This is a genomic window from Clostridium beijerinckii, assembly GCF_008705175.1.
GTDB lineage: Bacteria > Bacillota > Clostridia > Clostridiales > Clostridiaceae > Clostridium > Clostridium beijerinckii.
This window is the reverse complement of the sequence record NZ_CP043998.1, coordinates 2,135,001-2,192,671: the sequence shown is the minus strand read 5'-3', so window position 1 is coordinate 2,192,671 and position 57,671 is coordinate 2,135,001. Positions and strand designations below refer to the sequence as shown.

Sequence of the window (57,671 nt, the reverse complement as noted above, 5' to 3'; positions counted from 1 at the left end):
AGCTCAAAAGGCATCAACTACTCCACAAAAGGAATCTGCTACTGAAGCTTCAATAGAATTAAATATTTCCGCTGCTGCCAGCTTAAAAGAAGCGATGACAGATATACAAGACGAATATAAAAAGACTGCTCCAAATGTTACTTTAACTGTTAACTATGGTGCTTCTGGATCTCTACAGCAACAAATAGAACAAGGTGCTCCTTGTGATATCTTCATTTCCGCTGGTCAAAGCCAAATGAAAGCATTAGACAGCAAATCTTTATTACTTGAAAATACTAAAAAAGACTTAGTTAAAAATGATTTAGTTTTAATCGGACCTAAAGACACTACTATAACCGGTCTTTCTGATCTAACAAGTGATAAGGTTAAAAAGATAGCTGTTGGGGAACCTAAAAGTGTACCAGCTGGACAATATGCTGATGAAGTTTTCACTAAGCTTGGTATTAAAGATTCTATTTCATCAAAACTTGTTTTTGCAAAAGATGTAAAAGAAGTACTTGCCTGGTCGACTTCTGGAAATGCTGAAGTTGGATTTGTATATAAAAGTGATGCATTAAGCAGTAAAGATGCTAAAATTATAGAAACAATAGCAGAGGACAAGCATTCACCGATTACATATCCAATCGGAATAATTAAGGCTAGTAAAAATGCTGATGCCGCAAAAGCATTTGAAGATTTCTTATTTACTGATACTTGTAAAAAGATCTTTGAAAAATATGGTTATGGAATAGCTTAATATAGTGAAAAAAATAACAATTCAAAAATATCACTTGAATTGTTATTTTTCTTATTTTAAACTATTATAATATTATCTCCAGCTTTAATATACCCCTCTTCTAGTACTTTAGTAAATATTCCTTCCCTAGGCATTACACAATCTCCTACCAATTTTCTAATTTCGCATCCCAAATGACATTCCTTTCCTATCTGAGTAACTTCTAGCGTAACATCGCCAATTTTAAGCTTTGTTCCTATAGGAAGTTCATATAAAACTATTCCCTCAGTAGTGATGTTTTCAGCAAACTTTCCTGGAGTAAGTCCTTCGACTCCTGATGATTTCATTTTATCAATACTTTCAGTTCCAAGCAAACTTACCTGCCTATGCCACTCTCCTGCATGAGCATCCCCATCTAGACCATGATTAACTCTAAAGAAACCTTTTTCTATAGGATATTTTATAACACCTTTTTTCTCACTTATATTCACTGAAATAACCTTACTCATCATAATCCCTTCCTTTCAAATATGCCTGATTTCCCTCCACTTTTTTTAACAAGCATAATATTGTTTATAACCATTTCTCTATCAATAGCCTTACACATATCATAAATAGTTAATGCTGCAGTGGATACTGCAGTAAGGGCCTCCATCTCAATGCCTGTCTTTCCTACAGTCTTAGTAGTTGCAGTTATTTCAATTTTATTGTTTTCAACGTCAATTCGAAAACTTATATCACAGCCAGATATCATTATAGGATGGCACATTGGTATTATTTGTGGAGTATTTTTAGCACCCATTATACCTCCTACCTGCGCTACTGATAATACATCTCCTTTTGAAATAGTACCTTCTTTTATTCTTTCAATGGTTTCTCTTTTCATTGAAACTGTTCCAATTGCTACTGCTTCTCGTACAGTATCAAGTTTTTCAGATACATCAACCATTCTTGCTCTTCCTTCTTCATTTATATGAGTTAGTTCCATTTTTCTTATTCTCCTATCTTATACTTCCTAAGTTTTTCATTCTATTGATGCATACTGCTATAACTTTTCCAACAGTATTTATCCTCCTATTTGAACCATGTTTTTTAATTCTATATTTTCCGTGTCACTGCTATTAAAACCATGGTGACTTGGTTTATTATATATTGCATTTTCAATAACTCTTTTTAATTGTTCTTTACTTATTCCACTACGTAGAAGAGGCTTTAATGCGACTCCATTATTATAACGAAGACATAATTTCAAATTTCCATCAGCAGTCAAACGAATACGATTACAAGTGTCGCAAAATTCATTTGAAATTGCACTTATAAAGCCAATACTTCCTTTAAAATCTGATAAATTATAATACACAGCTGGTCCATTACCATGTTTAATTTTTGAGTTCTGAAGAGTTCCAAAATTTTGTTCTATCTGCTCAAATATTTGTTCATTACAAACAGGTGAATAACTTTTTCCAAAACCAATAGGCATAAGTTCTATAAAACGCACATCGATTGGATTTTCTTTAGCAATTTTCAATATATCTATTAAGTCATCACCATTTAACTGAGATATTGGGACACAATTTATTTTTGTTTTCAATCCAAGCTCCACTGCTTTTTTCAATCCAAACTTCACTTTATCTAAGCAGTCTCTACGAGTAATTTCATTAAAGTTTTTACTATTTAATGTATCAAGACTTATATTTACACTATCAAGACCAGCTTCAGCTAAACTATCTGCCATGTCACCAAAAAGTACGCCATTTGTAGTCATTGTTATCTCTTCAATGCCGTCAATATCTTTGATTCTTCTAACTAAATTTACAATCCCCTTTCGTACTAAGGGTTCTCCTCCTGTAATTTTGATCTTATGAATACCAAGCTGCGAAACAGTTTTAACTATTAACATAATCTCCTTAAAAGTAAGTATTTCGTCATGTTCTAAGTTTTCAATTCCACATTCCGGCATACAATATACACATCTAAGATTACATCTATCTGTAACAGAAATTCTAAGGTATTCAATATTTCTACCACTACTATCTACCATTTTATTCACCTCATATCAACCAATTTTATCACAGATAATTTTTAAATACTTATCCAAGATATTGAGCCATAGGAACACTTTCAGGCTGACCTTATAATATTTATTAACCTTTGTCAGTCTTATTTCCCGAAACCACAGTTAGGGAATGTACAAATATCGCATGAAAGACACAATCCACCATGCCCAAGGTTTGCAATATCCTCTAAAGTTATTTTGTCATTTACCATAACTCTTGGAAGAACCAAATCAAAAATAGTCCGTTTAGCATACATTACACAGCCTGGAAGTCCAATAACTGGAAGTGCATCATTATAATACGCTAGTAAAAACATTGCACCTGGAAGCACAGGAGCACCATAGGCAACAATCTTTGCGCCTGTATTTTGGATTGCAGTTGGGGTTGTATCATCAGGGTCTACACTCATTCCACCTGTACATATTATTAATTCTGCACCTTCTTTAATAAAATCCTTTATAGCTTCTGTAATTAATTTAGGATCATCACTCAAAATCTTCTGCCCTAAAACTTCAACATTATATTCTGCAAGCTTTTCTCTAATAACAGGCCCAAATGTATCTTTAATTCTTCCATAGAAAACCTCATTACCCGTAGTTACAATCCCTGCTTTTTTGTGGATAAATGGAAGAATCTCCATTAATGGTTTATCACCTGCCAATTTAACTGCCTCGTCCATTTTCTTTTGTTCAATTACAAGAGGAATAATTCGTGTGCCTGCTAATTTATCACCTTTTTTTACAGGAAAATTACTGTGGCGTGTCGCAATCATCATTTCACCAAGAGAATTTATTTTACGAAGCTTTTCAATATCAATTTTAAACAAACCATCTTCTGCCGCAATTAGTTCAATTTTGCCTTCCTTCACCTTAGTTGCACTCATATAGTCACTTTTACATATTTTACTGAGAATTTCTGCTGCTTCATTTTCATGAAGCATCCCCTCCTTTTTTTCCCATACATAAAGATTATCTTTACCTATTGATAATAAAACTGGAATATCTTCCTCCGTAACAATGTGTCCTTTTTTAAACGCAACATCTTTTTTTTCTCCTTTGATAATTTGTGTAATATCATGACAAATTACATTACCTACAGCTTCTGTAGTTTTAATCTTTTTCATTTTTGTTCCTCCATCATTATTTGGTAATTTTGTATAAGTATAATAAATTATAAGTAAAATTTTTTTCAAAAATTTTGTTAAATATCAAGTGAAACTTGATTCAGGTGGGGTTTGATCCCCATATGAATCTTAGTTGAACTTATCTAGGGTCGTGCCGCTGTTATCTCCAATTTATTGAAGTGGGAGTGTTACAGCGGCTAGCCATCAGATTAATTGCAACTTCTAAAATAACCTTTCAAATTCATTCTTTGCATACTGGTGTACATTCTGTTCAAATTGCTGATATTTTTCCAAAAATTCAGTACCTTCTTTTGTAAGATAAGTTTTCCCACCATTGCTCCCACCATGCTTTCTTTCAACTACTGCATAATCTAGTTCTTGTTCCAACTGATTTAACATACTCCATGCTTTACTATAAGATAATGCCATATGTTTGCATGCACTTCGTACAGAGTGGGTATCTTGAATCAGAATTAGAAGCAATCTTGTTCTTGAATCAAAAAACAAGGATTCTTTTTCAATGCTGATTTTAACAAAGGGATGAAGTATATGTTTATTATGTTTTATTAAAAGTTGATCTAATCGGTCAATATAATCAGTATCATATAGAATACCTTCATCTTCTACATCTATCCATTGTCTTTTAACTCCAATATTTTCAATGGCTCCTCGTAATCCCATATTCCCATTATATTTTAGAATCTTAGGAATCAATTCAGACGATATCAAAAGGGGATGCCCAGATTTTCCACGATATGCTGGTGAAAGTAATTTTTCATCATATTCTATCATCATTTGAAGCGTCTCTGGTGTAAACATAGGAATATTCACTGGAGTGAATAATACCTGGTCGCATTTATTCTGTAAAAAATCTAGTCCTATCTTTGCAGAATCGAACTTTCGCGAGTTTTCATATTGATCATTTCTCAAAAATACAACTCCATAATCAGCTAAATGATGTTCTATTTCTTCAGCCTTATATCCAGTAATCACCACAATTGGTGAAATTCCAGCTTTTTGAAACGTTAAAACAATTCTTTTTACGACAGTAATTGAACCAATTTTCAATAATGGATTTAATCCATTTCTTTCTGATGTTTTTCCTGCGGCAACAATTATACCGCCTGTTGTTCTCTTCTCTTTACTCTTCATATCTATACCTCTTGCTCTACTTAAGTAGTATTATCTTATTCTTCCACAAAACTCAAATAGGCTTGTACATATCATTCAAACTTTAACAAATTGATTAATATCTTATATTTTGGTTATTAGATTCCAATTTTATCCCTTAAACTAATTGGTTATATTTTACTTTTCATACAATATTATTCTACACGTTTTTATAAAATAATTAAACCCTAAAAATACATATTATGGATTATTATTATATCTGTTTAGAATATATCCTTATTTATCAACAATTTTAATAATGAGGCATATTCAAAAAATAACGAGTCCATCTGCTACGCCTATTTTCCATCATCCTGCGTCAGCAGATTGCCCTAATAAGCCCGCTATGAGACCAATCTACTTCCTTGCTTGATGAAAAATAATCATGGCATTTTGGACTTGTTATTTTCTTTCATATACTTAAAAAGCATTCAATCCTGTTGAGATTAAATGCTTATATTCTATTTAACTTTACCTTATCTCTAGCCACTAAGATTCAGACTGGAATCAAATCCAGCCTAAATAAAATTTCGCTTGATGCCCGAATTTTATATGAGTTAAATTCCATTACTTTCAAGAAAATCATGTAGTAAATTCATACACACAGTTTTTCTGTATTTTGCAGATACTCTACCCCTTATTGGAACAATTTCCTTTTCGTATGCTGCTAGATACTTATCCTTGAGAGCCTTAGCTTCTTTAACAGTCTTTCCTATAAGCATTGCATCAATATCTGGACGACTTATAACAACATCACTTACTGCGCCAAATGCTGTTCTACAGTTAAAAACCTTATCATCAACTATATTAATGATGCCAACGAAAGAAACCCTTGAAATTGCCAAAGCATTTCTTTCACCAACTTTCTTGTAATAGTAATTATTTAAATTATTTTTATTCATTAGAATCTCAACAAGGAGTTCATCTTTCTCAATCGCAGTATTCTTTCTTCCAAGGTAAAAGTCAGAAATAGGAATTACTCGTTCCCCTCTGTTGTTTGCAAGACGCAGTTTAGAGTCAGTGGCAAAAAAGATCAGTGCACTATCAGCCTTTGGAGAACCATTGCATATATTTCCACCAACAGTACCAATATTTCGAATTGCTGGTGCTGCAATCTGTGAAACTGCTTCTTTCAGTACTGCTGGAATAAGTTTATTTTCAATAATATCAGTATAAGTACATGCTGCACCAATACGAATATATTCTTTATCTTCTACAATATTTTTCATTTCTGCTACTTTATCAAGGAATAAATATGTGGCATTTTCATCTGGTTTAATCATCAAATCAGTACCTCCAGCATAAGGTGTAACACTTTCCTTTGCTAGGATGTCCAATGCTTCTTTTAAAGATGTTGGTTTATAACAATCTACCATAATCCTTTCCCCTCCTTTGCTGCAATACCAATAGCCTTAACTATGGCATTATAACCAGTACATCTACAAAGATTTCCAGAAATGCCTTCGCGAATCTCTGCTTCTGTAGGATTTGGATTCTTCTTAAGGATGCATTCAGTTGCAAGGATCATGCCTGGAATACAAAAACCACACTGTACAGCACTGACTGATGCATATGCCTTATCAATAACTGCAAAACGTTCAGTTTCTCTAAAGCCTTCAATAGTGACAACGGTACTGCCTTCAATACTGCCCATAGCCACCATACAAGAATTAACTAACCTGCCATCAAGAATTATAGAACAAGCTCCACATTCACCTTCTTTACAACCGCACTTTACGCCAGTAATACGAAATTCATTTCTAAGTACATCTAGTAAGCGCTCATTTGCTTTGGAATTTGATGCGACCTCTTTGCCATTAAGAATAAATTTTATCATTATTTATGCACCTCCTGTAAAACAATCATTGTATCTTCTGTTGTGAATGGAACCTTATTTAGGTTTCCACCAATGGCATTTTCCATAGCTTCAACATAAGCTGGGGCTGCACCTACGAGAGGTAGCTCACCTGCACCCTTTGCTCCATATGGACCATGTGTATATGGATTATTGATGATTTCAGTAACTAGATTTGGTACATCTACTGCTGTAGGAATAATATAATCACTAAAACTATTATTTCGAATCACACCTTTATCGTTGTAATCCATCTGTTCCATAGATGCATATCCAATCCCTTGAAGGAATCCGCCCTGCATCTGTCCTTGTATAATATTCATGTCAATAGGAATACCAACATCAAAGCTTCCCCATGCTCCCAGTATCTTTGTAGTGGCAGTAAGTGTATCTACTTCCACTTCAATAGCATTTACTCCCCAAGAATAGGTTGGATACGCATCTCCCTTAAATTCATCAAGACTAAATGGAATTACAAAATCAGGTTCAACGAAATGTTCTTCTATAACTTGAACTTCTCCCGCTTTCCACTCTTTTTTAAGTCTTTCTGCTGCACGCCTTAATAATTCTCCAACTGTCATAAGCGAACGACTTGCAACAGTTGGACCTGAATCAGGAACAAGATCTGTGTCTGGATTATTAATGAATACTTGTTCATAGGAAATGCCAAGGGTATCCGCAACAATTTTAGAGAAAGTAGTTTTAAGACCTTGACCTATATCTGAATTACTTGCAAGAATATCTACAGTATCATCTGAATTTTTCCTTATTTTTGCAATTGCTTTAATGAAATCACGTTCTCCACTGCCAGTAAAACCGCATCCATGGAAAAATAAAGACATTCCAATACCTTTACGATATCTGCCATTCTGAATCTTATACTTGTCTCGTTTTGCACGGTAATTGCAAAGTTTATCAATCTGTTCAATCATTTCAGGTAGAGGTACATGGAAATGATATTTACCACTAGTAGACGTAGAATCACCTTGTTTAACAATATATTCTTCCTTAAGCTTAAGGGAATCAACACCCATTTCTTTTGCAATATGATCCATAATCATTTCTACTGCAAAGAACGTCTGTGGTGCACCAAATCCACGGTATGCGCCACAAGGTACAGTATTGGTCTTAACAGCACGTCCCACAACGCGGAGATTATCTACACGGTATACGCCGTTTGCACAAATTAAGCCACGCTGTAAAACAACTGGAGAAAGTGTAGTGTATGCACCACTATTAAATAAAACATCAATGTCCATGCCAGTAATCTTGCCATTCTTAATAGCTACCTTATAGGTAGATATAGATGGATGACGTTTTGAAGTAAACTCCATGTCTTCTCTTCTATCAAATATAACCTTAACAGGTCTATTGGCCTTTTTAGCAGCAACTGCAACCTGGCAGGCAAGTATTGAAGGAAATGCTTCTTTTCCTCCAAATCCTCCACCAGTAACATCTTGAATTATTTGTATATCCTTTGCTTCATAACCCAATGCTTTTGAAACTGCTCCATAGACATAATATGGACATTGCATAGAACCTCGTACAGTCATTCTTCCATCATGGGGATAAGCAATCATCCCCTGAGTTTCAAGGTAAGCTTGTTCTTGATATCCAGTCTGAAATGTTTCTATGAAAACACGATCAGCTTCTTTTAACGTCTTATCTATATCCCCTTTTGCATAGTTGTAATGGAAAAAAACTGTATCAGACTTACGCATATCCAAAATAGGAACTTCTTCTTCGTATGCTACAATAATCTCATTTAAAATTCTTTCAACTTCTTTAAACTCAGGTCCAACAACCATTAAAATCGGTTCCCCAACATACTCTACAGTATCTTCAGCATAAACCGGAGTATCATCCTCAACAATATGGACACGGTTTACACCTGTTACATCTTTCTTATCAACAACAAAATAACCTTCCGGTAATTTAGGAATCGAAATATTGGTGATTCGTGCTTTTGCCTTTGCTGAATGCAGTAGTTTACCATAAAGCATACCATCCATCACACGATCATCCACGAAAAGAGCACTACCCCTTATTTTAGATTCATGATCCTTTTTCTTTACAGATTTACTTATTTTTTCCATGCATAGCACCTCCCATATATCTACTAATTATTTTTTGCAAACTTTCAAAGTCTTTAACTTTATGTTATCTTACAAAAATATTTGCAATGTATTTCCTTACTTAAAATCCAATTTTAATATATTAAAATCTCAATTCTTTTCATCCATATAATGTACCAACCTATTGTAATCTTCCTTTGTATCTGCATCTATCGTACACCCAAAATCCTCAACAGGAACTGTTACTATTTGGTCTTCAAGCTTATTCCATAATTCTCTAAGACCCCCATCTCCATGAAAATTAATAATAAAATCTATGCATTTCCAAGAAATCAAGGGTGGATGTTTTCGTTGTCCATTAATAGTAGGAAAAGCCACCATAGCACCTGTTCTGCTTATTGAATCTTTCACCATAAGGAAAGTTTTTGTTTTAATTGCTGGCATATCTCCCGGAAGAAGATAAAAGGCATCACAGTTATCCAATGCTAATACTCCAAGCTTAACAGACGCAAGCATATCCGTTTCAGCATATTTTTCATTGTATATAAATGTTAATTGTGAACAATCATATTTATTACGTAGTAAATTCTCAACCTCTTCAGCATTAAATCCCAAAACTACAACGATTTGATTCACTCCAGCATTAAGCATACTATCAATACTGTATTCAATTATAGTTTTTTCTTTCAATTTCAGGAGTGGTTTAAATGCCTTCATACGGCTAGATAAACCAGCAGCCACTATAATGCCATTAGTTTTCATCTAAGAATCTTCCTTTCTTAATAATATAGATAAACAATTTAAGAATTCGACTTATTAGATGAACATATTTACAAAGTTACTAAAACTTTAGGTGCATATCTTCACTAGAAATTATAAATATATTTGTGTAGAAAACATTTGAAAGTGAGCTGTTAAAGGTTCTTAGCAGTAGGTTGTTCCATTTTAGCTTGTCAAACTGAAAGTTGGAGCATGCTAAAGTGGCTGCAACCTGCTACTTAGAACCTTCAGCGATATTTTCATAGTTTTTCGGAATCAAAATATTTATAATTTCGGTAAGTTTCCACATAAATCTAATTTTAAATTTGAGTATCTATAAAAGAATAAATACTTCCTTTTATATATTATTTATTCTTTTGTTTTTTATAAAATGTATCTTTTAGTGGCAACTGAGCACGGAATTTTCCGTCTAATCTATAGTAAGCAAGGGAACAAGCTGGAGCTGTTGGAATCAAGCATAGTTCTCCGCAACCTTTGGCACCATAAGTCTCTGGAATTTTATTTTTGCTCTGCACAAGAATAACTTCAAGCTCAGGGGCCTCAGTCGCTCTCATAAGTCCTAGTGTGCCTAGTTTTGTCTTAGGATAACTTCCTTCAATTTTAAATTCTTCTGTCAAAGCATAACCTAATCCCATAACCATACCACCTTCAATCTGCCCTTCAACAGATTGAATATTGACAGGTGTTCCAACATCATATGCTGCAACTACTTTTTCAACTTTTCCTTCTTCATTTAAAATAACAACTTGTGCTCCATAACTATAACTTACATGACTAATTGGATTTTCTTTTATAGATCCCATTGGGTCTGTCTTTGCAGAATACTCTCCATAAAATTCTTTGCCTTCTAAATCATCAAGCCCTAAGCCTTTATCTAATTCTGCTTTCAATTTTTCAGATGCTCGTCTTACAGCTTCTCCAGTTACTACAGTTTGTCTAGAAGCTGTACTAGTTCCTGAGTTAGGTGTACGAATAGTATCTGGTCTTTCGTGTATAATAAGAACCGGATCTAACCCAGTTGTCTCACATAATACAGTAGTGCACATTGTTGCAATCCCTTGCCCCATACATGCTGCAGAAGTTCGAATATGAACTTTTCCATCTTCAATTGATAAAATACAACGCCCAATGTCTTTATTTCCTACACCAGTTCCGCTATTTTTGAATCCAATAGCAATACCTGCATATGGATTTGATTCATATACATCCTTAACAGCTTCCAAACACTCTGCCATAGCAACACTTTCATCTGCTATCTGACCATTTGGCAGAACCTCCCCAGGACGAATTGCATTACGATAACGAATTTCCCATGGTGAAATTCCAACCATTTCAGCAAGTAAATTAATGTTATTTTCAGTAGCAAAGCAACTTTGTATTACACCAAAGCCTCTAAATGCACCAGATACAACATTGTTTGTGTAAACTGACATTCCCAAGATATCAATATTCTGATAATTATATGGTCCAGGTGCGTGAGTACATGCTCTTTGTAATACAGGTCCACCAAGAGATGCATACGCACCTGTATCGGCAATAATAACACCTTTCATAGCTGTCAAATAACCATTTTCATCGCAAGCTGTTGTAAACTCCATTTCCATTGGATGACGTTTAGTATGATAATCAAGACTTTCCTGTCTCGAGAATTTTACTTTACATGGTTTTTTCGTATACCATGCCATTAATGCTGCATGATGCTGAACGCTCATATCTTCTTTACCACCAAATCCTCCTCCAACAAGTTGTGCATGACAATGTACCTTTTCTATTGGAATTTTAAGCATATTTGAAATCTCACGTTGCTCATCATAAACAGATTGAGAACCTGAATACAACAATATGCCATCTTCTCCTTCAGGCATGGCGATTGCACATTCTGGCTCCATAAATCCATGTTCCTGAAATGGTGTCTTATATTTTCTTGTTACAACATATTTAGAATTTTTAATTGCTTCATTAGCATTGCCTCGTTTTAGAATATCACGGCTCATAATATTTCCATCAGAATGTATTAGAGGTGCATCTGCCTTTAAAGCATCTGTCGGACAAGTAATGGGTTCCAATTCAGTATAGTCAATTTCAACTAATTGACATACTTCATCAAGTTTGTCTTTATGGTAAGTTGCTACTAATGCCAATGCATCTCCTACATATCTAGTTGTATCTCCTTCAGCAATCATTACATCCCAGTCCTGCTTTATATGTCCAATTTTATTGTTTGGAACATCTTTTGCAAGTAAGACTTTTGCGCAGTCTGGATGTGCTTCTGCTTTCTTTATATCAATTTTATTTATAATAGCTCTTGGATATTTTGTACGTACTGCTTTTACATATAACATTCCAGGTATTTCAATATCATCTACGAAAATACCTATCCCATTTATTTTTTCAGCTGCATCAACACGTTTAAATTTCTGTGCCATTTTCAATTCAGTAGGAGCAGTTGGGATTTTAAGATTGTCCCTAAAATATTCTGCCGCCATTAAAATAGCTTCTTCAATTTTCTTATAGCCTGTACATCTACAAAGGTTTCCATTAATTGCTTTTTTCACATCTATTCTTGTTGGTTTAAGATTAATATCTAATAATGATTTTGCGGAGATTACCATTCCAGGAATACAAAAACCACATTGAACTGCGCCTGCTTCTGCAAAACAATGTTCATAAACTTCCTTTTCTCTAGAGCTTAATCCTTCAACAGTTAAAATCTTTTTTCCTTCAAATTTTGATATCTTTTGGAGGCAAGCCTTTACTTTTTTCCCATCTACTAAAACGGTACATGCTCCACACGCCCCTTCGCTGCAACCATCTTTTACAGAAGTGATTCTCAAATCATCTCTTAAAAAAGACATTAAAGATTTATCAATTTCAGATACTTCATCTTTACCATTTATATTTAATCTAAACATAAATAACCTCCCATTTCATATCTCTTAACAGTATTTACTATAAATAGTATAAATCTGTAAATAATTTCTAGCAAATTATTTCTCAAAAGAACTTGCTAAGTATAACTTCTAACATTTTAATATATAGATAAATAACTTGTGAATTCAGCTTATTAGATGAACAAATTTACAAAGTTACTAAAACTTTAAGTTCTATCTTCATTAGAAATCAAGTGCATTTTTGTGGAGAAGGCATTTGAAAATAAGCTGCTAAAAAGTACTTAATGGAAGCTTGCCAACATTAGCTTGTCACAATGAAATTGGGAGCAAGCTAATGTTGTTGTAAGCTTCCATTTAAATTTTCATAGTCCTAAGAAACAAAAATGTATTTGATTTTGGTAAGTTATCAAATAACTCTAAGTTGCATGCTAGATATCTGTAAAATTCATTCTGAAACTGAATTTTGCTTTATATTGCTTTCAATATTCCTATTACCATGATTCAAAAATGCATTTAGAATTACGGCAGTTACTGATGCCGAAACTATACCACTACTAAAAATGGACTTGAAAAATGTTGGTGTTTGGTCAAGTAACGTAGGTACAGCAGTAATTCCAAGTCCTATACCAATAGAGCAAGCAACAATCATCATATTTGCATTATTATTAAAATCTACACTTTGAAGCATTTGAAAACCTGCGACTGCAACCATTGCAAACATTATTGTTGTAGCTCCGCCTATAACAGGCTGAGGAATAATAGTAGCTAATGCTGCAAATTTAGGAATCAATCCTAGTGAAATAAGAATAATACCAGATGCTATAACAACAAAGCGGCTTTTTACTTTACTTAAAGCTAAAAGTCCTAGGTTCTGATTGAATGTTGTATATGGGAATGAATTAAAGATACCTCCTAAAAATGTTGAAATTGCTTCTGCTCTAAGTCCACGTACAATATCCTTTTCAGTGATAACCTTTTCACAGACCTTGCCAATTCCAAGAAATGTACCTGTTGATTCAATCATTACTGTTAACATAACGAATGTCATCATAATTATTGAACCAATATCAAATTGAGGTAATCCAAAATTAAAAGGATGAACAATACTTATCCATTTTGCATTTGTTACTACTGAAAAATCTACTTTTCCCATAAATGCAGCAACTATTGTTCCTAAAATAATACCATTTAAAACAGAAATTGCTTGAAAAAATCCCCTTAGAAATTTATTAGATATTAAAACAATTATCATTACAAATGATCCTAGTATAAGGTTGTCTACACTTCCAAAATCTTTAGCTCCTGAACCTCCACCAATACTAGTGACTCCTACATTTACTAAAGAAAGACCTATCATTGTAACTACTGTCCCTGTTACAACAGTAGGGAAAAACTTTAATATCTTTCCATACAATGGCGCTACTAATACAACAATAATTGCGGCTACTATTATAGAACCATACGCTGTTTGCATTCCTAAACTTTTACCAATAATAATTAGTGGACCAACTGCAGCAAATGTACAACCTAAAATTGCTGGCAGCTTAATACCAACATACGGACCTATCCCAATTGCCTGTATTAAAGTTGCAATACCGCAAGTAAATAAATCTGCAGCCACCAAAAATGCTAATTGCTCGGGTGTTAGACCTACAGCACTGCCAATTATTAATGGTACTGCAACTGCACCTGCATACATTGCTAGTACATGTTGTAATCCTAAAATAGCAAGCTGACTTACTGGTAGCATTTCATTTACTTTGTCATCTTTTTTAATATTATTTTGTGACATAATCAACCTCCTCAATAAAATTTAGTATTAATTAATGTTAAAAAATTAACTTTCCCTAAATTATTTCAATTAGCACTTCCATAGTTCCACCACATGCCATACCTTCAGATTCAGCCACATCACCGGTCATGTCAACTTGCTCTATATAAAAACCTTTTTCTCGCATAATTTCTCTTGCCTTTTGCAATACACCAGATTCACTGCATCCTCCGCCTATACTTCCGATAGTTCTGCCATCAGGATAAGTCAACATTTTAGCTCCTGCTTTTCTCGGAACTGATCCTTTAGAAGACAGTATAGTTATAAGTGCTTTAGGTTCTGATGATTTTTTAGATATATTTTCTAATATTTCTGCATCAAACTCTGGAATGGCGAAATTTTTACCAAACTTACTCATAGAACCCTTATTTTTAAAGCTTATAAGCTGTGCTACTATAGAAATAGCTATTTCATCTGGAGTGATAGCATATATATCTATACCTATTGGAGCATTAACCAATTCAAGCTTTTCTTTAGAAAAGCCCTCCTCTAATAGCTCGCTTCTCATAGCATTTACTCTGCGCCTTGACCCTATCATTCCAACATAACTAAGGTCATGATTTAAGACTTTACGCAAAACAACTCCATCATATCTATGCCCTCTTGTTATAATAACTACATAATCGGACTTCTTTAAGTTAATTAAATCAAAGGATTTCTCGAAACTTTCACAAATAACTTTTTCTGCTTCAGGAAATCGCACTGTATTAGCAAAGGAAGGTCTATCATCTATAACCGTAATAGAGAAACATGCTCTTGATGCAAATTCTGATAAAGGTTTTGCTATGTGACCGCCACCAAAAACAATTAAACGTGGTTTAGGGATGAATGGTTCAATTAAAATAGTCTCATTTTCTTCTATATTAAAAGATTCAAGTTTCCCACTTTCTAAACAACTACATATTTTTTCGTAAATATAGTCATTAAGTGAAAGAGACTTTTTTTCTATATCTTCCTTTGTTAAGATAACTTTTCTGACAATGGAACCTTGTCTTGCACTATGCAAATCAAGATAAGTTAACATTACGCACTGATTACGGTTGTTAACTTCAATTAATATTTGCTTGTATATGTCTTCAAACATTTTTTCACCTTCCACCGTAAATATTCTCTTAATAATATTCTCACCATTCTCTTATCACTTTTTATAAATCTATCGTAATATTATTCCATTGTTGCAATGACTTCTATTTCAATAACTGCGTCCATTGGTAATTTAGCAATTTGAACGCAACTTCTTGCTGGTGGATTTTCTTTAAAATATGTTCCATAAACTTCATTTACTGCTGCAAAATCATTTAAATCTTTTACAAATACAGTTGTTTTAAATACTTTCTCCATACTTGTTCCTGCTTCTTCTAATATGGCTTTACAATTTTCTAAACTTTGTTTAGTCGCTGTTTTTATTTCAGTTTCTAAAACTTTTGTTTCCGGATTTAATGGTAGTTGACCTGAAGTATATACTAATCCTTGAACTACCACTCCTTGGGAATATGGTCCTATTGCTGCTGGTGCCTTTTGAGTATTAATTATTTTTTTCATTTTTAATTCTCCTAATCTTGTTATATTTTATTTTTTATTACACTTACTTTTAACAAAGATGTTCATTTCCAAAATATCTTTTGATTAAATTCTATCCCATAGCTTTTGACTTACTTTTCTAGCTTCATTTAATATTTCATCTTCATTAACATTAAGAAGCTTACCATTGCTAACTAAAACATTTCCATTTACTATAGTTGTATCCACAGATTTTCCCATCATTCCAAATAAGATATGTGAATTGTAATTACTTTCATTCATTGGTGTTAATGGATTGTAATCTACTATTATCACATCTCCATTAGCTCCTCTTTCAATAATTCCAAATTTTCCTGCAAAATGCCTTTCTGCAATACTCCCATTATTCTCAAATAGCATTAAAGGTACTTCACCCCAAGCTACTGATGGATCTTTTAAATTATGCTTATGAATTATATTTGCAACCTTCATGGATTCAAACATATCTTGAGTATAACCATCTGTTCCAAGTCCAACAGTTACACCTTTCTTTATAAGTTCAATGGCTGGTGATACACCTACTGCATTGCCCATATTTGATTCAGGATTATGCACTACAGACGTATTTGTATTTAAAAGTAATTCTTGCTCATTTTCATTTGCATGTACACAATGTACTGCAATTGTTTTTTCTCCTAATATATTAAAATCATTTAGTCTTTCTACTATTCTCTTGCCATACTTTTCTACACATTGCTCTTCATCTGCTAATCCTTCAGCTACATGAATATGATATCCGCAATTTAATTTTTCAGCTTCCTTTACACATTTTTTTAAGGATTCATCAGATAGTGTAAAGCTTGCGTGCATTCCAAATATTGCAGACTTCATATTATCATGCTTTTCATTGCAATAATTTATATAATCCACATTTTCTTTAATTCCCTTTTCTAAAACTTCTTCTCCATCTCTATCAGATACTTCGTAACAAAGCGAAGTTCTTATCCCAAGTTCTTCTGCTACATTTCCAATTGTAAAAAGGCTGTCTTTAACAGCATTTGGACTTGCATGATGATCAAAAAATGTTGTTACTCCAAACTTTAAACTATCCATTAATGTTGTGTAAGCACTATACTTTATATCTTCTAAAGATAAGTTTTTATCTAATCTCCACCATAAATTATTTAATATATCTAAGAAGTTTTTAGATGTTGGACCATCTAAATTCATACCTCTTGCAAAAGCGCTATATATATGTCCATGAGTATTTATAAGACCCGGCATGATAACTTTTCCTTTTGCATCTATATATTCTGCTTCCTTATATTTATCTAAGATATCACCAGTATTTCCATAGTCAATTATCTTACCATCATTTATAACTAATGCACCATTTTCAAAAAATGGATTTTCCTTGTTTTGAGTTATTAGTCTTCCATTACCTACAATTTTCATAAAAACTCCTCCATACCTTTTTATACCAGCTTTCGCCTTTTTTTATTTTGAACTCTACTTTGGTATTTATCTGATGTCTAGCCGCTGTAACACTCCCACAATATATGAAACTCCTCTTCCTAAAGTCAGATGAGTAAGCGATTCACACTAAATCATAGATTTAGGTTCTCTGCTTAAGTGGGAGATAGGTGATAGTCCAAAAGTGATGCTCCAAATCTTGTATTTGGTCAGCAGAACTTTCTCTGTGAGCATCTTGTATTTGGTTACTCGAACTTATGCAAATCACATTAGTGATTGTATAACAGCGGCACTACCCTAGACGAGGTACCCCTTGAGGGTACATTGTGACCCCTGAGGTTATAAGTTCAACTAAGATTCATATGGGGATCAACCCCCACCTAAATCAAGTTTCACTTTATAAAACATTCATTGTGACCCAATTATTAATATTTACCATCCCAAACTATTTCTCTATATTTCTCTGGATCTGTATCTCCTTCTGTACTAAATAAAAGCACTTTAGAATTTTCATCTAACTCTAAAGCTTCTTTTAAATCTTTATATTCATCATTAGTCATAATTTCATATAAAGCACCAGTCGTTACTGCTCCTGATTCACCTGAAATTACAGCTGTATCTCCCTTTAATGGATTTCCAAGAATCCTCATTCCTTTAGCAGCTACCCAATCAGGGCATGAAATAAATGCCTTTGAATAATTCTTTAGTATGGTAAAACCAATTGTGTTAACTTCTCCACAAGCAAGTCCAGCCATAATTGTTTGCATATCTCCACCAACTGCTCTTGCTTCCCCATCATTTGCTATTGCTGATTTATAGTAACAATCAGCAAGATTCGATTCTACTACTACAGTTTTTGGGCAGTCGTCTCTATATTGCGAAGCAAAGAAACCTTGAACAGCTCCTGCGAGTGATCCAACACCAGCTTGTACAAAAATGTGAGTAGGCTTTAAAACATCAAGTGCTTTTAATTGTTCACTTGCTTCTAAAGCCATTGTTCCATACCCTTGCATTATCCATGCAGGTATTTTCTCATAGCCTTTCCATGCAGTATCTTGAATAATTACACCATTATATTCTTCTGCATATTTATTTGCAATTCTTACGGCATCATCATAATTTAGTTCTGTAATACTAGCTTCTGCGCCTTCTGCCTTTATGTTACCCAATCTTTTAATTGAGGAACCCTTTGGCATGAAAACTACTGATTTTTGATTCAACCTATTGGCTGTCCATGCAACTCCTCTTCCATGATTACCATCTGTTGCTGTTACAAAAGTTATATCTCCAAGCTTATCTTTAACTTCCTTACAAGTCATTTTTTCATATGGTAAATCGTCTATATCCTCACCTAACTTTTCTGCTAAATATCTCCCCATGGCAAATGAGCCGCCTAACACTTTAAATGCATTTAATCCAAATCTATAAGATTCATCCTTTAAATATATTCCTCCCAATCCAATCTTTTCAGCTAACTCTTTTAAATCTATTAATGGTGTTTCATCATATTCTAAAAAACTTTCATGAAATTTCTTTGCCTTTGATACTTCTTCTTTATTAAGAAATTTTACACTTTCTTCTTTATCAGTTTTAGGCAACGTATTTTCTTTCCATAATATTTTTTCCATTATAATTCCTCCTATTAAATTAATTCTTATCTTACTAAAAGTTTAATTACTTTATGCTAAGGCAAATTAGCTTGTTATTTTTTTGAATTTGCCCAAATATCACTTCTTCTGCTAGATCAAAATATTGATCTAAATCAAATTTCCCCTCATCAATTAAATATTGCAGTGAAGCACCTAGCATTAAAGACACTGCTAAGTACGGTAACATGTCCAAATTCATCATATCTTTATCTTCGATTTGATCACCTTTATATAAAACTTCACGAATATTGTCACGCCAAATTTCAAATGTATTTTTAAATTTTAGTTTTATTTCTTCATTTACTGTTCCTTGCACCCAATAATCAATCTGGGTATAATCAAATTCCTTTTTGTTGAGAATATCATTCTTTTTTTGATCAAAAAAACCTCTGATATTTTCAACTACACTTTTATTTTCCAAATTAATATAATTCTTTCGATCATTAGAAAATTCTTCTTGTATCTTATCTAAAAGAGAAATCAATATATCATTTTTAGATGAGAAATGATAATGTAAATTTGCTTGACTCATATGCGCTTCATTGGCAATCATATGCATACGAGTACCACTAATTTTCTCTTTTGAAACCACTTTCATTGTAGCCTTTAGTATTTTTTCTTTAACGTCACCAGACATAATTAATCCCATCTTTCTTGTAACATTTTATTATGTAGAAATTTATGTTTATCCAATTGATTTTCCTCTTATCCAATAATTACCGCCTGTAAACTTTCACAATAGTGAATATTTCAAACTTACAGATACTTGTTCTATCTTTAATAGAAAATATCATATCAGCTGAACTAGGTGCTATAGCTTGTTTTAGGCACATAAAAATAAATAACAAGTCCAAAGTTGCTATGATTACTTTTTGAATGTGGCTTATTAAATCTAAACACCTAGTTACCTTATTTGGCACAGACATTTTAACTTATCTCGCAAGTTTTGCGATTACTATTGTTTTAACTCATAATATGCTTCCTAATAATCATTAACTGGTATATAAGTTACTATTCCATAGCTTTATTCAAAGGGAAGTAAAATATATCTAAGAATGAATAATACTGCAAGTATATACACTATTGGATGGATTTCTTTTTGTCTGCCTGTAGCTATTTTTGTTATTGGATAAAAAATCATAGCAGCTGCAATTCCATTAGCTATACTATAAGAAAAAGCCATTAATGATATAGCAAAAAAGGCTGGAACTGCTTCTGTAAAATCGCTGAAATCTATATTAACAATTGCTGACATCATTAAAACACCTACTATTACAAGGGCTGGAGCTGTTGCTTGTCCTGGAACTATACCAACAAGGCCTGAGAAGAATAATGATAAAATAAATAATATTCCCACTACTGTTGAAGTAAGTCCAGTTCTTCCTCCTTCTGAAACACCAGCTGTAGACTCAATATATGTTGAAATGGTACTTGTACCTAAAACTGAACCAGCAGTTGTTGCTACTGCATCACAAATCAATGCTTTTTTCATTCTTAAAACCTTACCATTTTCGTCAACCATTCCTGCTTTTGTAGCTGTACCTACAAGAGTTCCGATAGTATCAAAAAGATCAACTAAGCAAATAGTTATAACAACCATTATAACGCTAAGAAATGCGCCTCCTATTGATGTGCCGCCTTTTGAAAAAAGTCCTGCAAAATCAAATGCTGCAAACGTAGGAGCAAGTGATGGTGGTGCACTGAAAACATGTAAATTTTCAAGTGATGTGATTTTGAATGGAATTCCTATTATTGTAGTTGAAATTATTCCAATTAAAATTGAACCCTTAATACCCCTAGCCATTAGAACAGCAGTTATTATGATTCCTATTATAGTAAGCAGTGTTCCTGGATTTGCAAAGTTTCCGAATCCAACTAATGTTGCTGGATTTGACACTACTACACCACCAGATTTCAATCCAATAAGAGCTATATAGAGTCCAATACCTCCAGAAATTGCATATTTTAGATTTTGAGGTATTGCATCAACTATCTTTTCTCGTATGGATGTTACTGTAATAAGTATAAATAATACACCTGACATGAATACGCATGATAAAGCCTGATGCCATGTAAAACCTAAGGTTAAACATACAGTATACGTAAAAAATGCATTAAGACCCATACCAGGAGCCTGAGCAAAAGGAAGATTTGCATACAGCCCCATTATTAATGTGCCAATGGCAGCTGCGAGACAAGTAGCTACGAAAACTGATGATACTATTGGATCAGAGCCTACACTAAACTGTGCTGCTGCATCTCCTACTGCATTTGCAGAATTCATACCAGCTATTTTTAATATATTAGGATTAACAAATATAATGTATGCCATTGTAACAAAAGTAGTAATTCCAGCAAGTATTTCTGTCTTTACATTTGAGTTATTTTCTTCCAAGTGAAAATAACTCTCCAAAAATGATGGTTTTTGTTTGGTTACATCTTTTTTCATGAAATGTCCTCCTTAAAATTATAGCTAGTGTTAGGCACATTCAAATAAATAACAAATTCATGTGCCTTATTGTTGTTTCAATTTTCTAAATCCTTGCCATACACTCCCCCTCTTGTAATGGTACATAACCTCTTCGCTTGCTATCAATTTAATTTTTAATACTAAGGCACATTCAAAAAATGACAAGTCCATTTACTAGCCTATTTTCCATCATTAAAGGAGGTTAAATTGCATGCGCAATTTAACTAAGTTCGAGAAAACAAATACAAGATTTGGACTCTCACTTATAATAGACCCACTATGAGGGCAATTTGCCTCCTTGCCTGACGAAAAATATCCATGGCATCTTTGGACTTGTTATTTATTTTCACATGCCTAAAGCATATAATCATACTTATCTATGCACGTTTGAATTAGACTAGCCATTTCTTTTGAAACTGCTGATTGCTGCGAAGCAGTATAACTTATAATATCGCTTTCTTCAGTTCTTACTAGACAAATACCTTTTTCTAAATTTTCAATAAAGAATCCTTTGTTATCACTATTTTCAAAATCGTCTTTACTCCAAAAAACTGTTATTTTATCCTTATATGGATTTCCTTTATGAGGACAAAAAATACCACAGTTACCGCACTCATTGCACATACCATCTAAATGTATAATCTGATGATTAGAAACAAAATCACTGTTTACATTAATCATTACGTTTGCTCTATTAGGACAAACATCAACGCATAATTCACAAATTTTCTTGCACCCTAAACATCTATCAGCTTCTTCTTCACAAGACTTTGAATCTCCTAATCTTCCCTTCCTTCCATATAATATCTTTTCATCAGTACAATAATCTTTTTCCTTAAAATCAGAACTTAAACCTTCTTTTGCTAGAATATCTTTTGTAACTATTTTTGCATCCGCTATTGCATTAACAATTGTAGATGGACCTTTTTTTAAATCACCAATGATATATACATTTGCAATATTTGTTTCTAATTTTTCGTTAACAATAGGAAATTCATTAGAATCCAAATTTATTTCATTTTGTCTTAATAAATTACTATCAATTTTTTCACCTGTTGCTATAATAACTGTATCTGCATCTAATGCTGTTATTTCTCCAGTACCTACAGAACTTCTTCTTAAGGATGCATCTCTATCACCTAAAATCATTTTTTCACAAGTAAGTTTTCCATCATTAATAGAAATTGGCGTAAGGAGTTCTTTAAGTAAAATACCTTCAGAAATAGCAAGTTCTATTTCTTCATTATCCGCTGGCATATATTTTTTGGTTCTTCTATATATAATAGAAACCTCTTCAACACCACTCACTCTTTTAGCTGAGCGTGCTGCATCCATGGCAACATCTCCTCCCCCAATAACACAAACTTTTTTACCTAAAGCAATCTTTCCTTCTTTTTTCTTATATTTTTCTAAAAATGAAATAGCATTAATTGCTTTATTATCGCAATCGCTTAATGAAATTTTTCCAGGTTTCCATGCTCCTATGGCCAACACTACATAATCATATTCCTTTTTTAATTCCTTCAAATTGATATTTTCATCTATACAAAATTGAAATTTTACTCCTTGCTTTTTAACCATTTCCAAATCTTTTTTAATCATTTCAGAAGAAATTCTAAACTCAGGTATAACATGTTCTACAACACCCAATGCACTCTCCTTTTTATCCCTTACAGTAACATCTACACCATTTCTTCTTAAGAAAAGAGCTAATGAAAGACCTGCAGGACCAGCTCCAATAATAACAACTTTTTTCCCGGTTCTAATATCTGTTGGCTCAATAGACTCAATAAATTTATCCTGTGCATTTAAAACTGCAATTTGTTTTAAATCTCTGATTGAAACAGATTCATCATAATCAATCCTAGTACATTTAGTCTGACATTTATGATTACAAATAGTTGATGTAATAGCCGGTAACGCGTTATCTATCGCAATTATTGAAAAAGCCTCATCATATTTTTTTTGTCCTACTAAAGCTGTATATTGTGGGATTTGCTGATTAATTGGACATCCTACAGAGCAAGGTGCAACTGCACAATCATAAAACTGAAGGTTAGAATTAAGTTTTCTGCTATTAACAAGTCGTAGTTCTTTTCGATAATGTTTATCATTAATAGTTTCCTTGACTATGTCCTCCAGAATTTCTACATTAATTCCAGAAATTTTACCATTAAGCTGCTTCTCAACTTTTTTAGCCATTTGAGTTATTCTTTCGTAACCACCTGGCTTTAAGATAGATGTTGCAAATGTTATTGGACTAATTCCTGTAGATAATATTTTATCAATATTAAAGAAGTCAGCCCCACCTGAATAAGAAATTTGTAAATCACCATTAAATTCTTTAGCTAATTTGCTTGCTAAAGATATAGATAGTGGAAATAATGCACGTCCAGACATATACATTTCTTCTCCTGGTAATTCATTATTAGTAATTTTAGCTGGCAGTGTATTAGTTAGTTTAACTCCTATTTCTAAATTTAAGTTATTTGCGACCGCCTTCAAACGTTTTAGCATTGCAATTCCATCTGAGTACTGCAAATCATTTGTAAAATGATGCCCATTAAGAACTATATAGTCATAACCCATAGCTGTTAAAGTTTCTTTAACAAACTTTTCTCCTAGTAATGTAGGATTCATTTTAATATAAGTATTTAATTTCTTTTCTTCAAGAAAATAGCTAGCAATGCTTTCAATTTCATTAGCAGGACAACCATGAAGTGTTGAGATCGTAATAGATGAACAAATAGTTGGTGAAATTTTTTCCAAATCTTCCTTTGTAAATTCAGAAAACATTTCTATATGAGAAAGAAGTGCTTCTTGACATTCTGTCCAAATTTTTGTAGACGATGCGTTTTGCATCCCTTTAATATAAGTATCAATTTTAGAAGATTTTATGCCTTTCAAGTCATATCCCACGCTCATATTGAACATAAAATCTCTTTCCTTTGCAAATTTGAGCTCTTTCATTAAGACATGAAGTAAAAACCAGGCTTTTACATATTCATCAAAGGCTTCTGATACCTTTAATTCTGTAGACCACTCTACATTGTACCCCTCATCTTGTGCATTGATGCAAGGTTTAGACACTGTAATATCTTCTCCATCAATAACTTGTACTGTTTTTAATTCAATAAAACGACTTCCAGTTAAATATGCACAAACAATATTTTGTGCTAATTGAGAATTTGGGCCTGCTGCCGGTCCAAGTGGTGATGAAAGTTTCTCATTAAATAACGTAATTGATTTTCCAGTTTCATTATAATAAAATTTATCTTTATGCACGCCAAAAATAGATTCTTTTTCTTTTAACTCTCTAGTAATCCAAGTTAACATTTTTTCAAAAGGAATGCGTTGCATTTTATCACTCATAAATAATCCCCCTATTTTCTATTTTTTCTGTTTAAATTATAGATACCCCAGCTAAAATCTGAACTTATGCGTATGTCTCATCGAAATGAATAACATACTTTTGTTCCAGTTTCTAGGTAATTTTGATGGGTGATTCTAAGGCTATAAAGTTGTACCCAAAGTGCTGGCCTCAAAGAACAAGCTTTGAACTAGCACATTTGGAACAACTTATAGCCAAAGAATCACATCCATCAAAATTACCAATGAAACATTCTACAAAAGTATATTAATCATTTCTGGTTGGAAGATATTTCATAGTCTAAGTGCAGTTTATGATTGTGATATCTATAACTGAAATAAATATAAGTCAATACTTATTAACTAGTTAATCAAATTTTAGCGTAAAAATATTCAATATTGTTTCGGTTCTTCTATCTTTTTACCTGCTACATATATTTCCTTAATATTTCTGTCATCACCTGTATAAATAAATTTTTCTAGTCTTTCTTCTACTGACAATGGCTTGAAGATGGATAGACTGCTATCGTCAATAATTAAGGCATCAAATTCATATCCTTCTTCAAAACTTCCCACTTTACCAAAAAACTTTCCTCCACCCTTTGTTGCTAAATATAATAATTCTGCTGTGGTTAGAGGCTTGTCTGATTTATTACTTTCTAGCCATTTTAACTTTGACACCTGAGCACAACTAGCAATTACATTCGCCATCGATACACTATGTCCACCTGATATATCTGTTCCAAGTCCTATGTTTAACCCTTTTTTCATCAATTTTCGAATAGGTGCAATACCACTTGATAAATTGTTATTTGAATTAGGACAATGGGCAATGAAAGCTTCTTTTTTCACCATTAGTTCAATTTCTTCTTCTTCTAGCCAAATACAATGAGCCATTATAGTAGGAAGATCACCAAGCAATCCCGCTTCATTATAGACACTTGCATAGTTTTTTAATTTAGGATGTAGTTTTTTCACAAAACTAATTTCGCTCAAATTTTCACTCAAATGAGATTGCACTGGAACATTATATTTTTTTGATAATTCCCCAAGACTTTTTAAGAGCTCAAAGCTGCATGTTGGAACAAATCTTGGTGTAATAATAGGTTTCACTAATTCATATTTTTTCCCATATTCATCTAATAGTTCTTTAGTATTATGAATGGATTCCTCTGCACTTTCTAATAAATATTCTGGTGCATTTCTATTCATATTAACCTTTCCTACATATGCACCTAATCCTGCTTCTGCAAACAAATCCATTAATAACTTTGTTGAATTCTTATGAATGGTAGCAAAAACGCAAGATCTCGTAGTGCCATATTTCCATAAACTTTTTACAAAAGCAGAATACACTTTTTTTGCATAGTCTATATCTGAATATTTTTTTTCTTCTGGAAAGGTGTATGAATCTAACCATGGCATAAGTTCCTTATCTAGTCCTAATCCTAGATTTGGAAACTGTGGTGCATGTGAATGGATGTCAATAAATCCTGGTATTATAAGTGCATGCCCATAATCTAAAATCTTTAGTTTACTGAATTTTTTAGGCAGCTCTTTATAAACACTTTTAACAAATTTACCATCAATAACAATATATCCATTTTCAAATATTTCATACTTACCTAATTCTTTAGTAAAAATAATATTGCCTTTAACAATATACTCATCTTGCATCACAAGCCCTCCTAATAAGGCACATTCAAAAATATAATTTTCTTTCATGTACCCAAAATATACATTACCAATGATCAAAGGGTCACTTTTATAAATTAAATATAAATTTTTAAGGAAACGTTTACCGTATTGTCAATTTGACGAACTAGTCCTTTCTTGTTTTTATTATCACTAACTGACTAGTTGATCAATTTCAATTATATTCCATATATTGGTATTTTTCAATTAATTTATATATTTAAGTAATACATTTCATCTAATCTTATTTATTTTATATATGAGTTCTATTATTATATATATCTGATTTACACAGAATTATTACTTATTAAATTAATAATCTATAGAATGAAAGACTAATTGTTCGATTTTTTATTAATCCTTTTAAATATTTTACAGTGATTATATTTAATCCTCATTATTATTTAAATAGCTGTAAAGTGAATATTTTGAAATATCATAGAACTTTGAAATTTTATCTCCCGATCTTTTAATTAAAAGCGCACCTTTACTCTCTAAATATTTAATGGCTTTCATTTTATCTTCTTTAGTCATGACCGCAACAGGTTTTCCAATTAATTGATACGATTCCTCAATTAAGTCTTTGAGAAGTTGATTAACATCAGTTGGAATTGTAACATCACTTTCATCACTGCGTTCTACTTCCTTTATTGAAACAAAATCTTCTATAATCTTATTAGATACCATTAGCTGAGTGATATCATAATTAATACAAAGAAGTGCTTTCGCTTTACCATTTTCATCTGGAATGCATATAGTAGTAGATTTCAAAATACGTCCATCATTTGTACGGGTACTATAACTATAATGGTCTTTATGCTGAAGATTTGAGTGAATTGTTTCCATTGCAATTCGCGATGCAACATCCCCAACTTTACGTCCTGTAACATGACCATTTTCAATCGCTATAATGCTATGTTCATATCCTGCTTTTAGATCATGAATCGCGACTTCACAGTTTGGACCAAACTCTTCTGCAATCCCTTTAATAAGCCTTTTAAAAAAATCCAAATCATCATATACATTCATTCTAAAATCTCCTTTATCATCTTATATTTACATTACATAAATATGTTTTGTTATAATTCAAAGCATACAACCAACTATTGTGGCCACTGTGCTTAATATATTAAATAAACAATATACTATTATCCAATTACTTTTCTCTTAATAAATTTTCCATCACCTTTTTTCCCTAAAAACTTATTATTTTTATAAGCTACTTTACCACTCTGTATTACAATATCAATATCTCCCTTTAATGTCATGCCTTCAAAGCATGTGTAATCTACAGCTCCATGAAGCATACTTCTTGTAAGAGTATACTCAGAATTTGGGTTAATTATAGTAATATCAGCATCCCCACCTGGAATCAAAGAACCCTTTTTAGGATAAAGTCCATAAATCTTTGCAGGATTTGTACATAAAAGTTCTACAAAACGATTAATTGAAATTTTCTTTTTCATAACACCTTCAGAGAAAATCACCCTTACTCGTTCAGCAACGCCAGGAGCTCCATTAGGGCATTTTGTAAAATCGTTAATCCCCTTTTGTTTGTCGCCTTTTAGATTGAATGAACAGTGATCAGTAGCAATTATATTAATTGCACCATCTTGTACGCCTTTCCATAGAGCATCAATATCATTACTTTGACGCAAAGGTGGCGACATTACATATTTTAGTCCATTATTATCTTGCTCAAGATATTTTTGCTCTGTCATTGTTAAGTACTGAGTGCAAGTTTCAGAAAAAATATTCTTTTGCCCTTGTGCTCTTGCTTTTCTTATCTCATCCAATCCCTTTTCAGTAGAAATATGAACAATATAAATTGGAGCATCTCCTGCCAATGCTGCAAGATGTAGCACTCTGCTAATTGCCTCGGCTTCACAATGGTCTGGTCGTGATTTTGCATGATATATTGTTTCTAAACAGCCATTTGAAACATAATTTTCTCTAAGGTAATTTATAACATCATTGTTTTCAGCATGTACAGCAATAATTACTCCCAATTCTTTTGCTTTTTTTAATACTTTTAAAATTGAGACGTCATCCAGTTTAAAATCATATGTCATATAAATCTTAAAGCTAGAAATTCCTTCTTTAGCCAAAGACTCCATTTCAGATAAAACCTCATCATTTACATGCTGTACTACTCCATGGAATCCATAATCAATTACTGCTTTTCCATTAGCTAATTTATGATATTCGTCAATTTGATGGTGAAGAGCACAATTTTTAGGGCCAAAGGCTACATGGTCAACAATACTTGTAGTTCCACCGCAAACAGCTGCAACAGTTCCAGTATAAAAGTCGTCTATTGAACGGCTATTTCCAGATTGCAAATCCATATGAGTATGCACATCCACTGCTCCAGGAATTATATACATTCCCAAAGCATCAATGATTTCTGCATTATCATTGGACAAATTTACCCCAATACAAGATATTTTATTATTTTCTATCATAATATCTGAACAATAACTTTCCGATTCAGTCACAATAGTTCCATTTTTAATAATAATCATTCATAAGCACTTCTTTCATTTTATGTTTTTGTGATTATTCCTTATATGTAGTTGTATTCCTCTCCTCCTAAATCTCTAGTTAAACTTATATCCTCAACGAGTACAATGTCCAACAGCTAGCTGTGGGGCAAAATATTTATGATTTCAGTGAGTTACTGCGTAAGTCTAGGTTACGATTTTGATATCTATAGATATCAAATTTGAGAATTATACTTATAGCTTGAAAAATCTGCTATATCAGAAAGGACAGGTACTCTTTTGTAACCACAGGGGTCATAATATGCAGTGTTACATTAGAGAATATGTTGCAGGCATTTCTTCATCATAAGTTGTTCCATTTTTGCTTGTCACGAGCTTGTCTCGGGATCATGCTGAAATGGTGCAACTTATTATGTTAGAAAGCCTCAACTTATTCTCAGTAACCGAAACAACAGAGTACCTGTCCTTTCGGTAAGTTATTGCATAAGTCTAAGTTTTGTTTTGGATATCTATATAGATAAGCCAATTATAAGTTAGATTTATACTATGAAATATATCCCCACTAGAAATGGGTAATATATTTTTGTGGAATGTTTCATTGGTAATTTTGATGGATGTGATTCTTTGGCTATAAGTTGTTCCAAATGTGCTAGTTCAAAGCTTGTCCTTTGAGGCCAGCACTTTGGGTGCAACTTTATAGCCTTAGAATCACCCATCAGAATTACCTAGAAACTGGAACAAAAGTATGTTATTCATTTCGGCGAGTTATAATATTCATAAGTTCAGGTCTTAGTTGGGTTATCTATAGCATAATGCATAAGTTTAACTTTACATTTTAAAGTGAGTACCTGTTTTACCTAGAATTCCATCCTGTACTTTGCTTAGAAGCGTAATAATTGCAGTCCTTCCTTTTCCTGAAGAAACAAATTCTAAAGCTGCTTGTACTTTTGGAAGCATAGATCCTGGTGCAAATTGGCCTTCTTTAATATACTTTTTAGCTTCTTCCACTGTAAGTGAATCCAGCCATTTAATATTTGGTTTACCAAAGTTTACAGCAACTTTTTCTACTGCTGTTAGAATAATCAAACTATCTGCATCTATCTCTTTAGCTAACAATGCTGCTACAAAATCTTTATCAATTACTGCTGGTACACCTTTTAAATGATTGTTTTCTGTTTGAATAACTGGAATTCCACCACCACCACATGCAATAACTATTTCTTCAGCTGATACTAGCTCTAAAATCGTTTCCTTTTCAATTATATCAATAGGTTTTGGAGAACAAACAACTTGCCTATATCCCCTACCTGAATCTTCTTTCATCACTATTCCAGTCTTCTCTAATTTTTCAGCATCCTCTTTTGAATAAAAACCTCCAATTGGCTTTGTAGGGGTTAAAAATGCTTTATCATTTGGATCCACAAGAGTTTGAGTAATGAGAGTTGTGACAGGATTATTTAAATTACGTGATAAAAGTTCTTCCCTAATGGCATTTTGCAAATCATATCCAATATACCCTTGACTCATTGCAACACACATTGTTAATGGTATTTGAGATTTTTTAACAAGCTCCATTGCTGAGTTTATCATTCCCACTTGCGGTCCATTTCCATGAGTAATAACTACCTGATTTCCACTTTCGATCAAATCTACAATACTTTCAGCAGTTAATTTAACTGATTTCATTTGCTCCTCCAGCGTATCTCCAAGTGCATTTCCTCCTAACGCTATTACAATCTTACTCACCATATATCACTCCAATTCTCTTTTAAATGTTTAGGCACATGAGAATAAATAACAAGTCTAAAATTGCCATGAAATGTTCTTATATGCAGCATAGCTGCTCTTTTTAAATGTGTATATTTTTTATTAGTTACTAACCCCTGAATCTTATATCCTCACTTTGAGCCATTTTTTCTAAAACTTCTGCAGGATTCTTTACCTTTGCTAGAAGAATCATTGCTGCTATAATATATGGCTTATAGCTTGCTTCTTTATAAAGTGGAACTCTGTAACGGTCAAATACAGAATCTTCAACTTCACCTTTCTCACATGACAAATTACTAATATCAGCTGGTAAGCAATGTAAGTAAAGTGCCTTTCCATCTTTAGTTGTTTTCATTAATTCCTCTGTACATTCCCAATCTTTATGTTCTGCATTTTGAGCAAGAAGTTTTTTCTCTAATTCTTTAATACCTTCAGAATCGCCTTCTGAATAAAGATCAGTACGTTCTTTCATTGCTGCAAAAGGAGCCCAGCTCTTTGGATATACTATATCTGCATCTTTAAATGCTTCTGCCATATTATTAGTTTTTGTGAATGTTCCACCTGATTCCTTAGCGTTATTACGAGCTATATTTTCAACTTCTTCCATTACTTCATAGCCTTCTGGATGTGCTAAGCAAACGTCCATACCAAAACGTGTCATTAACCCTATAACCCCTTGTGGTACAGATAATGGTTTACCGTAAGACGGTGAATAAGCCCAAGACATAGCTATTTTTTTACCCTTTAAATTTTCAATGCCACCAAACTCATGTATGATATGTAGCATATCTGCCATAACTTGAGTTGGATGATCAATATCACATTGTAGATTTACTAATGTTGGTTTTTGTTCAAGAACTCCATCTTCGTATCCTTCCCTTACTGCATCAGCAACTGTATGCATATATTTATTTCCTTTTCCAATATACATATCATCACGAATTCCGATGACATCAGCCATAAATGAAATCATGTTAGCTGTTTCCCTTACAGTTTCACCATGAGCGACTTGACTTTTACCTTCATCTAAGTCTTGTACTTCAAGACCTAAAAGATTACATGCACTAGCATAGGAAAAACGAGTACGTGTTGAATTATCACGGAATAATGAAATTCCAAGTCCACTATCAAACAATCTTGTTGATTTGTTATTTCTACGTAATTCTCTTAATGCATCTGCCACTTCATAAACTGCCTTTAACTCATCTGTAGTTTTTTCCCATGTAAGAAAAAAGTCATTTTTATACATTTGATCAATTTTTAAGCTTTTTAACTCATTAACATATTTATCGACAATACTCATAATTTTAATATCCCCCTTAATTTTCGCTAACAATATTTATTTGAAATATATATAGTTGGAACAGCAGCATAAACTGCAGCACATTTTACTAAATCTTCTTTCCATGTCTTTTCATTAGGAGCATGTGCTTGAGCTTCTGCACCAGGTCCAAATCCTATTACAGGAATTCCATTACGTCCCATAATTGAAACGCCGTTTGTAGAGAATGTCCATTTATCAGTAAGTGGACGAGCTTTTCTCATTGCTTCATTTTCAGCAGCACCGATTCTTGTTGTGCCGTAAAGACCTTTATATGCTTCTTCTAATGCTTTTGTTACAATATGATCTTCTGGAATTACCCAAGTTGGGAAGTAGCATTCAATTGGGTATGCTAAACCAGTGTAGCTTGGTCTATCATAGTTATACATACTTACTGTTGCATTGTATTTTTTAACAGCCGGAAGTTGACGAATTTCTTCTAAACAGCTTTCCCAAGTCTCACCTGCTGTCATACGACGGTCTAATGAAATTGAGCATGAGTCAGCAACTGCGCAACGGCTTGGTGAAGTATAGAATACTTGAGAAGTTGTAACAGTACCTCTTCCTAAGAAGTTAGCCTCTTTAAACTCTGGGTTGTATTTTTCATCTAACATTTTTACTAAGCCTTTAATTTCTTTATTATCAGCTGCATCATTTTCGTTAAGGTCACGAATGTTCATTAATATTTCAGCCATTTTATAAATTGCGTTGTCTCCTCTTTCTGGAGCTGAACCGTGGCATGAAATTCCTTGAACACCAACACGTATTTCCATACGGCCTCTTTGTCCTCTATAGATACCACCATCTGTTGGCTCTGTGGAAACCACAAATTCAGGTCTGATTTTACTTTCTTTGATTATATATTCCCAGCAAAGTCCATCACAATCTTCTTCTTGAACTGAACCAACAACTAATGCTGTGTATTTTTCATTTAAAAGGCCTAAGTCTTTCATTATTTTTGCACCATAAACAGATGAAACGATTCCGCCTAATTGATCAGAAGTACCACGTCCACCTATTTCAGTTTCTGTTTCATATCCTTCGTATGGATCAAAATCCCAGTTGTCTCTGTTTCCTATACCAACTGTGTCAATATGAGCATCAAAGCCTATTAAAGTTTCTCCTGTACCCATATATCCTAAAATGTTACCCATTGGATCTATTTCTACTTTATCAAATCCAACGCTTTTCATTTCTTGTTCTATTCTTTTTATAACACCTTCTTCTTCTGCACTTTCACCAGGTATTGCAACCAAATCACGAAGAAATTTGGTCATATCCTCCTTATAGTTTTCAGACTTTGATTTAATTTGATCAAAATTCATATTCTCTTCCCCTATCTTAATTAATATTTTATTTGGAATCATATTTATAACGGAAATAAACGCTTGTCTACTTTGTTTGTAATGATATTTAGTAACCTATAAAATTCACTTCTGAAATATTATTATTAAATTAATCTCTTATATATTCTACAAACCATTTCCTCACCTAAAAAAAATTTTTTATACCAAATTCATTTTTATGGTAATATCATACATCTTTTCAATTAAATTGTAAATATTTTCAAGTCATCTTTTTAAATAATATTTCTATTATTTTTTTACTATCAGAAAACAAAATTAAGCATATGTAATACACTATTGTATTTTTATAGAATTAATGCTAATATTATAAAAATCATAATAAAACCGAACTAAACATTATCAAACATGACTATATAAAACATATTTAAATATTGTATTATATATTTATTCCATTTTGCATGGTTTTTTAACAATAATAATCTACTATAATTAAAATTTTTAAACTGGCTACCACTAAATTATGCTATATCTTTTAACAATTTTTTAGTCTGTCTAATTTTTGAGGAGGAATTAATATGGATTTTTCACCTTTATGGATCTCTATAAAAACTGCTACATTATCAACAGTAATAACATTCTTTTTAGGAATTATAGTTTCTTATTGGATGTCAAACTTTAAAGGAAAATCTAAAGGAATAATAGATGGGATATTTACTTTACCTTTAATTCTTCCTCCAACTGTTGTAGGTTTCTTTTTATTGCTTATCTGTGGTAAAAATGGTCCTATAGGAAAGCTACTGGACCTCTTCAATACTTCTTTAATTTTCAGCTGGAGTGCTACAGTCATTGCGGCTATAGTAGTTTCATTTCCTATGATGTATAGAACCACGCGTTCTGCTTTTGAGCAAATAGATATCAATATTCTTTCTGCTGCCAGAACTCTTGGCCTTAGTGAATTTAAAATATTTTATAAAATCGCTATTCCATTAGCCATGCCAGGTATTATAGGTGGACTAGTTTTATCTTTTGCAAGAGCTATGGGTGAATTTGGCGCAACACTTATGCTAGCAGGTAATATCCCTGGAAAAACTCAAACTATGCCACTTGCAATATTCTTTGCAGCCGAAGGTGGAGATATGCAAAAAGCGATTATTTGGGTTATTATAATTGTTACTTTATCATTATTTCTAATTCTAATATTAAACTATTGGTCAGAAGTTCAATTAAAACTTATGGGAAGGAGTGCTAAATAATGTCCTTATATGTAAATATAGAAAAACATCTCTCCCCATTTAATTTAAATGTGAATTTTGAGCAAAAAAGCGGTGTTCTAGGTTTCTTAGGTGCATCAGGATCTGGTAAGAGTATGAGTTTAAAATGTATATCCGGATTAGTTACTCCTTCTAGAGGAAAAATAATTGTAAATGATAAGATTTTTTTTGATTCAGAGAATAAAATTAATTTAACTCCACAGAAAAGAAAAATCGGCTATCTATTTCAAAACTATGCTTTGTTTCCTAATATGAATATAATTGATAATATTGAAATAGGTATTTCTAAGATGGAAAAAGATCAAAAGAAATCCTTAATCAGAGAATATATAGAAAGATTACATCTTGGTGGACTCGAAAAACGCTATCCTTGGCAGTTATCTGGCGGGCAGCAGCAAAGAGTAGCTTTAGCTAGAGCACTTATAACGTCTCCTGATATTTTACTTTTAGATGAGCCTTTCTCTGCTTTAGATCAACATTTAAGAAATGATTTAGAAAAAGAATTAATGTCTATAGTAAAAGATTATAGTGGTAATGTTATCTTTGTTACTCATGATATAGCTGAAGCTTATAGAGTTTGCGACAATATAATTGTTTATGAAAATGGAGTTTCTTTAGAAAATCGAGAAAAGAGAGACTTATTTAAACATCCTAAAAGTCTTACAGAAGCTACATTAACAGGATGTAAAAACATATCTAAAGCTAAAAAGACTGGGAAAAATACCATTTATGCTGAAAATTGGGGGCATGAATATGTTATTAATAAGGAGATTCCAGACAATATCCAATATATCTGCATAAGAGCTCATGATATCGAAATATGTGGAAACAATAATAAAAACATTAATACTTTTCCTTATACTATTGATACTATTATAGAAAACCCCTTTGAATTTACTATATATATGAAAAACAATACTAAAAAAGATGCAAAATTGATTGAATTTAAGGTAGAAAAAAAGAATATGAATTTCTCTCTAAACACTAGTGTATATCTCAACTTTCCAAATGACCATCTATTTTATTTTTAGACTTAAGTCATTTACTACTATACATAATTAAAAAGACCCATTTTAAATTTATGTGAATATACAAAAGGTGATAGATAAGCTTAAGTTAACTTTTCCATCACCTTTGCATAAAACTGCAAATCAAGACTACAGAAATCTTCTTATCTAAATAGAAAAAGGTGAATTTTAATATAATTTCTAAATTCATCTTTTTCTTAATAAATACTATTTAATAACCTTAAATTCATATCCCTGCTGCTTTAAATATTCTATAATTCCCGGTAATGCTTTTGCTGTTTCTTCTTTACCATAAGTATCATGCATCAAAATTATTGCCTTTTCCCTTCCTGCTGTAGTTTTTATAACTTCCTGTTTTAATTGCTCTGCATTCTTAGGTGCACCTTCCGCATCCTGAGATAATGAATTCCAATCTATTTGATGATAATCTTTTTCATGTAAAGCCTTGTCCATAGTATCCATACCAACTGAATCTTTATTCTTCCAAGTCATATGCCCACCCGGAAATCTAATAGCTCTAGTTGAAAAATCTTCTCCTAAAACCTTTTTTAGAGACTCATTTGTTTTTTCAATGTCAGACATACAATTCGATAAGTTTATCTTTCCATTTGGATATAAATAATTATAATTATGTGAATAAGTATGATTACCTATAGAATTTCCTTCAGATAATTCTCGTTTAACTATATTTTTAGTGTTCTCATCTTTATCTAGTGATTTTCCCACAATAAAGAATGTTGCATGCACATTCTCCGACTTCAAAATATCTAGTATTTGAGGTGTAACTGTTTCCGATGGACCATCATCAAATGTTAAATATACTACTTTCTTACCGTCTGCTCCATCTGGCTTTTGCCCCTTCATTTGCTGATTCAAATACTTTTCAATAAATGAAGAATCTTCTACTTCTGAATTACTCTCAACATTCAGAGAATCTCGGTTATCCTTTTTATCATTTAAATTTGACTCTGAATCTCCACTTTGCTTAGTGTCATCAAGTGCTTGTACTTCTTGTCTATTTTGAGAAAACTTCGCTGCAATGAGAGAGCCACCTCCGACTATTAAAAAAACTATAGTCATAAATAAAATAATTATTCTAGCTTTTTTTATGTTATTATCTTTACTTTTATTATACCTATAATTTTTTCTCATATATTTTTTCCTCCTATAGCTAGATTAATTTACATTTGTATAAGAATATCCTATTTATTTTACTTATTGCACAGAAGTTCGACTTAAATATAAACTATGTATTTTTTCGTAATAATTTATATATTTCCTGTTACTTTATTGCATAATTTTTCCAGAATTATTTCACTACAATATACAACATTATTTATACTAATTTAGCTATTTGTAATCCCTAATATATGTTACTAATAGTATTTACTAACTCAGCATGTACAATACAATTATAAATTAGTATTCTAATTCCATATTACTTTAAAATAACCATAAATAATTTATTCAAATCTAAAATTGCTATTAAAAAGGTTATAATTTTTCTTTTATTTTTTTAATCTGCCATCATACTGACACAATGATATACTAAAATGAGTACATAAAGTTAATAAAATCTTTTTTTCATAAATATTTACCCTATAATATAAAGAACAAAGAGCAACATTCATATTACCCCTATGTATGTTGCTCTTTGTTTTTATAGTTTTAAATAATAATGCTAAAGCATTATTACAGTTTATCTTATTTATAATAAATATCATGTTTTTATATTTAAAACCGAAGTGATAAGTGTTTTAATCTTTATATACAATCTAAAGCCAATATACGCTGACGACTTTCTAGCTACTTCTTTATATTGATTGTCAAGCCATTCGTAATCATAAATTTGAAAAAACATATCATCAATTTCTTTATCATTCATTATCTCACCTGCTTATATATGCTCTCAATAAAATTGATAATTATTAATAATTTTCATATTTGTTGCTATTTATATAATAATCTCCCTTTGCATGTCCTTCTTTTTCTCCTATATAAATGTCAAGCGCTCTTATACCTCTATTAGCTAGCTTTATAAATAATATGAATGCATATATTGATAAAGCAAATATTACTATTGATAATATTAAATATACTATAATTAGTATGGCACTTAATATTGTAGTGCTTGTTGGATGCATAAAAAATTCCTCCCCAATCTATTATTAATTAAAATTGCATTTAAGATTATACCATTAATTACCTATAACCACAATCATCTATAAATATTATTATTAAGTTACTTCTATACTTTTTCTATATCAATTTAAATTTAAAATAAAATTTTATAACGTCAAAAAGAACCCTATTTCTAGAGTTCTTATTTAAGTTTACTCTCTATATCATTTCTCATTATTACACCTTGGCACAATAATATAAAACTTATTTAAAGCTTTACATTTGGGACATTTCACTTTAATATCATATTTCCCTTCTTTAGCACTTACTAGTTTAGCACTAGCTATTGATGAAGTCTCTCCTTCAAAATTCAATACTCTTTCTGTTTCTGGAGTCGTGTATTCCCATGCAAAACTTATATCACACTTAGAGCATTTCTGTATTGAACTTAATAACATTAATCTTCCTCCTCTTATATAACTAATTGTATATAAAGGCTACGCTATCCATATGCACCTTTCCTTTTTGACCATAAATATCGCCTCCTCTCATATAAGTTAATTATACAAAAGTTGGAATATTCCTTCTGTAAATTTTAATAAATAAATATTAATCTACAAATACAAAAATTCATCCTTAAATAAAACTTGCCACCAATTTGATAAGTGGTGGCAAACGGGTGGAAACTCCCGTAATATTTTTAATTAATTTCTTGTACAAATAACTATTCTCAAGCTCTTGGATGAGTATGCATGTATATATAGTTTATTTTATCATTATTGATTATCTCATAGTACGTATCCATATATGTTAATACCTGATTACCGAGTAACTTCTGAACAGCCCTAACATTTGCTCCATTTTGAAGAAGATGAACAGCAAATGAATGTCTGAAAGTGTTTAAATTAACGTCTTTATCTATACCAGCTTTTCTAGAGTATTCTTTAACAATTCTCCAGATACCCTGTCTTGTGAGCTTATTACCATTTAGATTTACAAAAAGATTAGACACACCGCATTGTGCAATCTTATATCTTATGCTTAAATATTCTGTTAATGCTTTACAAGCGCTTCTTCCTATAGGAATAAGCCTTTCATAATGCTTGTTATCTGTACATTTTACAAAATTTAAATCAAGATTAACATCATCTACATTTAATCCAATAAGTTCTGAAACTTTCATTCCAGTAGCGTACATTAACTCTAACAATGCATTATCACGAATTCCTTTTGAGCAGTCTTTTTCCACTATTCTAATTATCTTATCTACTTCTTCAATGGTCAAAATTTGTGGCAATTTTCTATTATTTTTTGAACTCTTATATTCAATTTTAGGAACTTCCTTAATTAAAGTTTCACTTTTCAAATATGAATAGAAATTCCTTAGACTTATAACTATTCTATTTATAGATCTTTCTGATTTTCCTTGATTAGTGAGATTTTGTATATATGACATAACCGTTGATTTATCACTTTCATATAAGTCTATCTTTTTTCTATTTAAGAATTTTAAATAGAGACTAACATCTGTTACATATGCATATATAGTATTCTCACTTTTACCACTCTCAAACAAATAATTTTTATAATTATTTATACTATTTATCATTATTAACTCCTATACCATTGATTATGATTAGCATTCGACCAAATCGTCATTTTTCTTTCCTTATTTAAAATCATCTTTTGTTTTATAAATAGAATTTATTAGCCACAAATCTTATCAAAGATGGTGATATATAAGTTTCAATTAATATGCCTATTGTAAATAATATTAGGATGACAATTAATTTATTTAATACACCATCTAAAAAAGGATCTTTTATCTTTCCATGTTTGAAAAATCTTCCCTTAAACCTTTCTGTAGACATAGATAAACTAATAACACTTAATGCTATGAAACATGGAATATATATTAAATTCTGAGGAACAATAGATATTAAGGCTAGTCCAATCCCTTTTCCTTGAAAAGTAGTTATCATGAAAGAAAAAGTATACCCTAATGTAAAACCTTTTAATAAGTCCAAAATTAATATTACAGGAGCTCCAAAAAAAGTTAAACCTAATATAAATATAGGTATAATAATTAGTATATTTTTCTTTATAACCTCGAATAATAAATTTCCATAATTGATAGGATGGCTACCTATAGAATTAGTAAAACTAAAAAAATAATTTGTTAAATCCGTTTTATCTGATTCCCCCATATATTTAACAGTGTAAAGCCCAAAAGATATTCCTAAACAAAACATTATCAGTACAATGAAAAAATAGGCTTTCTTATCCCTAAAAGTATCATTTAGTTTAGTAAGTAAAAAATTCATCTCTTATTCCTCCTTTAGTTACTCTACTTTATACTATGTTTTATATTTGAAGTTTATTCCAGCACCTAATTATAAATATGTAAATCCGAAAAAAAAAATCTTATGCATATAGAAAATAACTTCTATATACATAAGATTTAAAATATTTTTATAACGTATTAAATACTAATTATTATCATATCTCCATCCATTATCATCGTTATATATCATAAGTTTTGTCATTCCGCCATCTATATTAATATTTTCTCCATTAATAAAGCTATTTTCTTCATTACACAAAAACATAGCTGCTCTCGCTATATCTTTTGGATTCCCTATTCTGCCTGATGGATGCTGCAATAAATCACTCTCACTATACTTTGGTACATATTCTTCATCATAATAAGCACCTGTATCAATCCAACCTGGGCTAATCGAATTCACCCTGACTTTATTAGAAAGACTAACAGAAAGCCCATGAGTCAATGCCAAAATTCCGCCTTTAGCAGCTGTATAACTTTCTGTATCAGATTGTGACATATAGGCTCTAGTAGATGAAATATTTACAATTGCACCATTTTTATTAAAATTATTCATAAGTAACTGGGTTAATATGTATGGCGCGGTTACTCCAACTTTAAGTACATAATTAAAATCTTCATATGAACATTTAGAAATAATTCCTTTTTTATTAATACAAGCATTATTAATGAGGTAATCTATATTTTTATATTTTTTTATTATAAACTCTGCAAACTTATATAAAGTATCCTCTTCTGCAATATCGCCTAAAAAGAATTCAACTTCTCCACCTTTTCTTTTTATATATTCTACATTTTCATTCCCTGCTTCTTTATTTTTATCAATGAAGATAACTTTAGCACCGACATTTGAAAATTCTCTTGTTAAACATCTTCCTATCCCTAAAGCTCCTCCAGTAATTATGCATACTTTATTTTTATAATCCATAATATATCTTAGTGCAAGAGTTAAATCACACTAAAAATTCACCTCCGTAAATAAGTCAAAATAATAAACTATTATAGTTGCTAATATTATAACACACTAGTGAATTTTTAATGATCAATCTTATTTTAAACTAAATAATCATATTCGTGAACTATAAATGAATTATTTAAGAAAATGCTTTACATACCTATTATATGTGTTTCAGAATATCTTACACAGGTTGTAAAACTCTTAGCTTTTCATAAGCTTTTTGAGTATAAGGGGTAGGAACTCCCAAATCTTTTCCCATCCTACATAAATCGCCACAAAATAATTCAAGCTCAAATTTTTTTCCAGATACTACATCTCTATGCATTGAACTTATACTTTTTTTAGATAAGCTTTTTAGTGTACTTATTGCATTCTCATAAATATTAGGATGAAGATTTATTCCCTTACTTCTAGCAACTTCTTCACATTCCTTTGCTACATTACAAAATGTTTCAAATTTCATTTTATCTTCTAATATTCCTTTTACTTTCACATCGTAATATGAATCAGTTACATTAAAAGCACAATTAAATACGTAGTTATTCCATGCAAAAATTTCTGCATCTCTTCTTACCTCACATAAAATATTTGATTTAGTTAAAACATTATAGATCCGTTCTAAATCTCTCTTATACATAGGGCGTTTTTTATTAGATGATATAAATATTCTAGTATTTTGGCTAGTATGCTTAATAACTCCATCACCTTCAATTTTTGAGCTAATTGACATAATAGCATCTGTTACTTTTCCTTTTCTTAAGTAAGAATATAACTTATTTCCGCCGTCTACCCCATTAATTATAGGAATAATTAAAGTATGATCACCTACCATAGGTAAAATTGCTTTTGCTGCCGCCTTTAAAGAATATCCTTTTACGCAAACAAAGATAATGTCAACAACACCAATTTCATCTGAATCATCTGTTGCAAGTGTAGGAAAAACAGTAAAACTTCCATTTATTTCACTTTTCAATGAAATTCCATCAGTCTTTATTTTATTTAATGTTTTTCCATAAGCTACAACATTAACATTTTCTTTACTTCTACAAAGCATAGCAGCAATATACCCACCTATCGCTCCCATTCCAATTATTCCAATCTTCATAATATATTCTTCCTTTCTTTTATATTTTTAATATAAATTCAAATATTTTTCTAGCTTATTACTATTTTAGCTTGTCTTAATGTATAATAAAAATATATATTAGTTATGAATACTATAATTAGGAGTTATACTATGATTTTTGATCTAAATCTTTATAAAGTCTTTCTCACAGTGGCCAAATGTAAGAATATATCCCGTGCAGCTGAAATTCTTTTTGTTTCTCAACCTGCTGTAAGTAAATCAATAAAAACACTAGAAAATTCTTTTAATGTAACCTTATTTTCGAGAAGTTCAAAAGGTGTGACCCTAACACCAGAAGGAAAAATATTATTTAATCACATAGAAAATGCTTTTGATGAACTTAACCTTGGAGAGAATATTTTGGAAAAGCTAAAAAATAAAGAAACTGGTACAATTAACTTGGGTGTAAGCACAACCATTGGGAAAAATTATTTTTTACCTAGATTTCGGGAATTTATAAAAGAATATCCTTACTTTAAGACCAAGATAATAAATAAACCTACTTTGGACACAATAAAGTTAGTTCAAGAAGAGAAATTAGATTTAGGCATAATCGGTACTACTTCCACCCAAGATGATCTTAATTTTATAAGGCTTTGCAAAATTCAAGATATCTTAGTAGCAAGTGGTACTTATTTAGAAAAACTAAACTTGAATTCTGCTGATGATACATTAGCTGAAGGATCTTTTATGCTTCTTGAAAATCCTAACGCTACACGAGAACATATAGAAAGCTATTTTAATAAACATAATATCAATATCATTCCAGATATTGAAGCCAGCAATATGGATTTTTTAATTGAATGCGCAAAAATGGGACTTGGTATTACTTCTGTTATAAAAGAGTTTTTAAATGATGAGCTTGAAAATAAAATCCTTTTAGAAATTCCTCTAAAAGATGAGATCCCTCCCAGATACATAGGTGTGATCTATAAAAATTCAAATAATCTGTCAATAGCCGCTAAAACACTTATCGATTTCCTAAAAAAGTGATTTAAGTAATTATATAAAATTAAAAATTATGTAATTGAACTTTTATTCTAATAGCTTTAAAATAAGTATAAATTATTAAATAAAAAAATTTATAGGAGGCAAGCATATGTCATTCAAAGAAATTGAAATTAAAAACCTAAATATAAATCCATTCACTCTCATCGGACACGAATGGTTATTAATCACAGCTGGTACTGAAAATAAATTCAATACCATGACCGCAAGTTGGGGAGGACTAGGCGTATTCTGGGGTAAAAACTCAGCTACTGTATACATTAGACCTGGACGTTACACAAAACAATTTGTAGATTCAAATGATACATTTACATTATCATTTTTTAGCGAAGATTATAGAAAAGCTTTAAATATTTGTGGAAGTCTTTCTGGAAGAGATAATAACAAAGTTGAAAAAGCAAATTTAACTCCAATTTTTGATGAGAATAATACTTACTTTAAAGAAGCAAAAATGGTGGTAGTATGCAAAAAGATGTATCATACAGAAATTAAACCTGAGAACTTTGATAATCCTTCTTTTGATGAGAAAATTTATCCTGAAAAAGATTATCATACAATTTATATTGGAGAAATCGTAAAAGTATTGGTTAATGAATAGACCTGCTACAAAACAAAGATCATATCTAAAATTCTTAATTTAAGATATGATCTTCTAGATTCACACGATATATTTTATATTAAAGATTCTAACTTATTGAATATTTCTTTATTTACCTTCTTTAAGTTAATTATCTTAAAGTCATTGTTAACAAAAACATGTAATGTACTTCCTTTAGCAATTTCTTTTTGATCATTTTCTCTGATAACTGAATAATTAAACTCTACCTTAACAGGTGTTAGTTGCTTAACCCATGTTTTTATGATTAATTCATCTTCATATTTTGCTCCTATAATATATTTACAATTACTTTCAGCTAAAGGTATTAGTATGCCATTTTCCTCCATTTCACTGTAACTTATATTACTTCCTTTTATGAAATCAGTTCTCCCTGCCTCAAACCAAATAAAGTAATTAGAATGATGAACAATTCCCATTTTATCTGTTTCTGCATATCTTACTACAATCTTTGTTTCACTTATATACAATTAAAGCACTCCTTCTTATGATAAATATACTATTTATTTCATAATTTCTGTATAAAAAAAAGACAGTCATAATGACTATCTTTAATACTTACCTCGCAACGTCCTACTCTGCCACACAGTCTCCCATGCAGTACCATCGGCGCTATAGACCTTAACTTTCCTGTTCGAAATGGGAAGGAGTGTTACCTCTATGCCATCATCACGAGATATTGGCTCCGCGAAGAGGACTCGAACCTCCAACCTATCGGTTAACAGCCGAGTGCTCCACCATTGAGCTATCGCGGAACGCTATTTGAAAGAATTTGTTCTTTCAAAATTGCACATAAGTGAGGGTCCAAATTTTATATCTGGATACTCGAACTTACTCAGCGAACGCCAGTGAGTCGAGCTTCCTCTATTAATGTATATTACAACTTGATTATATTGGTCAAGCCCTCGACCTATTAGTATCAGTCAGCTAAATATGTTACCATACTTACACCTCTGACCTATCAACCTTGTAGTCTTCAAGGGGTCTTACTAGCTTATGCTATGGGAAATCTCATCTTGAGGTGGGCTTCACACTTAGATGCTTTCAGCGTTTATCCCTTCCCGACTTAGCTACCCAGCTATGCTTCTGGCGAAACAACTGGTACACCATAGGTCAGTCCATCCCGGTCCTCTCGTACTAAGGACAGCTCCTCTCAAATTTCCTACGCCCGCGACGGATAGGGACCGAACTGTCTCACGACGTTCTGAACCCAGCTCGCGTGCCGCTTTAATGGGCGAACAGCCCAACCCTTGGGACCTACTTCAGCCCCAGGATGCGACGAGCCGACATCGAGGTGCCAAACCTCCCCGTCGATGTGAACTCTTGGGGGAGATCAGCCTGTTATCCCCGAGGTAGCTTTTATCCGTTGAGCGATGGCCCTCCCACGAGGTACCACCGGATCACTAAGCCCGACTTTCGTCCCTGCTCCACTTGTAGGTGTCGCAGTCAGGCTCCCTTCTGCCTTTACACTCTTCGAACGATTTCCGACCGTTCTGAGGGAACCTTTGGGCGCCTCCGTTACATTTTAGGAGGCGACCGCCCCAGTCAAACTGCCCACCTAACAATGTCCTGTCACCAGTTTCATGGCATCCAGTTAGAACTTCAATACTATCAGGGTGGTATCCCAACAACGACTCCACCAAGGCTGACGCCCTAGTTTCCCAGTCTCCCACCTATCCTGTACAGACAATACCGAAATTCAATGCTAAGCTACAGTAAAGCTCTACGGGGTCTTTCCGTCCAATCGCGGGTAGCGAGCATCTTCACTCGCACTACAACTTCGCCGGATTTGCAGTTGAGACAGTGCACAAGTCATTACGCCATTCGTGCGGGTCAGAACTTACCTGACAAGGAATTTCGCTACCTTAGGACCGTTATAGTTACGGCCGCCGTTTACTGGGGCTTAAGTTCACACCTTCGCGATATTTCACTAAGTGTTCCCCTTAACCTTCCAGCACCGGGCAGGCGTCAGCCCCTATACATCAGCTTTCGCTTTAGCAGAGACCTGTGTTTTTGTTAAACAGTTGCTTGTGCCTATTCTCTGCGGCCTGATTTCTCAGGCACCCCTTCTCCCGAAGTTACGGGGTCAATTTGCCTAGTTCCTTAACTGCAATTCTTCCGTCGGCCTTAGGATTCTCTCCTCATCTACCTGTGTCGGTTTGCGGTACGGGCACTACTTCTCTTTCTAGATGCTTTTCTTGGAAGCATGGAATCAGATACTTCGGTTCCGTAGAACCTTCCCCATCACGCTTCAGAATTGTTGGAACGGATTTGCCAATCCCAACTCCCTAAACGCTTAGACTAGCATCCAATAGCTAGCACATCCTATCCTTCTCCGTCACACCATCGATAATAACGATTATAGTGGTATTGGAATATCAACCAATTGTCCATCGACTACGCCTTTCGGCCTCGCCTTAGGTCCCGACTAACCCTGAGAAGACAAACTTTACTCAGGAAACCTTAGATATTCGGCCTGTAGGATTCTCGCCTACATCTCGCTACTAATGCCAACATTCTCACTCGTAATCAGTCCACCGCTCCTTACGGTACGACTTCAGCCCGATTACGACGCTCCTCTACCGCTCACGTAAAACGTGAACCCGTAGCTTCGGTGGTAAGTTTGAGCCCCGGACATTTTCGGCGCAGGATCTCTTGACTAGTGAGCTATTACGCACTCTTTTAATGAGTGGCTGCTTCTAAGCCAACATCCTAGTTGTCTTAGAAATCCCACATCCTTTTCCACTTAACTTACACTTTGGGACCTTAGCTGACGATCTGGGCTGTTTCCCTTTTGACCATGGAACTTATCTTTCATAGTCTGACTGCCGGACTGATAGTATGTGGCATTCGGAGTTTGATAAGGTTCGGTAAGCGCTATGCCCCCTAGCCTATTCAGTTGCTCTACCTCCACTACTCACATTTTCCGACGCTAGCCCTAAAGCTATTTCGAGGAGAACCAGCTATATCCGAGTTCGATTGGAATTTCTCCGCTATCCACAGCTCATCCCATGCTTTTTCAACAGCAACGTGGTTCGGTCCTCCACGAGGTTTTACCCTCGCTTCAACCTGGCCATGGATAGGTCACCCGGTTTCGGGTCTACAGCATGCAACTAGTCGCCCTATTAAGACTCGGTTTCCCTTCGGCTCCGTACCTTAAGTACTTAACCTCGCTACATACCGTAACTCGTTGGCTCGTTCTACAAAAAGCACATCATCACACACATAAGGTGCTCTGATCGGTTGTAGGCACATGGTTTCAGGTTCTATTTCACTCCCCTCCCGGGGTTCTTTTCACCTTTCCCTCACGGTACTGCTTCACTATCGGTCATCAGGTAGTATTTAGCCTTGGGAGGTGGTCCTCCCTGCTTCCCACAAGGTTTCACGTGTCTCGTGGTACTCTGGTGCAGAACTGATTATCATAGTTTTCACTTACGGGACTATTACCCACTATGGTCCAACTTTCCAGTTGTGTTCAATTAACTATGATTTCTCGTTATGTTCTGTCCGCAACCCCAGAGATAAATCTCTGGTTTGGGCTCTTTCCTTTTCGCTCGCCGCTACTAAGAAAATCGATTTTTCTTTCTCTTCCTCCAGGTACTTAGATGTTTCAGTTCCCTGGGTATACCTTCATAAAGCTATGTATTCACTTTATGATACATGGGGTTTCCCATGTGAGTTTCCTCATTCGGAAATCTTCGGATCTCTGACTATGTGCGTCTACCCGAAGCTTATCGCAGCTTATCGCGTCCTTCATCGGCTCCTGATGCCAAGGCATTCACCATGCGCCCTTTGTAGCTTGACCTAATTATTAGTCATATCACAAAGAATATTTATTCTTGGCTTTGTTGTATTTTATATACATTAAATCTATGTGCAATTTTCAAAGAACATTGAAAGACTTAGTCTTTCAAAATTGAACAGAACAAATACTTAAATAACCTTTGAGCAAGTATTTTATATTTTCATACATAATAATGTATCTGTACTAGTCAGAACGTCTGTCTGATCTAGATTTCTCCATAGAAAGGAGGTGATCCAGCCGCAGGTTCTCCTACGGCTACCTTGTTACGACTTCACCCCAATCGCTGACCCTACCTTAGGTCGCTGCCCCGCTTGCGCGTTAGCTCACGAACTTTGGGTATTGCCAACTCTCATGGTGTGACGGGCGGTGTGTACAAGGCCCGGGAACGTATTCACCGCGACATTCTGATTCGCGATTACTAGCAACTCCAGCTTCATGTAGGCGAGTTTCAGCCTACAATCCGAACTGAGACTGGTTTTAAAGTTTAGCTCCGCCTCACGGTTTAGCATCTCTCTGTACCAGCCATTGTAGCACGTGTGTAGCCCTAGACATAAGGGGCATGATGATTTGACGTCATCCCCACCTTCCTCCCGGTTAACCCGGGCAGTCTCGCTAGAGTGCTCAACTAAATGGTAGCAACTAACAATAAGGGTTGCGCTCGTTGCGGGACTTAACCCAACATCTCACGACACGAGCTGACGACAACCATGCACCACCTGTCTTCCTGCCCCGAAGGGCTTCCCCGATTAAGGGTAATTCAGGAGATGTCAAGTCTAGGTAAGGTTCTTCGCGTTGCTTCGAATTAAACCACATGCTCCGCTGCTTGTGCGGGCCCCCGTCAATTCCTTTGAGTTTTAATCTTGCGACCGTACTCCCCAGGCGGAATACTTAATGCGTTAGCGGCGGCACAGAGGTCATGACAACCCCTACACCTAGTATTCATCGTTTACGGCGTGGACTACCAGGGTATCTAATCCTGTTTGCTCCCCACGCTTTCGAGCCTCAGTGTCAGTTACAGTCCAGAAAGTCGCCTTCGCCACTGGTATTCTTCCTAATCTCTACGCATTTCACCGCTACACTAGGAATTCTACTTTCCTCTCCTGCACTCTAGATATCCAGTTTGGAATGCAGCACCCAGGTTAAGCCCGAGTATTTCACATCCCACTTAAATATCCACCTACGCTCCCTTTACGCCCAGTAAATCCGGACAACGCTTGCCACCTACGTATTACCGCGGCTGCTGGCACGTAGTTAGCCGTGGCTTCCTCCTCAGGTACCGTCATTATCGTCCCTGAAGACAGAGCTTTACAATCCGAAGACCGTCATCACTCACGCGGCGTTGCTGCATCAGGGTTTCCCCCATTGTGCAATATTCCCCACTGCTGCCTCCCGTAGGAGTCTGGGCCGTGTCTCAGTCCCAATGTGGCCGATCACCCTCTCAGGTCGGCTACGCATCGTCGCCTTGGTGAGCCGTTACCTCACCAACTAGCTAATGCGACGCGGGTCCATCTCATAGCGGATTACTCCTTTAATTGCTATGCCATGCGGCACTACAATCTTATGCGGTATTAATCTTCCTTTCGGAAGGCTATTCCCCTCTATGAGGCAGGTTACCCACGTGTTACTCACCCGTCCGCCGCTAATCCACTCCCGAAGGAGCTTCATCGCTCGACTTGCATGTGTTAAGCACGCCGCCAGCGTTCGTCCTGAGCCAGGATCAAACTCTCAATAAAAAGTTTAATCTTAGCTTACTCAAATAAAGAATTGCTGGTTTACTTAAATGTATTTATGTTATTCTGTTCAATTTTCAAAGACCAATTTTTCCTTCTAAATCCTGTTATTACAAGACTTACAAGTTTCTGTCGTTTCTGACAGCTTATTCAGTATATCATCGCTTTCAGACTTTGTCAACAACCTTTTTCTAAACTTTTCAAACATTTTTTTCTTAGATGTTTTATTAGCTTTAAGTTATTGAATTTCATCCTCTTCAGCAACGAATTAAATCATACCATCGCTATTCAATATTGTCAACATTTTTCACAAAACTTATAATTTTACATTTCAAATATCTTGTAAACTTGAGTTTTTTTGTTTACATCTCTTAGCGACGTTTTTTATCTTAACACTTCTAAATTACTTACATTTTAAATTATTCCCTAATTTTATAAGATTATTCATACTTTTCTCTGCTATATGTCATTATTCTAAATTTTATTTATACTGACACACTAGAAATAGTTTACTAATAGACTTACTATACTTCAATGCATATATTAATGTTTCCTAGAAGTTATATCTTAAATATTATTTCAAAACCAAATCACTAAACATTTTCTCATGTCTCCTTTCTTCTTCTATAATATTTGAGATAATCTTATATACATTATTGTTTACATCATTTAAGTTTCCAAGTAATCTTCCCCGGATATCTAGAAGTAAGCTTATGCTATTTTTCTCAAATTCTAATGAATATTTTATTAAATCCTGAACATTGTCTACATGAGGAATTCTAATTTGACTCTTAAATTCATATAAAAGCTTTACAACTTTGTCATATAAGTAAAAATCAATAGTATCATTGAGTTCATAGTTAAATTTCTCTTTTAATCGCTCATAATATTTGATATGTTTAATTTCTTCCTTTCTAATCACTCTTGTAATAATCTCAATATTTTTAGAATTCTTTTCTTTTGCATTTTCTTCAATTTTTTTATATACCTCTAATGCATTGTTCTCAATATCAATAAGTCTCTCTATCAAATCATAAATAGTATAATTCATAATTAATTTCTCCTATTATATTTGAATTTATTTTAAATTGTATATAGACTAAAGAAAATTTATAAAATTATTATCATTATACTTTTTAACTATAATTAATATACGTTAACTAGTATATTTTTATATTCATTATCATCTTCACTAAAGCATTATCTATTACATTATAACGTTTGACAACATTGTGTAGCATCTATACAATATTTATTATGGATAAATTATTAGACAATAAAGAAATTAGTGAAATATTTCTGGAAGTAATATGTAGTTTCTTTGAAAAAGATTTGAAAGCTAAAAATTTTGGAACAGATTCAAATCTATATCATTCCGAAATACACATGCTGCAATATATAAAAGAAAATGAGGGCTTACATATTTCAGCTATTGCAAGAAAACTTGAGATTACGCGAGGTGCTGTCTCACAAACTATAAAGAGATTAGAAAATAAGGGCTATCTATTTAAGGAGGCGAGTTCTGATAGTAATTCAAAACTAATATTGAAGCTTACAGAAAAAGGTGAGGTGGCATATAAAAATCATAAAAGCTATCACAACCAATACAATCTTGTTATAAAAGAGTTATTGAGAAGTGCTAGCAGAGAAAATAAAGAATTTTTGTATAATTTTCTAAAGCAATTTAAAGACAAAATATAAGATACCTTTTCAAGGTATTTTATTTTATATTATATGTATAGTATCTATACATAAATCAATACAGTATTGTGGAGGATTAAAATGACTCATAAATCAAATTTTAAATTAAACAGATTTATAATATTAATTATGGCTATTACTTGCGGGGCTACAGTTGCAAACCTATATTTTATTCAGCCATTACTAACACAAATTTCTATAAACTTTAATATTTCAGAATCTCAAGCAGGATTTATTGTAACTCTAACCCAAATAGGTTATGCTCTAGGATTATTTCTATTTGTTCCACTTGGAGATATAAAAGAACGTCGTAATCTAATTATAAAAATGCTTATAGTTGTTGGTATTTCTTTGCTATTAGTTGCTATTTCTCCTAATTACGTAATTTTATTAATTGCTTCTCTGTTAGTTGGATTTACAACAATAATTCCTCAACTAATAGTTCCATTTGCTGCGCATTTGGCAGAACCTTCAGAACGTGGAAAAATAATAGGTAATGTTATGAGTGGACTTCTAATAGGAATATTACTATCAAGAACATTTAGTGGGATTGTCGGCCAAGCTTTTGGTTGGAGATCAGTATATTTCTGTGCTGCATTCTTAATGGCACTTTTTGCAATAATAATAAAAAACTTTTTTCCAACAAGCATACCAAACTCCAGTATATCATACGCTAAGCTAATACTCTCCATATTTCCTCTAATTAAACAAGAGAAAACTTTAAGAGAAGCATCTATAAATGGAGCATTGATGTTTGGAGCTTTCAGTGCATTTTGGACTTCTGTTATTTTTTTATTAGGTTCTCACGTTTATAATCTTGGAACACGTGAAGCTGGATTGCTTGGTTTAATAGGGGTTGCTGGAGCTGCCGCCGCACCTTTTGTTGGAAGAATTGCTGATAAAAAAACCCCTAAATTTACAGTGGGAATAAGCATTATTTTTTCTACTTTATCTTATATATGTTTTTTCATTTTAGGATATAAACTTTATGGTTTAATTGTTGGTGTTATACTACTAGATTTAGGAACCCAAGCTGGTCAAGTTTCCAATCAAGCAAGGATACATGAGCTTGGTGATGAAGCACGTAGCCGAATTAATACTGTATTTATGGTTTCATATTTTCTTGGTGGATCATTAGGCTCATTTCTAGCACCTTTAAGCTGGCAATATTTCGGTTGGATTGGAGTATGCTCAATAGGATTTATATTCGAAGTTATGGCTCTAATTTTTCACTACATCATTTATAAGTAAAAATTCAAGCTACTTATCATTTCATTAGACCATTAATAAATTTATTCTTCTATGGAAATTATACTAACCTTTAATATATCGTAGCCTATATATAATAAAATTATTACTATTATAACCTACGATATATCAGCATTTTGCTTTTTAATAACATTAAAACTTAGTTTCCTAATAGAAATTTATTATTTTAATTAAGAAATTTTTTAATTAAAGTCATACTCTTTGCGCTATATGGTGGAAAAAGTATTCTAATATTTATTTTTGTTCCTCTATTCAGGACACTTTTTCTATGAGAAAATGTTTTAAAGCTCTCTTCTCCATGATAAGATCCTATACCAGAATTTCCAACACCTCCAAATGGCAAATTACTATTTGCTAAATGATTTAAAGTATCATTTATACAAATGCCTCCTGATGGTATTTCTTCGATGACTCTTTCTCGTATTTTCTTATTATTAGTGAATATATAAAGAGCCAGAGGTTTAGGCATTTTTTTGATTTTCATTACAACCTCATCAAAATTAACAAACTCAATAATAGGTAGTACAGGCCCAAATATTTCTTCCTTCATGCTTTCCGATTCAAATGCTGATACATCTATAATTGTTGGCTCTATAAACCTTTCATATTCATCATAACTTCCTCCATAAAGAATTCCCCTTTTATCTTTATCAATTAAATTTTTTATTCTGTTAAAATGTTTATCATTTATTATCCTGCCATAATATTTACTAGATTTAACGTTATCTCCAAAAAATTCTTTTATGGCATTTTTCATTTCTTTAATAAGCTCATCTTTAATATTTTTACTAACCATAATATAATCTGGAGCTACACATGTCTGCCCTGCATTTAAAGTCTTTCCCCAAATAATCCTTTGAGCAGAAATTTTGATATTAGCAGTTTCATCTACTATTACTGGACTTTTACCGCCTAGCTCTAGAGTAACTGGAATCAAATTTTGCGCTGCCGCTTTCATTACTATCTTTCCAACACTTACGCTTCCAGTAAAGAATATATAATCAAATGGAGCATTTATTAATGAAATATTTGTCTTAATACTTCCTTCTACACAGCTTATATATTTTTTATCAAATATTTTTGAAATCATTTCACTTATTGTATTTGAAACATTCAATGAAATTTCAGAAGGCTTTATTACTATGCAATTCCCTGCACTTATTGCACCTATTAACGGCTCAATAACGAGTTGAAACGGGTAATTGTAAGGACCGATTATTAACACGCTTCCATAAGGTTCGCTAACTATATAACTTTTTCCAGGCTTTAAAAATATCGGTGTTTCTGTTTTTTTAGGCTTTGCCCATTTCCTTAAATTATTAATTGTATTTTCTATACTCAAATATACAAATCCTATTTCTGTTACATATGATTCAAATTCATGTTTTCCCAAATCAAGACTTAAAGCTTCAGTAATTTTACTTTCATAATCTTTTATACTTTCTTTAAGTTTTTTTAATTGATTAATTCGAAATTCTATTTTCTTAGTAGCCTGAGTGCTAAAAAACTCTTTCTGATCTTTAAGAATTTCATTAACATCTTCTGATGTTAATTCAGAACTATTCATTTTATTATCTCCTTACCTTATATTCTAAGCAAATATTCCATAATTATAATTTTATCCAAATACTTGTAAAAAAATAACTTATGAGATAATTTAAAATTCCGGAGTGATTTCATCTATATGTACTGTCTTTTCTCCATTTTCCAATATCCTAAACTGAATCTCTATTTTAAAGCCATCTAAGAAGCTTACATCTATGTATTCATATTCTTCCTTTTTTTTCTTATTGCCTTTACTTTCTATTACTCCCATGCTTAAAGCCATTGGATCATTTGTAAAATGTAATTCATGTAAACATTGTTCGATTTTAAGTAATTCGCTTCGGGTAAAGCTTACTACATTACCCAAGTTATCAAAATTAAAAGTAAACTTATTAAAAAAATGGCTCCATTTCTTAAATATTTCACTCTTCTTTTCTTCTTCTTTATTTCTCACATCACTTTTCATTTTGTTATAAGCATCTACCAAGTTATGTGCTTCCTCTTTTAAATGTTGAAATTCCATTCCAATGTTTTTTATACTTTCCTCTTTAATAGATATTGCTTTAACATTATCATCTATCAATTCCTTCTTATATGTGGCCTTTATATTAATATCTGAAATCTTATTATTCACATCAATTTCTTCAAACTTAACTACTTTAAATTCTTCCATAAGTGAGTCTAGTTCCTCTAATGGTGCGTTTTCCATTTTAACCTTAATCTCTTTTAATTCATCTTCATATGATTTCTTGACTGATGTTAATTTAATATGTATTTTCCCCAAATCTATTATATCTTCTTCCGCTTTATCTCTACTTCTAATTGCGCTCTTCAATAGACGTTTTTCTTTCTCTAAACTATTCTCAATAGAATTTATTTTATCCTTACATAATTCTATTTGTTTTTTCAACTTTAACAATTCTTCCTGCGACTTCTTTAATTCTTCTTCTCTTTTAAATGCTTCCACTTCCTCTTCACTTGTTACAAAACTCGGAAGTTCTTCTTCTTTCACAGTAAATCTACCTCCATAAGCCTTAACGCATAACCATATAAGTCTTATAAAATGTTGCCTATCTAATTTTTTCCACACATTAAGAAATGTCAATTTTGCAACATCTACTGATTGAGTAAATTCTCTTTTTTGTTCTTCATCCATACTACTTATAATTTCTTCTATATCTTTTGTAGTTTCTTGTAGATCTACAAATGCTTGTCCATTTATATATTCTTTAGCCTTACCACTAAGCTTTTCATTATATTTTGAATAAATAATATCAGCCTTATGGTTTGGCGTTAAGTTTTTATGCACTTTATATAGTTTAGCTGCTTCCTCTATTACCTCTATTGATACTTCGTCCTCTGTTGCACTCTCTAAATCATCATTAGCCTTTTCGGAAAGAATGTTGAACAACCTTTCATTTAACTCATTTCTTGTACACTTTTCCAATTCTTCTTTTTTTTCGTCAACCAAAGCCCATATTTCTTTTACTTCCGGTTCTTCAAGCACACGATTTTTTCCTATTTTACTTCCTATAAAATTAATTATACTTATAGTTCTTTTCTTAGCCTTTTGTATAATTGGCTTTGATATATTTGTCACATTCATTGTTTCAAGTAATGCAATTTGTTCAATGATGTCATTATCTGAAATTTTTCTAAGTCCGTCAAAAATATTAGGCATATCTGTCTCCTTTGTAAATTAATTATTAGTTATTTTTATCATAGTTCATCTTAACAACGCTATAAAGTCAGCATAATAAATTCATATTAAAGCTACGATAATTCCTACCTAATTACTATATAGATTCTCAAATGAAATTTCAACCATATAAGTTATAAATAATATAATTCATTCTTTATAAGTTTATTGGTTTTATATATCTTGATAATTTTAAAATAAACTTTGATCAATTAAATTTTTTAGATAACATATGATAATGAAATATAATATTCACTAACACAAATTCTAGCATATTCATCTATATTTTAACAGAATAACCATTAATATTCCACATTATTGGTGAGATTCCTATTTTTATATATCTATATGTTCACCATCCCAAAATTTGATAAAAAAAAAGACAGCCATTATGACTATCTTTAATACTTACCTCGCAACGTCCTACTCTGCCACACAGTCTCCCATGCAGTACCATCGGCGCTATAGACCTTAACTTTCCTGTTCGAAATGGGAAGGAGTGTTACCTCTATGCCATCATCACGAGATATTGGCTCCGCGAAGAGGACTCGAACCTCCAACCTATCGGTTAACAGCCGAGTGCTCCACCATTGAGCTATCGCGGAACGCTATTTGAAAGAATTTGTTCTTTCAAAATTGCACATAAGTGAGGGTCCAAATTTTATATCTGAATACTCGAACTTACTCAGCGAACGCCAGTGAGTCGAGCTTCCTCTATTAATGTATATTACAACTTGATTATATTGGTCAAGCCCTCGACCTATTAGTATCAGTCAGCTAAATATGTTACCATACTTACACCTCTGACCTATCAACCTTGTAGTCTTCAAGGGGTCTTACTAGCTTATGCTATGGGAAATCTCATCTTGAGGTGGGCTTCACACTTAGATGCTTTCAGCGTTTATCCCTTCCCGACTTAGCTACCCAGCTATGCTTCTGGCGAAACAACTGGTACACCATAGGTCAGTCCATCCCGGTCCTCTCGTACTAAGGACAGCTCCTCTCAAATTTCCTACGCCCGCGACGGATAGGGACCGAACTGTCTCACGACGTTCTGAACCCAGCTCGCGTGCCGCTTTAATGGGCGAACAGCCCAACCCTTGGGACCTACTTCAGCCCCAGGATGCGACGAGCCGACATCGAGGTGCCAAACCTCCCCGTCGATGTGAACTCTTGGGGGAGATCAGCCTGTTATCCCCGAGGTAGCTTTTATCCGTTGAGCGATGGCCCTCCCACGAGGTACCACCGGATCACTAAGCCCGACTTTCGTCCCTGCTCCACTTGTAGGTGTCGCAGTCAGGCTCCCTTCTGCCTTTACACTCTTCGAACGATTTCCGACCGTTCTGAGGGAACCTTTGGGCGCCTCCGTTACATTTTAGGAGGCGACCGCCCCAGTCAAACTGCCCACCTAACAATGTCCTGTCACCAGTTTCATGGCATCCAGTTAGAACTTCAATACTATCAGGGTGGTATCCCAACAACGACTCCACCAAGGCTGACGCCCTAGTTTCCCAGTCTCCCACCTATCCTGTACAGACAATACCGAAATTCAATGCTAAGCTACAGTAAAGCTCTACGGGGTCTTTCCGTCCAATCGCGGGTAGCGAGCATCTTCACTCGCACTACAACTTCGCCGGATTTGCAGTTGAGACAGTGCACAAGTCATTACGCCATTCGTGCGGGTCAGAACTTACCTGACAAGGAATTTCGCTACCTTAGGACCGTTATAGTTACGGCCGCCGTTTACTGGGGCTTAAGTTCACACCTTCGCGATATTTCACTAAGTGTTCCCCTTAACCTTCCAGCACCGGGCAGGCGTCAGCCCCTATACATCAGCTTTCGCTTTAGCAGAGACCTGTGTTTTTGTTAAACAGTTGCTTGTGCCTATTCTCTGCGGC

The 57,671-nt window shown here is 33.1% G+C and carries 43 protein-coding genes, 2 tRNA genes and 5 rRNA genes (2 of these 50 cut by a window edge); 7 read left to right on the top strand and 43 right to left on the bottom strand.

Translation table 11 applies throughout. The annotated features are described in order from the left end of the window. Positions 1 to 736, top strand: the 3' portion of a protein-coding gene (gene modA, locus F3K33_RS09930; protein ID WP_039773848.1) for a molybdate ABC transporter substrate-binding protein. It extends 68 nt beyond the left edge of the window; only the last 736 of its 804 coding nucleotides appear in the window; the start codon falls outside the window, past its left edge; it ends in the stop codon at positions 734 to 736. Positions 737 to 792: 56 nt separating this feature from the next. On the opposite strand, the gene F3K33_RS09925 is transcribed toward modA, so the two are convergent. The 24 genes from F3K33_RS09925 to F3K33_RS09810 all read right to left on the bottom strand — a co-directional run bounded on the left by F3K33_RS09925 (position 793) and on the right by F3K33_RS09810 (position 33,570). Beyond that, a complete protein-coding gene (locus F3K33_RS09925) occupies positions 793 to 1,224 on the bottom strand; it encodes an MOSC domain-containing protein (RefSeq protein WP_023976179.1) in 432 nt (143 codons plus the stop codon). Beyond that, the gene (gene moaC, locus F3K33_RS09920; protein ID WP_023976180.1) at positions 1,224 to 1,703 is read right to left on the bottom strand and encodes a cyclic pyranopterin monophosphate synthase MoaC; all 480 of its coding nucleotides are present in this window, start codon (positions 1,701 to 1,703) and stop codon (positions 1,224 to 1,226) included. The genes F3K33_RS09925 and moaC overlap by 1 nt, the downstream gene beginning before the upstream one ends. A 78-nt stretch (positions 1,704 to 1,781) precedes the next feature. Next, positions 1,782 to 2,756, bottom strand: coding sequence for a GTP 3',8-cyclase MoaA (gene moaA / locus F3K33_RS09915; protein ID WP_023976181.1), 975 nt, complete (start codon positions 2,754 to 2,756; stop codon positions 1,782 to 1,784). A 119-nt stretch (positions 2,757 to 2,875) separates the two neighbouring features. Continuing rightward, positions 2,876 to 3,895 carry a molybdopterin-binding protein gene (locus F3K33_RS09910; RefSeq protein WP_023976182.1) on the bottom strand — a complete coding sequence of 340 codons (1,020 nt, stop codon included), beginning with the start codon at positions 3,893 to 3,895 and terminating at the stop codon, positions 2,876 to 2,878. A gap of 222 nt (positions 3,896 to 4,117) precedes the next feature. Next, entirely contained in the window at positions 4,118 to 5,047 is a 930-nt protein-coding gene (locus F3K33_RS09905; protein WP_023976183.1) for an NTP transferase domain-containing protein, read from the bottom strand. 575 nt (positions 5,048 to 5,622) lie between these two features. Continuing rightward, positions 5,623 to 6,441, bottom strand: coding sequence for an FAD binding domain-containing protein (locus F3K33_RS09900; RefSeq protein ID WP_039773849.1), 819 nt, complete (start codon positions 6,439 to 6,441; stop codon positions 5,623 to 5,625). Then, positions 6,435 to 6,902 (bottom strand): (2Fe-2S)-binding protein, encoded by a 468-nt coding sequence (locus F3K33_RS09895; RefSeq protein ID WP_039773850.1) that lies wholly within the window; start codon positions 6,900 to 6,902, stop codon positions 6,435 to 6,437. The genes F3K33_RS09900 and F3K33_RS09895 overlap by 7 nt, the downstream gene beginning before the upstream one ends. Next, positions 6,902 to 9,016 carry a xanthine dehydrogenase family protein molybdopterin-binding subunit gene (locus F3K33_RS09890; protein ID WP_039773851.1) on the bottom strand — a complete coding sequence of 705 codons (2,115 nt, stop codon included), beginning with the start codon at positions 9,014 to 9,016 and terminating at the stop codon, positions 6,902 to 6,904. Before F3K33_RS09890 ends, F3K33_RS09895 begins: the two co-directional genes overlap by 1 nt. 129 nt (positions 9,017 to 9,145) lie before the next feature. Beyond that, complete coding sequence (locus F3K33_RS09885) at positions 9,146 to 9,757, bottom strand: nucleotidyltransferase family protein (RefSeq protein WP_039773852.1); 612 nt, start codon at positions 9,755 to 9,757, stop codon at positions 9,146 to 9,148. A 362-nt stretch (positions 9,758 to 10,119) separates the two neighbouring features. Next, positions 10,120 to 12,687: a selenium-dependent xanthine dehydrogenase gene (xdh, locus tag F3K33_RS09880; protein ID WP_039773853.1), complete on the bottom strand. Its 2,568-nt coding sequence runs from the start codon at positions 12,685 to 12,687 to the stop codon at positions 10,120 to 10,122. A 424-nt stretch (positions 12,688 to 13,111) separates the two neighbouring features. Next, positions 13,112 to 14,458, bottom strand: a complete 1,347-nt coding sequence (locus F3K33_RS09875) for a nucleobase:cation symporter-2 family protein (protein ID WP_039773854.1) — start codon at positions 14,456 to 14,458, stop codon at positions 13,112 to 13,114. Between the two features lie 55 nt (positions 14,459 to 14,513). After that, positions 14,514 to 15,581 (bottom strand): XdhC family protein, encoded by a 1,068-nt coding sequence (locus F3K33_RS09870; protein WP_023976428.1) that lies wholly within the window; start codon positions 15,579 to 15,581, stop codon positions 14,514 to 14,516. An 80-nt stretch (positions 15,582 to 15,661) separates the two neighbouring features. Beyond that, on the bottom strand, positions 15,662 to 16,039 hold the full coding sequence (locus F3K33_RS09865; RefSeq protein ID WP_039773855.1) for a RidA family protein: 378 nt from the start codon (positions 16,037 to 16,039) through the stop codon (positions 15,662 to 15,664). Positions 16,040 to 16,123: 84 nt separating this feature from the next. Further along, the gene (ssnA, locus tag F3K33_RS09860) at positions 16,124 to 17,452 is read right to left on the bottom strand and encodes a putative aminohydrolase SsnA (protein ID WP_039773856.1); all 1,329 of its coding nucleotides are present in this window, start codon (positions 17,450 to 17,452) and stop codon (positions 16,124 to 16,126) included. A gap of 443 nt (positions 17,453 to 17,895) precedes the next feature. Next, complete coding sequence (dpaL, locus tag F3K33_RS09855) at positions 17,896 to 19,098, bottom strand: diaminopropionate ammonia-lyase (protein ID WP_039773857.1); 1,203 nt, start codon at positions 19,096 to 19,098, stop codon at positions 17,896 to 17,898. 46 nt (positions 19,099 to 19,144) lie between these two features. Beyond that, positions 19,145 to 19,756 (bottom strand): TetR/AcrR family transcriptional regulator, encoded by a 612-nt coding sequence (locus F3K33_RS09850; RefSeq protein WP_023976432.1) that lies wholly within the window; start codon positions 19,754 to 19,756, stop codon positions 19,145 to 19,147. Positions 19,757 to 20,143: 387 nt separating this feature from the next. After that, on the bottom strand, positions 20,144 to 21,568 hold the full coding sequence (locus tag F3K33_RS09845) for an NCS2 family permease (RefSeq protein ID WP_012058205.1): 1,425 nt from the start codon (positions 21,566 to 21,568) through the stop codon (positions 20,144 to 20,146). Between the two features lie 375 nt (positions 21,569 to 21,943). Beyond that, positions 21,944 to 24,961 carry a putative selenate reductase subunit YgfK gene (ygfK, locus tag F3K33_RS09840; protein ID WP_039773858.1) on the bottom strand — a complete coding sequence of 1,006 codons (3,018 nt, stop codon included), beginning with the start codon at positions 24,959 to 24,961 and terminating at the stop codon, positions 21,944 to 21,946. A gap of 390 nt (positions 24,962 to 25,351) precedes the next feature. Next, positions 25,352 to 26,635 (bottom strand): guanine deaminase, encoded by a 1,284-nt coding sequence (gene guaD / locus F3K33_RS09835; protein ID WP_039773859.1) that lies wholly within the window; start codon positions 26,633 to 26,635, stop codon positions 25,352 to 25,354. Between the two features lie 405 nt (positions 26,636 to 27,040). Further along, positions 27,041 to 27,682: a helix-turn-helix transcriptional regulator gene (locus tag F3K33_RS09830; protein WP_017212897.1), complete on the bottom strand. Its 642-nt coding sequence runs from the start codon at positions 27,680 to 27,682 to the stop codon at positions 27,041 to 27,043. 119 nt (positions 27,683 to 27,801) lie between these two features. Further along, complete coding sequence (gene hydA / locus F3K33_RS09825) at positions 27,802 to 29,178, bottom strand: dihydropyrimidinase (RefSeq protein ID WP_039773860.1); 1,377 nt, start codon at positions 29,176 to 29,178, stop codon at positions 27,802 to 27,804. A gap of 807 nt (positions 29,179 to 29,985) precedes the next feature. Then, positions 29,986 to 30,906 carry a carbamate kinase gene (arcC, locus tag F3K33_RS09820; protein ID WP_039773861.1) on the bottom strand — a complete coding sequence of 307 codons (921 nt, stop codon included), beginning with the start codon at positions 30,904 to 30,906 and terminating at the stop codon, positions 29,986 to 29,988. A 127-nt stretch (positions 30,907 to 31,033) separates the two neighbouring features. Next, positions 31,034 to 32,227 (bottom strand): knotted carbamoyltransferase YgeW, encoded by a 1,194-nt coding sequence (ygeW, locus tag F3K33_RS09815; protein ID WP_039773862.1) that lies wholly within the window; start codon positions 32,225 to 32,227, stop codon positions 31,034 to 31,036. Between the two features lie 26 nt (positions 32,228 to 32,253). Beyond that, positions 32,254 to 33,570 carry a YgeY family selenium metabolism-linked hydrolase gene (locus F3K33_RS09810; protein ID WP_039773863.1) on the bottom strand — a complete coding sequence of 439 codons (1,317 nt, stop codon included), beginning with the start codon at positions 33,568 to 33,570 and terminating at the stop codon, positions 32,254 to 32,256. Positions 33,571 to 34,127: 557 nt separating this feature from the next. On the opposite strand from F3K33_RS09810, the gene modB reads away from it, so the two are divergent. Continuing rightward, positions 34,128 to 34,805 (top strand): molybdate ABC transporter permease subunit, encoded by a 678-nt coding sequence (modB, locus tag F3K33_RS09805; protein WP_039773864.1) that lies wholly within the window; start codon positions 34,128 to 34,130, stop codon positions 34,803 to 34,805. Then, the gene (locus F3K33_RS09800; protein ID WP_039773865.1) at positions 34,805 to 35,854 is read left to right on the top strand and encodes a sulfate/molybdate ABC transporter ATP-binding protein; all 1,050 of its coding nucleotides are present in this window, start codon (positions 34,805 to 34,807) and stop codon (positions 35,852 to 35,854) included. Before modB ends, F3K33_RS09800 begins: the two co-directional genes overlap by 1 nt. A gap of 204 nt (positions 35,855 to 36,058) precedes the next feature. On the opposite strand, the gene F3K33_RS09795 is transcribed toward F3K33_RS09800, so the two are convergent. The 8 genes from F3K33_RS09795 to F3K33_RS09765 form a co-directional block, all read right to left on the bottom strand. Continuing rightward, positions 36,059 to 37,003: a polysaccharide deacetylase family protein gene (locus tag F3K33_RS09795; protein ID WP_039773866.1), complete on the bottom strand. Its 945-nt coding sequence runs from the start codon at positions 37,001 to 37,003 to the stop codon at positions 36,059 to 36,061. Between the two features lie 568 nt (positions 37,004 to 37,571). Then, positions 37,572 to 37,736: a hypothetical protein gene (locus F3K33_RS26325; RefSeq protein ID WP_167514410.1), complete on the bottom strand. Its 165-nt coding sequence runs from the start codon at positions 37,734 to 37,736 to the stop codon at positions 37,572 to 37,574. Between the two features lie 43 nt (positions 37,737 to 37,779). Beyond that, on the bottom strand, positions 37,780 to 37,995 hold the full coding sequence (locus F3K33_RS09790) for a hypothetical protein (protein WP_034851911.1): 216 nt from the start codon (positions 37,993 to 37,995) through the stop codon (positions 37,780 to 37,782). Positions 37,996 to 38,196: 201 nt separating this feature from the next. Next, positions 38,197 to 38,430, bottom strand: a complete 234-nt coding sequence (locus F3K33_RS09785) for a hypothetical protein (protein ID WP_017212907.1) — start codon at positions 38,428 to 38,430, stop codon at positions 38,197 to 38,199. Between the two features lie 272 nt (positions 38,431 to 38,702). Further along, on the bottom strand, positions 38,703 to 39,581 hold the full coding sequence (locus F3K33_RS09780) for a tyrosine-type recombinase/integrase (RefSeq protein WP_012058194.1): 879 nt from the start codon (positions 39,579 to 39,581) through the stop codon (positions 38,703 to 38,705). 82 nt (positions 39,582 to 39,663) lie between these two features. After that, a complete protein-coding gene (gene spoIIM / locus F3K33_RS09775; protein WP_012058193.1) occupies positions 39,664 to 40,296 on the bottom strand; it encodes a stage II sporulation protein M in 633 nt (210 codons plus the stop codon). A 165-nt stretch (positions 40,297 to 40,461) separates the two neighbouring features. Next, positions 40,462 to 41,244, bottom strand: coding sequence for an SDR family oxidoreductase (locus tag F3K33_RS09770; protein WP_039773867.1), 783 nt, complete (start codon positions 41,242 to 41,244; stop codon positions 40,462 to 40,464). A gap of 211 nt (positions 41,245 to 41,455) precedes the next feature. After that, positions 41,456 to 42,379, bottom strand: coding sequence for a ketopantoate reductase family protein (locus F3K33_RS09765; RefSeq protein ID WP_012058191.1), 924 nt, complete (start codon positions 42,377 to 42,379; stop codon positions 41,456 to 41,458). A gap of 132 nt (positions 42,380 to 42,511) precedes the next feature. On the opposite strand from F3K33_RS09765, the gene F3K33_RS09760 reads away from it, so the two are divergent. After that, positions 42,512 to 43,393 (top strand): LysR family transcriptional regulator, encoded by an 882-nt coding sequence (locus F3K33_RS09760; protein ID WP_039773868.1) that lies wholly within the window; start codon positions 42,512 to 42,514, stop codon positions 43,391 to 43,393. 106 nt (positions 43,394 to 43,499) lie between these two features. Beyond that, positions 43,500 to 44,006: a flavin reductase family protein gene (locus tag F3K33_RS09755; protein WP_012058189.1), complete on the top strand. Its 507-nt coding sequence runs from the start codon at positions 43,500 to 43,502 to the stop codon at positions 44,004 to 44,006. A gap of 74 nt (positions 44,007 to 44,080) precedes the next feature. Here the strand turns inward: F3K33_RS09755 and F3K33_RS09750 are convergent, their stop codons facing one another. From F3K33_RS09750 to F3K33_RS09725, 6 genes are all read right to left on the bottom strand, one after another. Then, the gene (locus F3K33_RS09750) at positions 44,081 to 44,494 is read right to left on the bottom strand and encodes an acyl-CoA thioesterase (protein WP_012058188.1); all 414 of its coding nucleotides are present in this window, start codon (positions 44,492 to 44,494) and stop codon (positions 44,081 to 44,083) included. A 90-nt stretch (positions 44,495 to 44,584) separates the two neighbouring features. Continuing rightward, positions 44,585 to 44,701, bottom strand: a 5S ribosomal RNA gene (gene rrf / locus F3K33_RS09745). 3 nt (positions 44,702 to 44,704) lie between these two features. Further along, positions 44,705 to 44,779: transfer RNA gene (locus F3K33_RS09740), tRNA-Asn, on the bottom strand. 138 nt (positions 44,780 to 44,917) lie between these two features. Beyond that, positions 44,918 to 47,829: ribosomal RNA gene (locus F3K33_RS09735) — 23S ribosomal RNA — on the bottom strand. Positions 47,830 to 48,050: 221 nt separating this feature from the next. Next, positions 48,051 to 49,562, bottom strand: a 16S ribosomal RNA gene (locus F3K33_RS09730). Together the 16S, 23S and 5S rRNA genes with 1 tRNA gene alongside form the textbook arrangement of a ribosomal RNA operon. A 571-nt stretch (positions 49,563 to 50,133) precedes the next feature. Further along, entirely contained in the window at positions 50,134 to 50,610 is a 477-nt protein-coding gene (locus tag F3K33_RS09725; RefSeq protein ID WP_023977040.1) for a ferritin family protein, read from the bottom strand. A gap of 206 nt (positions 50,611 to 50,816) precedes the next feature. Here F3K33_RS09725 and F3K33_RS09720 point away from each other — a divergent pair, with 206 nt between their 5' ends. Further along, entirely contained in the window at positions 50,817 to 51,260 is a 444-nt protein-coding gene (locus F3K33_RS09720; RefSeq protein WP_017210204.1) for a MarR family winged helix-turn-helix transcriptional regulator, read from the top strand. 81 nt (positions 51,261 to 51,341) lie between these two features. After that, on the top strand, positions 51,342 to 52,511 hold the full coding sequence (locus tag F3K33_RS09715; protein ID WP_039772969.1) for an MFS transporter: 1,170 nt from the start codon (positions 51,342 to 51,344) through the stop codon (positions 52,509 to 52,511). A 184-nt stretch (positions 52,512 to 52,695) separates the two neighbouring features. Here F3K33_RS09715 and F3K33_RS09710 read toward each other — a convergent pair whose 3' ends face one another. From F3K33_RS09710 to F3K33_RS09690, 5 genes are all read right to left on the bottom strand, one after another. Further along, positions 52,696 to 54,096 carry an aldehyde dehydrogenase gene (locus F3K33_RS09710; protein ID WP_023977042.1) on the bottom strand — a complete coding sequence of 467 codons (1,401 nt, stop codon included), beginning with the start codon at positions 54,094 to 54,096 and terminating at the stop codon, positions 52,696 to 52,698. A 90-nt stretch (positions 54,097 to 54,186) separates the two neighbouring features. Then, the gene (locus F3K33_RS09705; RefSeq protein ID WP_023977043.1) at positions 54,187 to 55,755 is read right to left on the bottom strand and encodes a coiled-coil domain-containing protein; all 1,569 of its coding nucleotides are present in this window, start codon (positions 55,753 to 55,755) and stop codon (positions 54,187 to 54,189) included. Between the two features lie 428 nt (positions 55,756 to 56,183). Next, a 5S ribosomal RNA gene (rrf, locus tag F3K33_RS09700) occupies positions 56,184 to 56,300 on the bottom strand. A 3-nt stretch (positions 56,301 to 56,303) separates the two neighbouring features. Next, positions 56,304 to 56,378, bottom strand: a tRNA-Asn gene (locus F3K33_RS09695). A 138-nt stretch (positions 56,379 to 56,516) separates the two neighbouring features. After that, positions 56,517 to 57,671: ribosomal RNA gene (locus F3K33_RS09690) — 23S ribosomal RNA — on the bottom strand (it continues 1,756 nt past the right edge of the window).

Bases quoted from the DNA above. Each gene is read 5' to 3' on its own strand.
- F3K33_RS09925 (WP_023976179.1), bottom strand. From the start codon at position 1,224: ATGAGTAAGGTTATTTCAGTGAATATAAGTGAGAAAAAAGGTGTTATA.
- moaC (WP_023976180.1), bottom strand. From the start codon at position 1,703: ATGGAACTAACTCATATAAATGAAGAAGGAAGAGCAAGAATGGTTGAT.
- moaA (WP_023976181.1), bottom strand. From the start codon at position 2,756: ATGGTAGATAGTAGTGGTAGAAATATTGAATACCTTAGAATTTCTGTT.
- F3K33_RS09910 (WP_023976182.1), bottom strand. From the start codon at position 3,895: ATGAAAAAGATTAAAACTACAGAAGCTGTAGGTAATGTAATTTGTCAT.
- F3K33_RS09905 (WP_023976183.1), bottom strand. From the start codon at position 5,047: ATGAAGAGTAAAGAGAAGAGAACAACAGGCGGTATAATTGTTGCCGCA.
- F3K33_RS09900 (WP_039773849.1), bottom strand. From the start codon at position 6,441: ATGGTAGATTGTTATAAACCAACATCTTTAAAAGAAGCATTGGACATC.
- F3K33_RS09895 (WP_039773850.1), bottom strand. From the start codon at position 6,902: ATGATAAAATTTATTCTTAATGGCAAAGAGGTCGCATCAAATTCCAAA.
- F3K33_RS09890 (WP_039773851.1), bottom strand. From the start codon at position 9,016: ATGGAAAAAATAAGTAAATCTGTAAAGAAAAAGGATCATGAATCTAAA.
- F3K33_RS09885 (WP_039773852.1), bottom strand. From the start codon at position 9,757: ATGAAAACTAATGGCATTATAGTGGCTGCTGGTTTATCTAGCCGTATG.
- xdh (WP_039773853.1), bottom strand. From the start codon at position 12,687: ATGTTTAGATTAAATATAAATGGTAAAGATGAAGTATCTGAAATTGAT.
- F3K33_RS09875 (WP_039773854.1), bottom strand. From the start codon at position 14,458: ATGTCACAAAATAATATTAAAAAAGATGACAAAGTAAATGAAATGCTA.
- F3K33_RS09870 (WP_023976428.1), bottom strand. From the start codon at position 15,581: ATGTTTGAAGACATATACAAGCAAATATTAATTGAAGTTAACAACCGT.
- F3K33_RS09865 (WP_039773855.1), bottom strand. From the start codon at position 16,039: ATGAAAAAAATAATTAATACTCAAAAGGCACCAGCAGCAATAGGACCA.
- ssnA (WP_039773856.1), bottom strand. From the start codon at position 17,452: ATGAAAATTGTAGGTAATGGAAGACTAATAACTCAAAACAAGGAAAAT.
- dpaL (WP_039773857.1), bottom strand. From the start codon at position 19,098: ATGGAAAAAATATTATGGAAAGAAAATACGTTGCCTAAAACTGATAAA.
- F3K33_RS09850 (WP_023976432.1), bottom strand. From the start codon at position 19,756: ATGTCTGGTGACGTTAAAGAAAAAATACTAAAGGCTACAATGAAAGTG.
- F3K33_RS09845 (WP_012058205.1), bottom strand. From the start codon at position 21,568: ATGAAAAAAGATGTAACCAAACAAAAACCATCATTTTTGGAGAGTTAT.
- ygfK (WP_039773858.1), bottom strand. From the start codon at position 24,961: ATGAGTGATAAAATGCAACGCATTCCTTTTGAAAAAATGTTAACTTGG.
- guaD (WP_039773859.1), bottom strand. From the start codon at position 26,635: ATGCAAGATGAGTATATTGTTAAAGGCAATATTATTTTTACTAAAGAA.
- F3K33_RS09830 (WP_017212897.1), bottom strand. From the start codon at position 27,682: ATGAATGTATATGATGATTTGGATTTTTTTAAAAGGCTTATTAAAGGG.
- hydA (WP_039773860.1), bottom strand. From the start codon at position 29,178: ATGATTATTATTAAAAATGGAACTATTGTGACTGAATCGGAAAGTTAT.
- arcC (WP_039773861.1), bottom strand. From the start codon at position 30,906: ATGGTGAGTAAGATTGTAATAGCGTTAGGAGGAAATGCACTTGGAGAT.
- ygeW (WP_039773862.1), bottom strand. From the start codon at position 32,227: ATGAGTATTGTCGATAAATATGTTAATGAGTTAAAAAGCTTAAAAATT.
- F3K33_RS09810 (WP_039773863.1), bottom strand. From the start codon at position 33,570: ATGAATTTTGATCAAATTAAATCAAAGTCTGAAAACTATAAGGAGGAT.
- modB (WP_039773864.1), top strand. From the start codon at position 34,128: ATGGATTTTTCACCTTTATGGATCTCTATAAAAACTGCTACATTATCA.
- F3K33_RS09800 (WP_039773865.1), top strand. From the start codon at position 34,805: ATGTCCTTATATGTAAATATAGAAAAACATCTCTCCCCATTTAATTTA.
- F3K33_RS09795 (WP_039773866.1), bottom strand. From the start codon at position 37,003: ATGAGAAAAAATTATAGGTATAATAAAAGTAAAGATAATAACATAAAA.
- F3K33_RS26325 (WP_167514410.1), bottom strand. From the start codon at position 37,736: ATGAATGATAAAGAAATTGATGATATGTTTTTTCAAATTTATGATTAC.
- F3K33_RS09790 (WP_034851911.1), bottom strand. From the start codon at position 37,995: ATGCATCCAACAAGCACTACAATATTAAGTGCCATACTAATTATAGTA.
- F3K33_RS09785 (WP_017212907.1), bottom strand. From the start codon at position 38,430: ATGTTATTAAGTTCAATACAGAAATGCTCTAAGTGTGATATAAGTTTT.
- F3K33_RS09780 (WP_012058194.1), bottom strand. From the start codon at position 39,581: ATGATAAATAGTATAAATAATTATAAAAATTATTTGTTTGAGAGTGGT.
- spoIIM (WP_012058193.1), bottom strand. From the start codon at position 40,296: ATGAATTTTTTACTTACTAAACTAAATGATACTTTTAGGGATAAGAAA.
- F3K33_RS09770 (WP_039773867.1), bottom strand. From the start codon at position 41,244: ATGGATTATAAAAATAAAGTATGCATAATTACTGGAGGAGCTTTAGGG.
- F3K33_RS09765 (WP_012058191.1), bottom strand. From the start codon at position 42,379: ATGAAGATTGGAATAATTGGAATGGGAGCGATAGGTGGGTATATTGCT.
- F3K33_RS09760 (WP_039773868.1), top strand. From the start codon at position 42,512: ATGATTTTTGATCTAAATCTTTATAAAGTCTTTCTCACAGTGGCCAAA.
- F3K33_RS09755 (WP_012058189.1), top strand. From the start codon at position 43,500: ATGTCATTCAAAGAAATTGAAATTAAAAACCTAAATATAAATCCATTC.
- F3K33_RS09725 (WP_023977040.1), bottom strand. From the start codon at position 50,610: ATGAATTATACTATTTATGATTTGATAGAGAGACTTATTGATATTGAG.
- F3K33_RS09720 (WP_017210204.1), top strand. From the start codon at position 50,817: ATGGATAAATTATTAGACAATAAAGAAATTAGTGAAATATTTCTGGAA.
- F3K33_RS09715 (WP_039772969.1), top strand. From the start codon at position 51,342: ATGACTCATAAATCAAATTTTAAATTAAACAGATTTATAATATTAATT.
- F3K33_RS09710 (WP_023977042.1), bottom strand. From the start codon at position 54,096: ATGAATAGTTCTGAATTAACATCAGAAGATGTTAATGAAATTCTTAAA.
- F3K33_RS09705 (WP_023977043.1), bottom strand. From the start codon at position 55,755: ATGCCTAATATTTTTGACGGACTTAGAAAAATTTCAGATAATGACATC.